This is a genomic window from Streptomyces sp. NPDC002055 (genome assembly GCF_040296705.1).
In the GTDB taxonomy this organism is placed as follows: Bacteria; Actinomycetota; Actinomycetes; order Streptomycetales; family Streptomycetaceae; genus Streptomyces.
This window is the reverse complement of the sequence record NZ_JBEOXS010000012.1, coordinates 114,722-163,189: the sequence shown is the minus strand read 5'-3', so window position 1 is coordinate 163,189 and position 48,468 is coordinate 114,722. Positions and strand designations below refer to the sequence as shown.

At 73.4% G+C, this 48,468-nt stretch carries 40 protein-coding genes and 2 pseudogenes (1 of these 42 running past the window's edge); 27 read left to right on the top strand and 15 right to left on the bottom strand.

Going from position 1 to position 48,468, the window contains the following annotated elements; translation table 11 throughout:
• The coding region (locus ABT112_RS10180) for a glycosyltransferase family 2 protein (protein ID WP_351507606.1) at positions 1–966 on the top strand (966 nt) is incomplete at its 5' end.
• A complete protein-coding gene (glxA, locus tag ABT112_RS10175) occupies positions 954–2,879 on the top strand; it encodes a radical copper oxidase GlxA (RefSeq protein ID WP_502975305.1) in 1,926 nt (641 codons plus the stop codon). The genes ABT112_RS10180 and glxA, both read left to right, overlap by 13 nt.
• A gap of 71 nt (positions 2,880–2,950) precedes the next feature.
• On the opposite strand, the gene ABT112_RS10170 is transcribed toward glxA, so the two are convergent.
• Complete coding sequence (locus ABT112_RS10170; RefSeq protein ID WP_351507604.1) at positions 2,951–4,192, bottom strand: glycoside hydrolase family 6 protein; 1,242 nt, start codon at positions 4,190–4,192, stop codon at positions 2,951–2,953.
• Between the two features lie 385 nt (positions 4,193–4,577).
• Between ABT112_RS10170 and ABT112_RS10165 the strand changes: the two genes are divergently transcribed.
• A complete protein-coding gene (locus tag ABT112_RS10165) occupies positions 4,578–6,968 on the top strand; it encodes a phosphoketolase family protein (RefSeq protein ID WP_351507603.1) in 2,391 nt (796 codons plus the stop codon).
• 20 nt (positions 6,969–6,988) lie between these two features.
• Here the strand turns inward: ABT112_RS10165 and ABT112_RS10160 are convergent, their stop codons facing one another.
• From ABT112_RS10160 to ABT112_RS10150, 3 genes are all read right to left on the bottom strand, one after another.
• Positions 6,989–8,815, bottom strand: a complete 1,827-nt coding sequence (locus ABT112_RS10160; RefSeq protein WP_351507601.1) for an AMP-dependent synthetase/ligase — start codon at positions 8,813–8,815, stop codon at positions 6,989–6,991.
• Positions 8,816–9,000: 185 nt separating this feature from the next.
• On the bottom strand, positions 9,001–10,527 hold the full coding sequence (locus ABT112_RS10155) for an APC family permease (RefSeq protein ID WP_351507599.1): 1,527 nt from the start codon (positions 10,525–10,527) through the stop codon (positions 9,001–9,003).
• A gap of 144 nt (positions 10,528–10,671) precedes the next feature.
• Complete coding sequence (locus ABT112_RS10150) at positions 10,672–11,640, bottom strand: hypothetical protein (RefSeq protein WP_351507597.1); 969 nt, start codon at positions 11,638–11,640, stop codon at positions 10,672–10,674.
• A gap of 550 nt (positions 11,641–12,190) precedes the next feature.
• Here ABT112_RS10150 and ABT112_RS10145 point away from each other — a divergent pair.
• The 4 genes from ABT112_RS10145 to ABT112_RS10130 all read left to right on the top strand — a co-directional run bounded on the left by ABT112_RS10145 (position 12,191) and on the right by ABT112_RS10130 (position 14,862).
• Positions 12,191–12,715 carry an NUDIX domain-containing protein gene (locus ABT112_RS10145; RefSeq protein WP_351507596.1) on the top strand — a complete coding sequence of 175 codons (525 nt, stop codon included), beginning with the start codon at positions 12,191–12,193 and terminating at the stop codon, positions 12,713–12,715.
• A 96-nt stretch (positions 12,716–12,811) separates the two neighbouring features.
• Positions 12,812–13,240 (top strand): YidH family protein, encoded by a 429-nt coding sequence (locus ABT112_RS10140; protein ID WP_351507594.1) that lies wholly within the window; start codon positions 12,812–12,814, stop codon positions 13,238–13,240.
• Positions 13,237–13,578 (top strand): DUF202 domain-containing protein, encoded by a 342-nt coding sequence (locus ABT112_RS10135; RefSeq protein WP_351507592.1) that lies wholly within the window; start codon positions 13,237–13,239, stop codon positions 13,576–13,578. The genes ABT112_RS10140 and ABT112_RS10135 overlap by 4 nt, the downstream gene beginning before the upstream one ends.
• Before the next feature lie 126 nt (positions 13,579–13,704).
• On the top strand, positions 13,705–14,862 hold the full coding sequence (locus tag ABT112_RS10130) for a DUF6183 family protein (RefSeq protein ID WP_351507590.1): 1,158 nt from the start codon (positions 13,705–13,707) through the stop codon (positions 14,860–14,862).
• 280 nt (positions 14,863–15,142) lie between these two features.
• On the opposite strand, the gene ABT112_RS10125 is transcribed toward ABT112_RS10130, so the two are convergent.
• Positions 15,143–16,591 (bottom strand): aldehyde dehydrogenase family protein, encoded by a 1,449-nt coding sequence (locus ABT112_RS10125; RefSeq protein WP_351507588.1) that lies wholly within the window; start codon positions 16,589–16,591, stop codon positions 15,143–15,145.
• A gap of 296 nt (positions 16,592–16,887) precedes the next feature.
• Here ABT112_RS10125 and ABT112_RS10120 point away from each other — a divergent pair, with 296 nt between their 5' ends.
• The 6 genes from ABT112_RS10120 to ABT112_RS10095 all read left to right on the top strand — a co-directional run bounded on the left by ABT112_RS10120 (position 16,888) and on the right by ABT112_RS10095 (position 23,376).
• Positions 16,888–17,040, top strand: a complete 153-nt coding sequence (locus ABT112_RS10120; protein WP_351507586.1) for a hypothetical protein — start codon at positions 16,888–16,890, stop codon at positions 17,038–17,040.
• A gap of 108 nt (positions 17,041–17,148) precedes the next feature.
• Positions 17,149–18,408 carry a phenylacetate--CoA ligase family protein gene (locus tag ABT112_RS10115; protein WP_351507584.1) on the top strand — a complete coding sequence of 420 codons (1,260 nt, stop codon included), beginning with the start codon at positions 17,149–17,151 and terminating at the stop codon, positions 18,406–18,408.
• On the top strand, positions 18,405–18,923 hold the full coding sequence (locus ABT112_RS10110) for a glycine-rich domain-containing protein (RefSeq protein WP_351507583.1): 519 nt from the start codon (positions 18,405–18,407) through the stop codon (positions 18,921–18,923). Before ABT112_RS10115 ends, ABT112_RS10110 begins: the two co-directional genes overlap by 4 nt.
• 120 nt (positions 18,924–19,043) lie before the next feature.
• Positions 19,044–20,546 carry an MFS transporter gene (locus tag ABT112_RS10105; protein WP_351507581.1) on the top strand — a complete coding sequence of 501 codons (1,503 nt, stop codon included), beginning with the start codon at positions 19,044–19,046 and terminating at the stop codon, positions 20,544–20,546.
• 417 nt (positions 20,547–20,963) lie between these two features.
• On the top strand, positions 20,964–21,434 hold the full coding sequence (locus tag ABT112_RS10100) for a hypothetical protein (protein ID WP_351507580.1): 471 nt from the start codon (positions 20,964–20,966) through the stop codon (positions 21,432–21,434).
• 493 nt (positions 21,435–21,927) lie between these two features.
• Positions 21,928–23,376, top strand: coding sequence for a SulP family inorganic anion transporter (locus tag ABT112_RS10095; protein ID WP_351507578.1), 1,449 nt, complete (start codon positions 21,928–21,930; stop codon positions 23,374–23,376).
• Between the two features lie 123 nt (positions 23,377–23,499).
• On the opposite strand, the gene ABT112_RS10090 is transcribed toward ABT112_RS10095, so the two are convergent.
• Positions 23,500–25,176 carry a glycoside hydrolase family 13 protein gene (locus tag ABT112_RS10090; RefSeq protein WP_351507576.1) on the bottom strand — a complete coding sequence of 559 codons (1,677 nt, stop codon included), beginning with the start codon at positions 25,174–25,176 and terminating at the stop codon, positions 23,500–23,502.
• Positions 25,177–25,214: 38 nt separating this feature from the next.
• Positions 25,215–25,337, bottom strand: a pseudogene (locus ABT112_RS10085) (carbohydrate ABC transporter permease); the annotation flags it as partial.
• 533 nt (positions 25,338–25,870) lie between these two features.
• On the opposite strand from ABT112_RS10085, the gene ABT112_RS10080 reads away from it, so the two are divergent.
• The 4 genes from ABT112_RS10080 to ABT112_RS10065 all read left to right on the top strand — a co-directional run bounded on the left by ABT112_RS10080 (position 25,871) and on the right by ABT112_RS10065 (position 30,088).
• A complete protein-coding gene (locus ABT112_RS10080; protein ID WP_351507574.1) occupies positions 25,871–26,434 on the top strand; it encodes a gluconokinase in 564 nt (187 codons plus the stop codon).
• A 230-nt stretch (positions 26,435–26,664) separates the two neighbouring features.
• Positions 26,665–27,603, top strand: a complete 939-nt coding sequence (locus tag ABT112_RS10075; protein ID WP_351507572.1) for an MBL fold metallo-hydrolase — start codon at positions 26,665–26,667, stop codon at positions 27,601–27,603.
• A gap of 239 nt (positions 27,604–27,842) precedes the next feature.
• The gene (locus ABT112_RS10070; protein WP_351507570.1) at positions 27,843–28,862 is read left to right on the top strand and encodes a phosphotransferase family protein; all 1,020 of its coding nucleotides are present in this window, start codon (positions 27,843–27,845) and stop codon (positions 28,860–28,862) included.
• Positions 28,863–28,867: 5 nt separating this feature from the next.
• Positions 28,868–30,088 carry an acyl-CoA dehydrogenase family protein gene (locus ABT112_RS10065; protein ID WP_351507568.1) on the top strand — a complete coding sequence of 407 codons (1,221 nt, stop codon included), beginning with the start codon at positions 28,868–28,870 and terminating at the stop codon, positions 30,086–30,088.
• A 40-nt stretch (positions 30,089–30,128) separates the two neighbouring features.
• Here the strand turns inward: ABT112_RS10065 and ABT112_RS10060 are convergent, their stop codons facing one another.
• The 3 genes from ABT112_RS10060 to ABT112_RS10050 are packed head-to-tail and all read right to left on the bottom strand — an operon-like array spanning position 30,129 to position 33,174.
• Positions 30,129–30,722 (bottom strand): TetR/AcrR family transcriptional regulator, encoded by a 594-nt coding sequence (locus tag ABT112_RS10060; protein WP_351507566.1) that lies wholly within the window; start codon positions 30,720–30,722, stop codon positions 30,129–30,131.
• Between the two features lie 32 nt (positions 30,723–30,754).
• Positions 30,755–32,410 carry an AMP-binding protein gene (locus tag ABT112_RS10055; RefSeq protein ID WP_351507564.1) on the bottom strand — a complete coding sequence of 552 codons (1,656 nt, stop codon included), beginning with the start codon at positions 32,408–32,410 and terminating at the stop codon, positions 30,755–30,757.
• The gene (locus ABT112_RS10050) at positions 32,407–33,174 is read right to left on the bottom strand and encodes an SDR family oxidoreductase (RefSeq protein ID WP_351507637.1); all 768 of its coding nucleotides are present in this window, start codon (positions 33,172–33,174) and stop codon (positions 32,407–32,409) included. The genes ABT112_RS10055 and ABT112_RS10050 overlap by 4 nt, the downstream gene beginning before the upstream one ends.
• A 148-nt stretch (positions 33,175–33,322) precedes the next feature.
• On the opposite strand from ABT112_RS10050, the gene ABT112_RS10045 reads away from it, so the two are divergent.
• The 5 genes and pseudogenes from ABT112_RS10045 to ABT112_RS10025 all read left to right on the top strand — a co-directional run bounded on the left by ABT112_RS10045 (position 33,323) and on the right by ABT112_RS10025 (position 39,447).
• Positions 33,323–34,609 (top strand): exo-beta-N-acetylmuramidase NamZ family protein, encoded by a 1,287-nt coding sequence (locus ABT112_RS10045; RefSeq protein ID WP_351507562.1) that lies wholly within the window; start codon positions 33,323–33,325, stop codon positions 34,607–34,609.
• 371 nt (positions 34,610–34,980) lie between these two features.
• Positions 34,981–35,766, top strand: a pseudogene (locus ABT112_RS10040) (ABC transporter ATP-binding protein); the annotation flags it as partial.
• A 239-nt stretch (positions 35,767–36,005) separates the two neighbouring features.
• On the top strand, positions 36,006–37,304 hold the full coding sequence (locus ABT112_RS10035; RefSeq protein WP_351507560.1) for an ABC transporter permease: 1,299 nt from the start codon (positions 36,006–36,008) through the stop codon (positions 37,302–37,304).
• Positions 37,301–38,731, top strand: coding sequence for a sensor histidine kinase (locus tag ABT112_RS10030; RefSeq protein ID WP_351507557.1), 1,431 nt, complete (start codon positions 37,301–37,303; stop codon positions 38,729–38,731). Before ABT112_RS10035 ends, ABT112_RS10030 begins: the two co-directional genes overlap by 4 nt.
• Positions 38,732–38,787: 56 nt before the next feature.
• Positions 38,788–39,447: a response regulator transcription factor gene (locus ABT112_RS10025; RefSeq protein WP_351507635.1), complete on the top strand. Its 660-nt coding sequence runs from the start codon at positions 38,788–38,790 to the stop codon at positions 39,445–39,447.
• A 108-nt stretch (positions 39,448–39,555) separates the two neighbouring features.
• Here the strand turns inward: ABT112_RS10025 and ABT112_RS10020 are convergent, their stop codons facing one another.
• Positions 39,556–40,950 (bottom strand): CAP domain-containing protein, encoded by a 1,395-nt coding sequence (locus tag ABT112_RS10020; RefSeq protein ID WP_351507555.1) that lies wholly within the window; start codon positions 40,948–40,950, stop codon positions 39,556–39,558.
• Between the two features lie 417 nt (positions 40,951–41,367).
• Here ABT112_RS10020 and ABT112_RS10015 point away from each other — a divergent pair, with 417 nt between their 5' ends.
• On the top strand, positions 41,368–41,979 hold the full coding sequence (locus ABT112_RS10015; protein WP_351507553.1) for a hypothetical protein: 612 nt from the start codon (positions 41,368–41,370) through the stop codon (positions 41,977–41,979).
• Positions 41,980–42,015: 36 nt separating this feature from the next.
• Here ABT112_RS10015 and ABT112_RS10010 read toward each other — a convergent pair whose 3' ends face one another.
• A complete protein-coding gene (locus ABT112_RS10010) occupies positions 42,016–42,594 on the bottom strand; it encodes a hypothetical protein (protein WP_351507551.1) in 579 nt (192 codons plus the stop codon).
• 243 nt (positions 42,595–42,837) lie between these two features.
• On the opposite strand from ABT112_RS10010, the gene ABT112_RS10005 reads away from it, so the two are divergent.
• The 3 genes from ABT112_RS10005 to ABT112_RS09995 all read left to right on the top strand — a co-directional run bounded on the left by ABT112_RS10005 (position 42,838) and on the right by ABT112_RS09995 (position 45,826).
• Positions 42,838–44,283 (top strand): amidase, encoded by a 1,446-nt coding sequence (locus tag ABT112_RS10005; protein ID WP_351507549.1) that lies wholly within the window; start codon positions 42,838–42,840, stop codon positions 44,281–44,283.
• A gap of 83 nt (positions 44,284–44,366) precedes the next feature.
• Complete coding sequence (locus ABT112_RS10000) at positions 44,367–45,449, top strand: NsdA family TPR-like regulatory protein (RefSeq protein ID WP_351507547.1); 1,083 nt, start codon at positions 44,367–44,369, stop codon at positions 45,447–45,449.
• Between the two features lie 11 nt (positions 45,450–45,460).
• Positions 45,461–45,826: an ASCH domain-containing protein gene (locus ABT112_RS09995; RefSeq protein ID WP_351507545.1), complete on the top strand. Its 366-nt coding sequence runs from the start codon at positions 45,461–45,463 to the stop codon at positions 45,824–45,826.
• A 231-nt stretch (positions 45,827–46,057) separates the two neighbouring features.
• Here ABT112_RS09995 and soxR read toward each other — a convergent pair whose 3' ends face one another.
• Positions 46,058–46,519 carry a redox-sensitive transcriptional activator SoxR gene (soxR, locus tag ABT112_RS09990; protein ID WP_351507543.1) on the bottom strand — a complete coding sequence of 154 codons (462 nt, stop codon included), beginning with the start codon at positions 46,517–46,519 and terminating at the stop codon, positions 46,058–46,060.
• A 138-nt stretch (positions 46,520–46,657) separates the two neighbouring features.
• Between soxR and ABT112_RS09985 the strand changes: the two genes are divergently transcribed.
• Entirely contained in the window at positions 46,658–47,119 is a 462-nt protein-coding gene (locus ABT112_RS09985; protein WP_351507541.1) for a MaoC family dehydratase, read from the top strand.
• A gap of 405 nt (positions 47,120–47,524) precedes the next feature.
• Here the strand turns inward: ABT112_RS09985 and ABT112_RS09980 are convergent, their stop codons facing one another.
• Both ABT112_RS09980 and ABT112_RS09970 read right to left on the bottom strand, forming a co-directional pair.
• A complete protein-coding gene (locus ABT112_RS09980; RefSeq protein ID WP_351507539.1) occupies positions 47,525–47,734 on the bottom strand; it encodes a DUF397 domain-containing protein in 210 nt (69 codons plus the stop codon).
• 591 nt (positions 47,735–48,325) lie between these two features.
• Positions 48,326–48,468: the 3' portion of a helix-turn-helix domain-containing protein gene (locus ABT112_RS09970; RefSeq protein ID WP_351507535.1), read on the bottom strand. It continues 712 nt past the right edge of the window; only the last 143 of its 855 coding nucleotides appear in the window; the start codon falls outside the window, past its right edge; its stop codon occupies positions 48,326–48,328.

The following is a 48,468-nucleotide window of genomic DNA, read 5'->3' as shown; positions in this document are numbered from 1 at the left end:
GCCCTCATCCAGCGCGCCGGCAACGCCTACGGCGGACCCATGTTCGTCGGCACCAGCAACGCCGTCCGCATCAAGGCCATCAAGGGCATCGGCGGTCTGTACGACTCCATCACCGAGGACATGGCCACCGGCTTCGAACTGCACCGCCACCGCAACCCCGCCACCGGCAAGAAGTGGAGCTCGGTCTACACCCCCGACGTCCTCGCCGTCGGCGAAGGCCCCACCGCCTGGACCGACTTCTTCACCCAGCAGCTCCGCTGGTCCCGCGGCACCTACGAGACCATCCTCAAGCAGTACTGGAGGGCCCCGCTGACGATGCCGCCGGGCAAGCTGCTCAACTACACCCTGATGCTGGCCTACTACCCGATGGCCGCGTTCAACTGGCTGCTCGCCGCGCTGAGCTGCACGCTCTTCCTGGTGCTGGGCGCCTCCGGGGTGCACATCTCCTCGGAGGTGTGGCTGATGCTGTACAGCGACGCGGCGGCGCTCCAGATCGGGCTGTACATCTGGAACCGGCGGCACAACGTCTCCCCCCACGAGCCGGACGGCTCCGGCGGCGTGGCCGGCATGGTGATGTCGGCGCTGTCCGCCCCCATCTACGCCCGCTCGCTGATGGACGCGGCGCTGCGCCGGAAGAGCACCTTCGTGGTGACGCCGAAGGGCGACTCCGCCACCCCCGACCGCCTGGCCACCTTCCGGATCCACCTGCTGTGGGCCGTGGTGTTCGCGGGCGGGCTCATCGCCTCCGGCTTCCTCGGACACACCCACGCGGCCATGCGCACCTGGTCGCTGCTGGCGCTGCTGCTCGCTCTCGCACCGCCGGTGATCTGGTACGTCGACGCCCGGCTGCGGCGGCGTACCCGGGCGGTTCCGCCGGCCGTTCCCGCCGCCCGTACCGAGACCTCCCTCGCCACCACGTCCGAACGCGCCACCACGTCAGAGAAGGATTCGCTGTGCGCCTTGTGATCAGCCCACGCGTCCGCACCACGGTCGTGGGGACGGCCGCGATGGTCGTGCTGGCCGGCCTGAACGCCCCGGCGGCCATCAGCTACGCCGAGCGGACCTATCACGCGTACCGGATCGAACAGCACGGCTACAAGGCGCGGTTCGGCCACTGGGACCTGCTGGACGTCCCGGACCGGTACCGGGTCGACGCCATCCACGCGGCGCTGCTGCACACCGGCAAGGTGCTGCTGATCGCCGGCTCGGGCAACAACGAGAAGAGCTTCGACGCGGGCTCCTTCAAGACGCTGCTGTGGGACCCGGTCAGGAACACCTTCAAGCTCGTGCCCACCCCGGACGACCTGTTCTGCTCCGGGCACGCGCAACTGCCCGGCGGGCGCCTGCTGGTGGCGGGCGGCACCGCACGCTACGAGATCATGGCGGACAAGGTCGACCGCGCCGCGGGACCGATGCTGGTCAAGAACGAGGACCCGGACGTCACCCGCACCTTCCGCCGGGGCACGGTCTTCCGGGCCCCGGACGGCCGGGAGTACCGCGCAGTGCGGGCCTTCACCGTCCCGGCGGCGGCGAAGCACAAGAGCCGCAAGGGCAAGGTGACGGTGACGGCCGGTGAGGTCCGGGTCTTCGTCGAGGCGGCGCGCAAGGGCCGCGGCCAGGTCCGCAAGCGTCCGGCGCAGTACCGGATCGAGGGGCTGTCGGGCAGTGACCGGCGCAATCTGTACGGCCTGGCGCAGGCGATGACCCTGGACAAGCAGGACTACCAGGGGATCAACGCGGCGTACGAGTTCGATCCGCGCACCGAGCGCTACGTCCCCGTCGACCCGATGGCGGAGAGCCGCTGGTATCCCACGCTGGTCACGCTGGCCGACGGCCGGGTGCTGGCGGTGTCGGGGCTGGACGACGTGGGGCAGATCATCAACGGGAAGAACGAGATCTTCGACCCGAGGACGCGGACGTGGTCCACGGCTCCGCACCGGTACTTCCCCACCTATCCGGCGCTCTTCCTCACCCAGGGCGGGAAGCTGTTCTACTCCGGTTCCAACGCCGGGTACGGACCGGCCGACGCGGGCCGGGAGCCCGGCCTGTGGGATCTGCGCCGGAACACCTTCCAGCGGGTGCCGGGGCTGAAGGACGCCGATGAGACGGAGACCTCGGCGTCGGTGCTGCTGCCGCCCGCGCAGGACCAGAAGGTGATGGTCCTGGGCGGCGGAGGCGTCGGGGAGTCGAAGCGGTCCACGGCGCGCACCGCGGTGGTGGATCTGAAGCGGTCGCCCCGGTTCACCGACGGTCCGGATCTGCCGCAGGGCACCCGCTATCTGTCCAGTGTGATCCTGCCGGACGACACCGTGTTCACCACCGGCGGTTCCGTCGACTACCGCGGGAAGAGCGACAGCGACATCCACCACGCGCAGTTCTACACCCCGCGGAAGAACGCCTTCCGCCCGGCGGCGGCGCCGGTCGTGGGACGCAACTACCACTCCTCGGCGCTGCTCCTGCCCGACGGCCGGGTCGCCACGTTCGGCTCGGACCCGCTCTACGCCGACCCGGACAACACCCGGACCGGCTCGTTCGAACAGCGGGTGGAGATCTACACCCCGCCGTATCTGTACCGGAAGGGCCGGCCGGTGCTGGGGGCGGGGCCCACCGAGCTGCGGCGCGGGGCCACGGCCCGGTTCGCCCTGGCGGCCGGGGGGAAGATGGCCACGGCGCGGCTGATGCGGCCGAGCGCGGTGACCCACACCACGGATGTGGAACAGCGGTCGGTGGAGGTGCCGGTGCGGCAGCGGGGCCGTTCGCTGCGGCTGTCGGTGCCGAAGGACCCGGCGCTGCTGCCGCCCGGCTGGTACATGCTCTTCGTCAGCGACGCGAAGGGCACCCCGTCCCGGGCCCGCTGGGTGCACGTTCCGCCGCGGTGACGGCATCGGCCCCGCCCCTGGCCGTCCGGGGCGGGGCCGTGTCCGGCCGCCGTGGCGGCGCCGGGTTCGTTTCAGCCCCCGGCCGTGCGGGCCAGGTCCAGCGCGTACCGCGGCCACCAGTCGCCCGCCGGGGGCCCGCCGTTGCAGGTGCCGTCGGACTCGCCGGGGCGCTTGACCCACAGGAAGGCGTCGACGCCGGAACGGCCGGTGCGCAGCGTCGGCAGTTCGCCGAGCGCCCGCCCCGGCGGATTGCACCAGGCCCGCTCATCGCTCGCCGGCACGCCCTGGACCGGGCCGTTGCCGTTCCGGCTGGTGTCGATCACGAACGGCTTGCCGCCGAGTGCCCGGGAGAGCCGCCGGCCGTACTCCTCGGTGGTCCGGGTCGGCTGGAAGTTGGAGACATTGAGGGCGAAGCCGTCGGCTGCGTCGACGCCGCTCAGCCGGAGCGGCTCCACCAGCCGGGCGGTGTCCTTGATCCAGTCGGGGTGGCCGGCGTCGAGGTAGACCCGGGCGGCGGGGAGCGCGGACAGCGTGGCCACCGCGTCGTTGAGCAGGGCGAAGCGCTGCGACCGGAGCTGTTGGGGCACACAGCCGTCGACGGCCTGGGCGACCGCGTCGGGTTCCAGGACGACGATCGCCCGGCGGCTGCCGATCCCGGCGGCCACGGCACGGATCCACTGCCGGTAGGCGGCCGCGTCCCCGGCGCCGCCGGCCGAATGGTTCCCGCAGTCCCGGTACGGGATGTGGTAGGCGGCCAGAACGGGGGTGCGTCCGGCGCGTTCCGCGGCGTCCACGATCGCGTCGACCCGGGTCTCCGGGTGGTCGCCGATCCATTCGGCGACGGGCTGTTCCGCGATCCGGCGCAGCAGACCGGCGTCCGCGGTACGGCCCTCCAGCTGCCACTGGCGCATCTGCCGGGCGGCGGGCGTCTCCGGGTTCACCCAGAGGTCGGGGTGGCCGGTGCGGAGGGTGTGCTCCATGCGCTGCCGGGACTGCGGCTGCTGCTGGTCGATCACGTCCTGGGCGCCCTCGGCCAGCGCCGTGCATCCGCTGAGCAGGACGCCCAGTGCGGCGGAGGCGGCCGCCAGGGCGAGGTTCCCACGGAGCGTCGTCCGCCCGAAGAGCGGGGCCGGCGGCGTCCGGTGCGGGCGACCGGACGGCGGCGGGTGGGGGCACCTCCCGGGCCACCGGGCCCAGAGGGGGAAAGCGCGGCGGGCCGCGCCGACGACCGACAACGCGGCGAGCCCGCGTGCCGGACGCCGCCGGCCTGGCGGGACGTTCGCATCACGCCCCGGGGCCGACCGGCGCGACATGCTGCTCCTGAAGCCTTCCTCGGCCATCCGATCCTTCCTCCTGCCCCCAGCCGGGGCGTGCCGGTTCCGCTGCGACTCTCCCTCCCGCCCCCGAACAGCGGAACTCTCCGCGCCGGTTCGGCCGGCGCCCGCACATGAATGGCCCAACCGGGGTGATCTCTTCGGGTGATGGAGGGCCGTTGACGTTGACATCGGGCCTCCGCGGGGACATACACCGGGCCGGACACCCCGGTGCCGGCCGCCGCGGCCACGGGGCCGGGCTGTGGACCCGGACTGTGGACCCGGACCGGGGTGCCGCCGGGACCCCGTCCCGGGCGTTCCGCATGACCGCGCGGCGCCGTGGAACGCGCACACCGTGACACCCCGCGGCTTTCGAGGAGGTTCCATGACCGAGAACCGGCCGGCCCCGACCGGTGAGGAGCTGGCGGCACTGGACGCCCACTGGCGCGCCGCGAACTACCTGTCCGCGGGACAGATCTATCTGATGGCCAACCCGTTGCTGCGCGAACCGCTGCGGCCGGAGCACATCAAGCCGCGGCTGCTCGGCCACTGGGGGACGACGCCGGGGCTGAACCTGGTGTACACGCATCTCAACCGGGTGATCCGGGAGCGCGGTCTGGAGGCGCTCTGCGTCTGGGGCCCGGGACACGGCGGGCCGGCCGTGCTGGCGAACAGCTGGCTGGAGGGCAGCTACACCCGGACGTATCCGACGGTGGGCCGCGACGAGGACGGCATGGCCCGGCTGTTCCGGCAGTTCTCCTTCCCCGGCGGGGTGCCCAGCCATGTCGCGCCGGACGTCCCCGGCTCGCTGCACGAGGGCGGCGAGCTGGGCTACTCCCTCGCCCACGCCTACGGGGCCGCGCTGGACAACCCGGGCCTGCTGGTGGCCTGTGTGATCGGCGACGGCGAGGCGGAGACCGGTCCGCTGGCCGGTTCCTGGCACGCGAACAAGTTCCTCGACCCGGTGCACGACGGGGCCGTGCTGCCGGTCCTGCACCTCAACGACTACAAGATCGCCAACCCGACGGTGCTCTCCCGGCTCCCCGAGGCAGAGCTGACCGCGCTGCTGCGGGGCTACGGGCACGAGCCGGTCACCGTCGCCGGGGACGACCCGCGGGAGGTGCACCGGGCGATGGCCGTCGCCCTGGACGAGGCGCTGGACCGGATCGCCGGCCATCAGCGCGCCGCCCGCGAGGACGGCGTCCGGGAGCGGCCCCGCTGGCCGGTGCTCGTGCTGCGGACGCCCAAGGGCTGGACCGGGCCCGCCGAGGTGGACGGGCAGCGGGTGGAGGGCACCTGGCGCTCCCACCAGGTCCCGCTGGCCGGGGTCCGGGAGAACCCGGAGCACCTGCGGCAGTTGGAGGCGTGGCTGCGCTCGTACCGGCCGGAGGAGCTGTTCGACGACCGGGGCGGTCCGCGCCCGGCGGTGCTCCGCTGTGTGCCGGAGGGGGACGCCCGGCTCGGCTGCAGTCCGCACGCCAACGGCGGCCTGCTCCTGCGTGAGCTGCCCGCCCCGCCGCTGGAGGAGTTCGCGGTGCCGGTGGAGCGGCCCGGGGCCACCCTGCACGAACCGACGAGGGTGCTGGGCGGCCTGCTGTCCCGGATCATGGCGGAGACCGCGGAGCGCCGGGACTTCCGGATCGTGGGGCCGGACGAGACGGCCTCGAACCGGCTGGACGCGGTGTACGAGGTCACCGGAAAGGCCTGGGAGGCGGCGGCCGCCGCCTCCGACGAGCACCTGGAGCACGGCGGCCGGGTGATGGAGGTCCTCTCCGAACACCTCTGCCAGGGCTGGCTGGAGGGTTATCTGCTCACCGGGCGCCACGGGCTGTTCAACAGCTACGAGGCGTTCGTGCACATCGTCGACTCGATGGTGAACCAGCACATCAAGTGGCTGAAGACCGCCCGGGAGCTGCCGTGGCGGCTGCCCGTCGCCTCCCTGAACTATCTGCTCACCTCGCATGTGTGGCGGCAGGACCACAACGGCTTCTCCCATCAGGACCCGGGCTTCGTCGACCATGTGCTGAACAAGAGCCCGGAGGTGGTCCGGGTCTATCTCCCGCCGGACGCCAACACCCTGCTCGCCGTCGCCGACCACGTGTTGCACACCCGCGGCTATGTGAACGTCGTGGTCGCGGGCAAGCAGCCGTCGTTCGACTGGCTGGGCCTGGACGAGGCGCGGGCCCACTGTGCCCGGGGCGCGGGCGTGTGGGAATGGGCCGGGACCGAGGACGGCAGCCGGGAGCCGGATGTGGTGCTGGCCTGCGCCGGTGATGTGCCGACCCAGGAGGTGCTGGCCGCCGCCGGGCTGCTCCGCCGCCATCTGCCCGGGCTGGCGGTCCGGGTGGTCAACGTGGTCGACATGGCGGCCCTGCTGCCGCGCGACCGGCATCCGCACGGCATGCCGGACGCGGAGTTCGACGCCCTGTTCACCCGCGACCGGCCGGTCGTCTTCGCCTACCACGGCTACCCCTGGCTGATCCACCGGCTGGCGTACCGCCGCGCGGTCCACCCGCAGCTGCATGTGCGCGGCTACCAGGAGTCGGGCAGCACCACGACGCCGTTCGACATGGTGGTCCTCAACGACCTGGACCGCTACCGGCTGGTGATGGACGTCATCGACCGGGTGCCGGGCCTCGGCGGACGGGCGGTGGCGGTGCGGCAGGCCATGGCCGACGTCCGGACCCGGCACCACGCCTGGATCCGGGAGCACGGCACGGACCTGCCGGAGGTCGCCGACTGGACCTGGGAGGACCGGCCGGGCAACGGGCGGTAGGCCCTGGCGTCGAACGGCCGTCAGGAGCGGTACATGAGGTCGATCTCGGACGCGTACCGGGCGACGACCGCGCGGCGCCGGAGCTTCAGGGACGGGGTCATCAGGCCGTCCGCCGGGGTGAATTCGACGGGCAGGATCCGGAACGCCCGGATGGACTCGGCGTGGGAGACCGCCGCGTTGGCCCGGTGCACGGCCCGCTGGATCTCCTCGTGCAGTTCCTGGTCGGCTGCCGGTTCGCGCAGGGTCCCGTGCTTGCGGTGCATCCGCCGCCAGTGGCCGAGGGCCTCGGGGTCCAGGGTCACCAGCGCCGTGATGTACGGGCGGTTGTCGCCCACCACGAGGCACTGGGAGATCATCGGGTGGCTGCGCAGCCGTTCCTCGAGCACCACCGGGGCGACGCTCTTGCCGCCGCTGGTGATGATGACGTCCTTCTTCCGTCCGGTGATGGTCAGATAGCCGTCGGTGTCGAGCGTGCCGACGTCACCGGTGGCGAGCCAGCCGTTGCGCAGCACGGCTTCGGTGCCGGGCCGGTCGTCGAGGTACCCGGCGAAGACCGTCTCGCCGCGCACCCACACCTCCCCGTCCCAGGCGATCCGGACCGAGGTGCCCGGGATGGGCCGGCCGACGGTGCCGAACTTGACCCGCCCCAGCGGCTGTCCGGTCACCCCGGCGGTGGACTCGGTGAGGCCGTAGCCGTCGTAGACGGTGATGCCGATCCCGGCGAACGTCAGTCCCAGGGTGCGGCCGAGCGGCGATCCGCCGGAGACGGCGTGCCGGGCGCGGCCGCCCAGCACCGCCCGGATCCGCTCGTAGACCAGCCGGTCGTAGAGCGCGTGGTGCATCTTCAGCGTCGGCCCGGGGCCGGGGCCGGTGCCCAGGGCGCGCTGTTCCATGGCTTCGGCCCAGCGCAGGGCGATGTCCATGGCCTTGTCGAACACCTCCAGCCGGCCGGCCTCCTCGGCGGCCCGGCGGGTGCGGTGGAAGATCCGCTCGAAGAAGAACGGCACCGCGTAGAGGAAGGTGGGCCGGAAGCCGGCGAGGGCGGGGAAGAGGGCGTCGGCGGTGATCTCCGGCTGGTGCCCCAGCAGCACCCCGCCGCGCAGACACGCCACCTGCACCATCAGGCCGTAGACGTGCGAGAACGGCAGGAAGGCGAGGACGGACGGCTGTTCGCCGGGGGCGGCGAGGACCGGGCGCCAGCCCGCGAGCAGGGTGTCGCACTCCACGGCGAAGTTGGCGTGCGTGAGGACACAGCCCTTGGGTCTGCCGGTGGTGCCCGAGGTGTACGTGATGGTGGCCGCCGAGCCGGGCGTCACGGCCCGGCGGCGGCGATGCACCCGGGTCTCGGTGACGTCCCGCCCGCGCTCGGCCAGCTCCGCGGTGCAGCCGCCGTCCAGCTCCCAGATGCGGCGCAGGGCGGGGAGTCCGTCGCACACCGCGCCGACCGTCATGGCGTGCTCCGCGGTCTCCACGACGACGGCGACCGCCTTGGCGTCGTGCAGGATCCAGCGGACCTGCTCGGGGGAGGAGGTGGGGTAGAGGGGCACCAGCTGGGCTCCGACCGACCAGAGGGCGAAGCTGACGAGCGTCCACTCGTAGCGGGTCCGGGACATCAGCGCCACCCGGTCGCCGATCCGGATGCCGTCCGCGAGGAAGCCCTTGGCCAGCGCCAGCACGTCGTCGCGGAAGGCGGCGGCCGTCACTGTGGTCCACTCCGCTCCCGGCGGGCCGTTCCGCCGGGAGAGCTGGGGCAGGTCGGGGTGCCGTTCGGCCGTCTCGTACACCGAGTCGGCCAGTCCTCCGCGCCGCGGACCCGCCACGAGGGGTGGGAGGCTGAATTCGCGCACTGCGCCTCCTTGCCCGCGTATCTGCCGTGCAGCCCGCACCGAGAAGCGGTGGGGAGCGCAAGCTACCGGCCGGGAGTCGCCGTGCCTAGGGGGTGGGCGGAAAGTCCCGCCGTCCGCCCCTCCGCGTTCCGCCCCGCAGGGGGACGGAACTCGGCTGCGCGGGAGGGCGGTTGGCTCCCCCGCCGTCAGGGCGTGGTGTCGGCCGCAGCGGCCTTCTCCAGCTGGAACGCCTCGTTGCCCAGGCCGATCCGGGCGTGCACCTCGGGCTTGACGGAGCGCAGCACCCGGCCGTAGATCACCCCGCCGACCGCCGCGACACCGATGACGCCGGGGAGGATCCGGCTCAGCGCCGAGCCCGGCCCCGCGGCGACCAGCACGTCGAAGTCGACGACCGCGATGGCGATGATCACCACGAGGGCGGCGCCGGCGGCCGCGGAGGACGCGATCCGCCACATCTGGGCCCGTGCCGCTCCCCGGCGGACGAAGAACGCGATGACGGCGACGGAGGTGGCCGCCAGCAGCAGGAGCACCCCGAGCGCGCCGACGTTGCCCATCCACGTGAACAGGTGCAGCACCGGGGCGGTCGGGTCACCGGCCGGCCGGCCGTCGGTCACCGCGAAGGCCACGACCACGACGACGGAGATGACGCTCTGGAGCAGCGAACCGTGGGCGGGGGCACCGCTGGTGGGGCTGGTCCGGCCGAACGCCGAGGGCAGCAGGCCCTCGCGGCCCATGGCGAACGCGTACCGGGCGACCACGTTGTGGAAGCTGAGCAGGCAGGCGAACATGCCGGTGACGAAGAAGACGTGGAGCACGTCGGTGAATCCGGCACCGAGCCGGGCCTCGGTGAGGGAGAACAGCAGCGCCGGACCCTCCTGCTGGGCGGAGTGCACGATCCGCGACGGTCCCGCGGCGACGCTGAGCGCCCAGGAGCTGAAGGCGAAGAACACGGCCACGAAGCCGACCATCAGGAAGGTCACCCGGGCCACGACGACGTGCGGGCGGCTGGTCTCCTCGGCGTAGACGGCGGGCTGTTCGAAGCCGACGAAGGCGGCGATGCAGAAGCACAGGGCGGTGCCCAGCCCGGCTCCGGTCAGGGTGTCCGGGTCGAAGGCCTGCAGGGAGAGGCCGGCCGGGGCCGGATCCGCGACCGCGGCGACATCGAAGACGGCCACCATCAGGCATTCGATGAGCAGCAGCACGCCGAGCACCTTGGCGTTGAGGTCGATCTTCAGCCAGCCCAGGGCCCCGACGAGGGCCACCGCGGCGAGGGCGGGTATCCACCAGGGGGTGTCGATGCCCAGGTGGTCGGCGAGCAGCAGGGACAGCTCGAAGCCGAAGATGCCGTACACCCCGGTCTGCATCGCGCTGTAGGCGACCAGGGCCACGACGGACGCGCCGGCTCCGGCGGTGCCGCCCAGGCCGCGGGCCACATAGGCGGTGAAGGCACCGGCGTTGTGCACATGCCGGCTCATCTCCGCGTAGCCGAAGCTGAACAGGGCCAGCACCACGCCCAGGATGACGAAGATCAGCGGCTGTCCGACGATGCCCATCACCGCGAAGGTCGTGGGCATCACGCCGGCCACCACCATGAGCGGCGCGCTGGCGGCGAGGACGGACAGCAACAGTCCCGTCATGCCGATGCGGTCGGCGCGCAGGGCCCGGTCGTGGCCTTTGAACGTGCTGATCTCGCTCGTCCTGCCATTGAGCATGGCGGATGTGTCCTTCCCATGGGGGCGTGGGGGCGGGGTTGTTGCCGAAAGGCCGGGGCCTGGGTGCGGCAGGGGTCACGGGGTTCGGGGCCGGGGCGGGTGCGGACGGGCCGGGCAGTGGCGGGTCCGGGCCCGGCCGTGGTGTCACACGGAACCGAGCGCGGCACGGCGCGCGGTACGGAAGGCCTTCCGGGGGTCGCGGTCGGGGTAGGCCCACGGGACATGGCTGGCGTGCCGCCCGATGCGGTGGAACAGGGCGGCGGCCTCGGCCATCCGGCCCTCGTGGACCTTGGCGTGCGCCAGGAAATTCAGGTCGACCTTGTTCCGCGGATGGTCCTCCCCCTCCCACTCCAGCCACCAGTCGAACGCCGCCTTCATGGCCTGCCGGGCCCGGCGGGTGGTCCAGTGGCCGGACCGCGCGGGGTCCCGCGGTTCGGCCCCGGCCAGGGCCAGCACCCGGTAGCGCTCGGCGTGTGCGACGACGGGCAGGACGGCGAGGGGGGAGTCGGCGGGGGCCTGTTCGGCGGCCCAGGAGGCGAAGTCGTACACCTCGTGGAACGGGTCGTCCCCGTCGCCCTGCTGACGCTCGGCCAGGCAGGCGGTCATCAGGTGGTGGGCGTGGTGGTGCTCCGGGTGCCGGCCGCGCACCTGGTCGAAGACCTGGAGCCGTTCCTCGTCGGTACCGGTGCGCCGGGCCAGGATCAGCAGGCCGAGCCAGGGGGTCGGGTCGGCCGGTGCCATCCGGGCCGCCGCCCGGCAGGCTCCCCGGGCCGCGTCGGCGCTCTCCTGGCCGCGGACCGCGCGGAAGACGGTGGCACAGGCGAGCAGCGCCGCGGCGTCCGCGCTGTCGGGCTCGGCGAGCTTCCACTCCTCGGCCCACGCGGCGCTCGCGGGTCCCTCGGCGAGGACGACCAGCCGGTGTCCGCGGCGGTCCCAGTCGTCGCCGGTCGTGGCGAGCAGGTCCCGGACGTCGGTCCAGCGGCCCTGGGCGAGGGCGTCGCGGGCCCGGGCGAGCGCGTGGTCGTCGAGTGCGGGGTCGAAGCTCGGTCCGTCCCGGCGCCGGGCCCGGCCCAGCGAGGGCGGTGGCGGAGGGGGAGGCGGAGGTGGCGTCATCCCGGGGCTTCCTCCACGGCACACGCCACCTTCTGCCCGTGCGAGGGCGTCGAATTGCAGGTCTGATCGGTCCCTGTGCGCGGAGGTCTCGGACTCCGTCGACGGCCGATGATCACGCACAGCAAAGCGGTAGTCACTGGTCCACGTCAAGGCCGAAAGGGAACGACCGGCTCCTCGCCGCCCCGGCGAAGCCGATATGGCGAATTCCCGGTGCCGGGATGGCAGAAGTGCTGCTGCGGACGACGGAGTTCCGGATGCCGGGGGCGGGGGCGGCGTGCGGCCCCGGTTGCGTCCCCGGGTGCGGGGCGCCGGGCGCCGGGTGCCGGGTGCGGTCCCGGGTGCGGAGTGCCGGATGCCGGGTGCCGGGTGCCGGGTGCCGGATGCTGAGTGTGGGGTGCTGGGTGCCGGGCCGCGGTGCGGGAGGACGTTCGTCAACGGATCCGTGGCGGCGCGGCGGACGGTGGACACCCCCCGGTGCGGAGCCGCGCGGGCGGGTGGCACGCGGGACCGCCGTCGGCCGCGCACCGGACGGCCCTGGTTGGATGGCCGCATGGCCGATCAGAAACCGCGCTCCGCCGACGAGCTGCTGGACATCGTGGACGAGCAGGACGTGGTCGTGGGACAGGCCCGGCGGGAGGACGCGATGGCCCGTCGGCTGCGCCACCGGTGCGTGTTCGTGCTGGCCCGGGACGCGGACGGCCGGATCTTCGTCCATCGCCGGACCCCGGAGAAGATCGTCTTCCCCTCGCTGTACGACATGTTCGTCGGCGGGGTGGTCGGCGCCGGCGAGTCGTATGCGGAGGCCGCGCTGCGGGAGGCCGAGGAGGAACTCGGCGTCACGGGGCTGCCGCAGCCGGAACCGCTCTTCCACTTCCTGTACGAGACACCGGAACACACCTGGTGGTCGCATGTCTACGAGGTGAGCTGCCCCCTTCCGGTCAACCCTCAGGTGGAGGAGGTCGCCTGGCACGGCTTCCTGACCGACGAGGAGCTGGAGCGGCGGCTTCCGGAATGGGAGTGGGTGCCGGACGGCAGGGAGGCGTACCGCAGGCTCCAGGAGTGGCGCGACCGGTAGCTCCGGTCACCGGCTCCGTACCGGACACCCGTCGGCGGGCCCCGCGGTGAACCTCGTGCCCCCGGTGGGCGCGGGCCCGGCCGGTAGGGTGCGGCCATGATCGTGTCCGTGAAGGCGCTTTCCGGGAGACTGCGGACGATCGCCGCCGGGGTTCGGCTGTGGTTCGCTCCCGAACGGATCAGGGCGGAGGGCGACACTCCGGACTATCGCTTCTCCCTGGCGAACGAGCGCACGTTCCTCGCCTGGCTGCGCACCGCGCTCGCCCTGGTGGGCGGCGGGTTCGCGGTGGCCCAGTTCCTGCCCGACCTGCACCGCACGCTGCGGGTGAGCATGTCGCTGGTCCTGCTGCTGGGCGGCGCGCTGTGCGCGGTGCGGGCGGTCAACCATTGGGCGCGCTGCGAGGTGGCGATGCGGCGGGGCGAGGACCTGCCGGTGAGCCGCTTCCCGGCGTGGCTCGCCGTCGGTCTGACGGTGGTGGCGCTCGCCATGGTGGTCGCGGTGGCCGTCGGCTGGGCCGACCGGTGAGCGGAGCGGAACCGCCGGAGCGAGCCGGGCCACCGCCGGAGCGGGACCCCGGGCTGCAGCCCGAACGCACCCGGCTGGCCTGGCGCCGGACGACGCTGTCCGCGGTGGTGGCGGCGGTGCTCGCCGTACGGCAGGCGCTGCGTCACGGGCTGTCGCCCGCTTCCGTCCTGTCGGTGGCGCTGACGGCCCTCGCCCTGCTGGTGTTCCTGGGCGCCGCACACCGCCGCATGCTGTCCCTGGGCACCCCGCGGCCGCCCGCACTGCCGGGACGGGCGGCCGGGGTCGTGGTGGGGTGCACGGTCGCGCTGGGGGTGTTCGGACTGCTCGTCGTGGGTTAGGGCGTGTCGTCCGGATCGGGCCGGATCCGGCAGCGGGCCCGGTGCCGGCCCCGAACTGACGGGGCCTCGCGCCCCGGTGGGATATCGCGTCGCGCCGGGCGAGCCGGCCCCCGTAGCGTCTCCGCCATGCCGCAACCGTCCCACGCACCCGCCCTGCCCACGCTCCCCGACGATGCCGGGCTGCGCGCCCGCGCCGCGGAGGACCCCGAGGGCCTGTACGACCTCGCCGCCCTCGCCTCGCGCGCGACGGCGCCCAACGCGTCCTCGGCCCTGCTCCGGATCGCGGTGGCACTGTGTTCCGACCCGTCGCCCGCTGCCATCGCCTGTGCGGCCCGGCTGGCCGACACGCTGCTGAGCCTCGACGGACCCCAGTACCACCGTGCGTTGGTGCGCCGGATGGCCTGGCATCTGGTGCGGCCGCCGGGCACCACACCGCTGCACGCGCTCTTCGAGCAGCTGCCGGAGCGGCTGGACACGGCCGCTGAATTCCGTGCCTGCCTGCTGCAGGAGATCACGCTGCGCTCGTGGGGGCCGTGGGACGAGCCGTATCTCGCGTACGCCGGGCGGCTGCGCGAGCTGGGCCATCCCTTGGCCTGGCTGCCGCTGCCGGCCCTGGCGTTCGAGAACCACGCCCGGCGCATGTCCCACCACCGGAACCGCAGGAGCGGCGCGCTGACTCCGCGGGAGCTGCGCGGCCGGTACCCGGAGATCCCGCCGACCGACGCGGGGGCACGGGCGGCGCGCGGCGCCCGAGACGTCGCCGATCCCCCGCGGGCCGAGAGGACCGGGGAGCCGCTGGCCCCGTTCGAGTCGTGGGAGGCGCGTTTCTACGAGCTGCCGGAGCCACTGCCCGCCGCCGACTGGAACGCCGCCCTGCTCACCGGCCTCCCCGCCGACTGTCTGGCCGAACTGACTCCGGACACCCTGGCCGCCGCGCACACCACGGCCGACGACGTGCTGGCCGAGCTCTTTCTCGCCACGTTCGCGGGCGGGATCCAGAGCCCGGGGCGGGACGGCGCCTACGCACGGCTCGCGGCGTGGCGGGGCCTGTACGCGCTGCTGGACCTGGACCGGGACGTCCCCCACACCGACGCCGTCCGGCACGCCGCCGAGCACCGCTGGCTCCGGTTCGCCGTGGCGGAGGGGACGGACAACGGCTGGTTCGTCGGCGGCTACACGGAGCACGGCTTCGGCTGTACGGAGCTGGGCTTCGCGGCGCTCGATCCGACGGGGCGGCGCATCACCCTGCTGGCGGCCACGGACACGGACACGGACATGCACTGAACCCGGCTCTCCTGCCCTGGACCGGCCCCTCCGCTGCCTGCGCGGTTCGGCCACCTCCGGCCTCGTACCGCGTCGTGAACCGGCCCGGCGCACGCCGCGCCGAGCGGCCACGGCAACCGCGCCGGCTCCGCGGCTGGAGCGGGCCCGGCCCGTGCCGTGGCCGCTCCAACCGCAGTCGACGCGACCGGAACTGACGACGTCGTGCGCGACCGGAACTGACGAGGTCCTGCCGACCGGAACTGTCGAGGTCCTGCGCGACTGAACCGACGAGGTCGGAGGGTCAGAAGCGGAGCGACCTGGTCCACTGGAAGTCGTCAAGACGGAGAACCTCCGGTTCCCCGCCGCTGCCGGACTGCCGCGTTCCCGCCGAGGGCGCGTGCGGGTACGCCGAACCGCCGTTGATCACGACCGTGCCGACATCCATGCGGCGGGCGAACTCGACGGCCGTCGCCCGGGTTCCGGCGAACACCGCCGCCGAGGCTCCGCGCCCCGTCGTGCCGGCGATGCGCAGCGCTTCCTCCTCGTCCCGGTACGCCATGACGAGGAGGACGGGGCCGGGGATCTCCTCCCGCGCGACGGCCATGCCCTCGGTGACACCGGCGAGCACAGTGGGCCGGACATACGCACCGACCGGCAGGTGGTCCGGAGCCTCCGGGCCACCGGTGACCAGCCGGGCCCCCTCCGCGACGGCCTGCTCCAGACAGGCCCGCACCCGGTCGCGCCGGGCGAGGGAGGAGAGCGGGCCGACCCGGGTCGCGGGGTCGTCGGGGGCGCCGACGGTGTACTCCTCGGTCGCGGCCCGGGCCAGTTCCACCGCCTCGTCACATCGGTCCGCGGGGACGAGCAGCCGCGTCGGGGCGGTGCGGGCCCGGCCGCCGCCGGCCATCGCCTCGCCCACGGTCCGCCGGACCGCGTCCGGCAGATCGGCGCCGGGCAGCACGACGACGGACCTGCCGTCGACGTCCAGGGAGCGCCGCGTGAACGTGGCGGCGGCCTCGGCGATGCGCCTGCCGACGCGGGGCGAGCCGGTGAACGACACCATGACGACGCCCGGGTGGGCGACGAGCGCCTCGCCGGCGACCGGTCCGGTGCCCGTCACCAGGTTGAACACCCCGGCGGGCAGCCCGATGCCGTGCAGGATCTCGGCCAGGATGTAGGCGCTGAGCGGGGCGGACCCCGACGGTTTGAGGACCACCGTCGCCCCGGCCGCGAGCGCGCCGCCGACGGTGGTCGCGATCCGGTGCAGGGGGTCGCCGCCCGAGGTGATCGCCGCGACGACTCCGACCGGCTCCTTGATCACTGACGAACCGGCGGCGTCACGGGACGCGGAGCCGGTGAGCAGGTCCGCGTACGAGGAGACGACCGCGGCCGGGAGTGCGGCCTGGACCGCGCGGGCGGCCTCGAGGGGAGTGCCCGTCTCGGCGCTGATGGTGGCCGCGATCTCCTCGGCCCGTCCGAGCAGCGCCCGGTGCAGCCGGTCGAGGTGGAAACGACGCTTGGCGGGGGTGGTGCGGGACCAGCCGGGGAGTGCCGCGCGGGCGGCGGCGACGGCCGTGTCGACATCCTTGGCGTCACCGGCCGGGACGGTGGCGAGGACCTGTTCGGTGGCCGGGTCGACGACCTCGATGACGCCCTCGCCCCGGGGAGCCACCCACGCTCCGCCGATGTAGAGCGTGGTGCGGTCGATCAGCCCTGCGGCGGGGATGCCGGTGAGCGTGTCGTCGGACATGGGTCTCCCTCGTGTCTGGCCTCGGGTGGTCGTTCCGGGGCTCCCGGGGGGAGACGTGTTTACGGCGGCTCCGGTTCGAGCACCACATCCGACGATCGATCAGATCGCCGCGGCGTGAGCCCCTCGACGAGGTCACGACAGAAAGATCACGCCAAAGTTGGCTGGCAGCAGTCGGTTCCCACGGCCCGTGACATTACCTGCCGTTGACATCTCTTTGAGCATCCCTTTACGTTCAATCGGTGCGACGCCCGCGCGGGTCGGCGCCGTATGTCCCAGCTCAATTCTGGAGGCCATTCATGGAACAGCTCATCAAGAAGATGGCGCAGGAAGACGTCTGGCAGAACTGGATCGCCGTCAATTCGGCACAGTCCGCCGCGAAGGACGGCTGCATCAGCTCCGCCCCGAAGTCCGGCTGCATCAGCCTGACCAAGAGCGGCTGCATCTCCTGACGGAGAGCTGAACGGGGCCGGGGCCGCGCCGGTGAACTCACGGCCGGCCCCGGCTGTCAGCCCCGGCCCCGCTGCGGGGACACGATGCCGAGCACCTCGAGGTATTCCATGGACGGTCAGCCGACTGCCGAGACCATCGAACTGGTCAAAGACATTCCGATCTACCGCCGGTCGGTGGAGCAGGGCCACTTCCCCCTGCTCGAGAAGCCGGAGATCGCCCGCGGGTTCCCGGACAACTGGATGACGCCGCGGCTGGCCGCGGCACTGGCCGGGGGCGAGGCGGAGTTCGTGCTGTCCACGGGCACCAACCATGCGCGCATGCAGATCATCCGGCCCCCGTACTTCCTGCTGCACTCGTACTACAAACTCTGGAGCGATCACCCCGATCTCGCGGGGACCTGGGAGGACGGGTGCCGGCGCGTCTCGCTGACCACCGTGCTGGCGACCGAGCACGTCGCCCGGGTGAACGCGGCCAAGCGCGGCGGGGAGCCGGACCCGGCACCCTCCTTCGAGGACCGCAGGCTGGATGAGCGCACCTGCTACGTGAACCTGCGGCTCGACCCGGAGCTGTGGGACCGCGGCGACTGCGAGCGCATGCTCGAGGAGATCTCGGGAGTCCGCGAGGAGCATCCGCAGGGCCGGTATCTCCTCGACTGTTCGGCGTACCACCTGGCACATCTGGTGCGAAAGGCCAAGGAGTGGGATCTGCTGGACGCGTTCCCGCCGCCCGCCGGAATCATCCACGCCTATGAATACGCACCGCTGAACGTCCGTCGATTCTTGCGGGGCCATTTCGACTGCCCGTTGGTCGACCTGTTCGGCAGCACGGAGCTCGGCTATCTCTTCTACAGCGACAGCACGGGCGAGTACCGGCCCTATCTGCACGACATGAGCCTCGAATTGCTACCGGTGGCTCCCGGGAGTGAGATATTCGAGCTCATCGTCTCCAGCGTACGGAATCCGCATATGCCATTGATCCGGTACCGCTCGGGAGACTGTGTACGCACGCAGGACGGCACATCGGATCCGGCCAAAATAGTGCAGTTCTGCGGCCGGGCGAAGGAATTGCTCGCCTCGCCACGCGGCCCCGTGTCGCAGGGTGAGCTGGACGAGCGGATCGCCGAGGCATCGGACCGGGTGTTCGTCCATCAGCTGCACGTGACCGAGCCCGGCACCGCCCGGCTGGACTGCACCACCTTCGACGGCGCACCCCTCGGTGACGCGGAAGCGGCGGCCCTGGCGGACGGCGTCGGTGAACTCATCGGACGGCGTTGCCGGGTCGAGCACCGCACCCACATTCCCATCGGGAAGTCCGGCAAGTACGCATGGCTCGTGCAGGCGCCCGAGCTGCGGAGGGAGAACCCATGACCAGCCCACACCGCGCCCCGGTGTCCCCCGCCGATCTCAAGGAGCTCCTCGGCGAGCCCCTGCACACCGAAGCGGTCACCCATGCCGCCGACCGGGCCGGCGTGCCGACGGAGTACGCCGAACGCCAGGTGACGGAGTGTCTGCGGTACCTCTACCTCGTCTCCAAGCACCGGGACCGTCTCAGCGGCCTGTTCCTTCCCGTCGAGCAGGACATCGACGAGATCTGGCACTACCTGATCCTGCAGACCCGCGAGTACCGGGCACTCTGCGAGGAGCGGCTGCCGGGGCGCTTCTTCATCGAGCACCGCAGCATCGGCTACGAGGACTACCAGCGGGAACCGGGCCGGGAACAGGTGCTGGAAGAGGCCCTGCGCTGGATACCCCTGTACTGCGCGGAGTTCGGGCCCTTCGACGAGGGGGCGCTGCCGCACTGGACGATCGTCCGGTTCCTGCATGAACACATGGGCATCTCTCTGACGGACATAGCGGCGCTGGAGCCCATGGCCACGGCCTGAACGGCAGGCCCGGCACTCCACGAAGGCCTGCCGAGCCTGCCCGGAGTGTTCCCGGGCAGGGCGGCCGTCGGCGCACGCCGACGCCCCGGCACCACCATTCACCACGGGGAAGGACGATCGATGACGGTGCGCAGCGAGCCCCCGGAGACGCAGCCGGGGTCCGCTCCGGCCGAGCCGGCCGAACTGCCCGAGCAGCAGCGGATTCTGCGGGTTCTGGTGATCTCGCAGGTCCTCAGCGGCGCCGGCCTCGCGGCGGGTATCACCGTGGGCGCGCTGATCGCCGAGGACATGCTCGGTTCCACCGGGCTGGCCGGAGTTCCCAGCGCCCTGTTCACCGCCGGTGCCGCACTCGGGGCAGCGGGAATCGGCCGGATCTGCGGACGGTGGGGACGCCGTCCCGGGCTGGCCCTCGGCTACGGAGTCGGCGCCTTGGGGAGCGTCGGGGTCGTGGCGGCTGCCGCGACCGGCCAGGTGGTCGCGCTCTTCCTCGCCCTGCTCGTCTACGGAGCCGGGACCTCGACCAATCTGATGGCCCGCTACGCGGGAGCGGACCTCGCCTCCCCGGCGCGCCGGGGCCGCGCCGTGAGCACCGTGCTCTTCGCCACCACGCTCGGCGCCGTCGTCGGCCCCAATCTGGCCGGCCCGACCGGGGACGTGGCCCGAAGCTGGGGCATACCCCCGCTGGCGGGCCCCTTCCTGCTGGCCGCGGTCGCCTACGGCGCGGCCGCGATCGTCCTGGGGTGTGCGCTGCGCCCGGACCCCCTGCGGCTGGCCCGCGCCCTGGCCGAGTCCGAGTCCGGCGCCCCTGCGCCGCCCGGGACTCCAGCACCTCCCACGGCATCGGCGGCACCGGCGGCACCGGCGGCACCGGCGGCCGCCACGACGAACGCCGCTCTTCGGAAAGGCCGGGACGCGGATGGGGAGCAGGCCGGGAAGGCCTCGGCCGCAGCGGCAGCACCACCGGACGGGGGCCCGGCCACTGCCGCTGTGGCGCCGTCGTCGGAGGTCACGGATGTGCGCGGCGTGGCCACGGGGACGGCCGTCATGGTGCTGGGTCAACTCGTCATGATCGCGATCATGACGATGACGCCGGTGCACATGCGGGCGCACGACCACAGCACCCAGGCGTCGGGGCTGGTGATCGCCCTGCACGTCGGGGCGATGTTCCTGCCCTCCCCGCTGACCGGCCGGCTCGTCGACCGGTTCGGCCGCATACCCGTGGCGGCGGCGTCCGGGGTGACGCTGTTCGCTGCCGGGGTGCTGGCCGCCCTGGCACCGTCCCATTCCGTGCCCGCCCTCGCGGTCGCGCTCGTACTGCTGGGGCTCGGCTGGAACTTCGGGCTCGTCAGCGGCACGGCCCTGGTCACCGACGCCCTGCCGCCGGCGCGCCGCGCCTCGGCCCAGGGCCTGGTGGACGTCGGCATCGCTCTGGCGGGGGCCACCGGCGGGCTGTCCTCGGGCATGGTCGTCGCCGGCGGGAGCTACCCGGCCCTGGCCCTCATCGGAGGACTCCTCGCCCTGGCCATCACGCCGGTCCTGCTGCCGCACCTGCGGTCCGTACGGGGCAATCAGGCCACCGCGGCGGAGGTCCCCGCCGGGGCCGGGCCGACGGGTGAGCGCTGACGGCCGGACCCGGGTGCCGGCCCGTCCGTGCCCGGCCCGTCGGCCTCGCCGACCCTGCTGGAGGCCGCCCATGGACGCCGCACAGCAGGGACAGGAGTTGCCGTCCGTGCCGTCAGGGAACGCCGCGACCGTACACAAGATGGCGTTATGTCGCCCTATCCAGGGGGAAGCCTGGTGGTGGACCGGATCAGCCCTGGTCACTTCTGCATGCGCGGGTCACCTTCTGCATGCGCGGGATGATCCGGTGACCGGAGATGAGCGCGGAGCGGCAGACGGCTCCGTGTTCCGCGGCGCAAGCGGAGGGCGATGATGCGCAAGGGCAGGGACACACGGCGCGCACCGCGCCGAGTGCCGTTGGCCTTCCCACCGCACCGCGGACGATCGGCCACTCCCCCGTGCCGCGCCCCGCTGGCCCTCTTGCTGCGCATCCTGCTGTACCGAGTGCCGCTGTACCGGGTGGCGCTGTGCCACATGCCTCCGCGCCGGGTGCCGCTGTGTCGAACGCCGCTGCGCCGGGTGCCGCCGGTGTTGCTCGCCGTCGTTCTCGCGCTGCTGCTCGGTGGCGCGTCACCCGGCTCCGGCCTGCGGACCCCGGCGCCGGTCGCCTCGGCCACTCAGCTGCCGCTCCCTTCCGGGGCCGGTGCCGGTGCTGCCGGGGTGTCCGAGGAGACCGTCGACAGCGCGGAGCGCGATGCCGTAGGGAGCCAGGCGCGCCGCGGGGCGCGGGCTTCGGCCCCGGCGCACCGACGTGCGCTGCGAGCGCTCCCCCGTCGTGCCTGCGGGATGCCGGCTCCCGTCGCTCCCCACTCCGGAGCCCGTGCCGACGGGTGCCCGGTCTCCGGCACACCTCCCGAACGGTGCGCCCTGCTCCGCGTCTTCCGCTGCTGACCCCTGCGCGGAACGGCGCGCCCGGCCGCCCGGCCCCCGACATCCCGCGGCGGCACCCCTCATGAGCAGGAGACCTCCTCGTGGAGACCTTCGTTCGGCCTGCCCGGATCGGCCATGACGCCGCGGTGCCGCGGGCGGGGCTGCAAGCCCACGCTCCCCCGGCCGTCCGCCGTTCCTACGCCCGGGCCCGGTCCCGGCCGGCGGGGCGCGGAGCCGCCCATCGCCGCGGGCGCGAGCGCCGCGCCCCAGCTACCCATCCCTGGCGCCGGTGCCCGCACTCCGGGACCGCCTCGCGGCCGCATCCCCGGCGCAGGACATGCCCCCACCCTCGGCCGGCCCCCGGGGTCAGGCCACGCCCCGATGCGGTCCCGCACCGGCAGTTCCCGGCGCGGGCCGCAGCCGGCCCCCGCACCGGCCCCCGCACCAGTAGCGGCACCGGTCACGATCCGACCACCCGACTGTGCCCCACCACAGGAAAGCAGGGCCGGACACCATGAATCGACTCTCCGTTCTCCGGGCGGACTTCACCGCCTCCCTCGTGGTCTTCCTCGTCGCGGTGCCGCTCTGTGTGGGCGTCGCTGTCGCCTCGGGGGTGCCCGCCGAACTGGGCCTGGTCACCGGCGTCGTCGGCGGACTGGTCACCGGCCTGCTGCCCGGGAGCAGTCTGCAGGTCAGCGGCCCGGCCGCAGGCCTGACCGTACTCGTGTACGAAGCGGTCCAGGAGTACGGCACCGCGGCGCTGGGCGTCCTGGTCCTCACCGCGGGCCTGCTGCAGCTGGGCATGGGTGCGCTGGGCCTCGGGCGGTGGTTCCGGGCGATCTCGTTCGCCGTGGTGCACGGCATGCTCGCCGGTATCGGCCTCGTCCTGATCACCGGCCAGCTCTACGTCCTCACCGACGCGAAGCCCCGCGGCACCGGCATCGCCAACCTCGCCGGGATCCCCGGTCTGGTCACCGACACCGTACGGTCCGGACCGGCCCTGGCGGCGCTCGGCGTCGGCGCGTCCACCGTCCTCGTCCTCGTCCTGTGGTCCCGGTGGCGGCGCGCCGCCCGGGTGCTGCCCGCCCCGCTCGCGGCCGTCGTCCTCGCCACGGTGGTCGTGGGGGTGTGGGATCTGCCGGTCGCGCGGGTCGAGGTCAGCGGGCTGCTGGACTCCCTCCAGCCGCCGAGCCCCGGTGACTTCGGCCAGCTTCTCGGCATCGGCATGCTCGGCACCCTTCTGGCGTTCACGCTCATCGCCTCCGCCGAGTCCCTGTTCAGCGCGGCCGCGGTCGACCGGCTCCACGACGGGCCCCGCACCGACTACGACAAGGAGCTCATGGCCCAGGGCGCCGGCAACACCGTGTGCGGTGTGCTGGGCGCCCTGCCGATGACCGCGGTCATCGTCCGCAGCGCCACCAATGTCCAGGCCGGGGCGCGGACCAAGGCGTCGCGCGTCCTGCACGGTGTCTGGCTGCTGGTCTTCGCGGCGGCGTTTCCGGCGGCCCTGGGCGTCATGCCGGTCGCGGCGCTGGCGGGTGTGCTGGTGCACGCCGGCTGGCGGCTGATCCCGGTGCGCGAACTGCGTTCCCTGTGGTGCGAGCACCGGGGCGAGGCCGTCGTGCTGTCGGCCACCGCCGTCGTCATCGTGATGATCAACATGTTCGAGGGGGTTCTCATCGGGCTGCTGCTGGCCATCGCCAAGACCGCCTGGGAGACCTCGCACGTCCACCTCGATGTGGCGCAGCAGTCCGCGGACGGGCCGCTGCACGTCCGGGTCCTGGGGAACGCGACGTTCCTGCGGCTGCCGAAGCTCCTGGACCAGTTGGAGGCACTGCCCGCCGACCGCGAGATCGAGCTCGAACTGGGCGGGCTGCGCCATCTCGATCACACCTGTTCCGCCGCGCTGACGAACTGGGCGGAGCAGCATCGCCGTTCACTGCAGTCACAGCTCTCTCCCTGAGGCCGGCCCGGGACCCACGGCTCTGCCCCGGTTCCGGAAGGATCTGCCCCGGTTCCGGAACGAGGGGAGGGACCGGCGCGGTGGCCCGGCACTCCGGACCACCGCGCCACCCCGTGACCCCCGTCAGAGAGCCAGCCACACCGCCGTGTCGGTGGGCAGCAGGCCGCCGTCGAGCGGGCCGCTGGCGAGGATCACCCCGCTGTGCTCGGGCAGCACCACCAGGTCCGGGGAGAGGTTGACCACGCAGCGCAGTCCGGGGGCGCGGGTGAAGGACAGCACCTCGGAGTCGGTCGCGGAGTCCCAGGTCATCGCGCCGTCGCCGAGGGCGGGGTGCTCGGCGCGGATCCGCAGGGCGGCCCGGTAGAGCTCCAGCATCGACCCGTCGGCGCCGCGCTGCGCCTCCTCCGTCAGCTCGCGCCAGGCCACGGGCTGCGGCAGCCACGGCTTCGCCGGGGCGCCCCCGGGGCTGTAGCCGAAGGGGGTGCTCTCACCGGACCAGGGCAGCGGGACCCGGCAGCCGTCCCGGCCGCGGTCGGTGTGCCCGGACCGCTCCCAGGTGGGGTCCTGGAGCAGCGCGTCGGGGAGGTCCTCGACCTCCCACAGCCCCAGCTCCTCACCCTGGTAGACATAGGCGCCGCCGGGCAGCGCGAGGGTGAGCAGGGCGGCGGCCCGGGCCCGGCGGGTCCCCAGCTCCAGGTCGAACGGCACGTCGGTGGCGAGCTCGGCAAGGGAGCGCACCGGAGCGTCCGGCTGCGGCCGGCCGTACCGGGAGACGTGCCGGGCGACGTCGTGGTTGGACAGCACCCAGGTCGCCGGGGCGCCCACCGAATTGAGTGCGGCGAGGGAGGTGTCGATGGCCTCCCTCAGCCGGTTGCCCCGCCACGGCGCGGTCAGGTAGTCGAAGTTGAAGGCGGTGTGCAGCTCGTCGGGGCGGACGTAGCGGGCCAGCCGCTCCGGGGCACCCGTCCATGCCTCGGCGACGAACGCCCGCTGCTCCGGGTAGGAGTCGGCGACGGCGCGCCAGCCGCGGAAGATCTCGTGGACGCCCTCGCGGTCCCAGTGCGGGTGCTCGGCGCCGGCCGCCGAGCCGATGACCTCGATGTCCGAGGGGCCGAGGTCGGGCAGGTCCGGGTCCTTGTCGAGCGCGTGGGCCACGTCGATCCGCACGCCGTCGACGCCGCGGTCGAACCAGAACCGCAGGATCGACTCGAACTCCGCCCGGACCTCCTCGTTGTCCCAGTTGAGGTCGGGCTGCTCCGGCGCGAAGAGGTGCAGGTACCACTGGCCCGGTGTGCCGTCGGGTTCGGTGACGCGGGTCCAGGCCCCGCCGCCGAACACGCTGCGCCAGTTGTTGGGCGGCAGTTCGCCGTCGGCGCCCTTGCCGTCGCGGAAGTGGTAGCGCGCCCGGGCGGGCGAGCCGGGGCCCTCCGCCACCGCCTGCCGGAACCAGGCATGCCGGTCGGAGGTGTGGTTGGGGACGATGTCGATGACGACCCGCAGGCCGAGGGCGTGTGCCTCCTCGATCACGGCCTGGGCGTCGGCGAGGGTGCCGAAGGCCGGGTCGATGTCCCGGTAGTCGGCGACGTCGTAGCCGCCATCGGCCATGGGGGAGGTATACCAGGGATTGAGCCAGACGGCGTCGATCCCCAGTCCAGCGAGGTAGGGCAGCCGCTCGCGCAGCCCGGTGAGGTCGCCGATGCCGTCGCCGTCGCCGTCGGCGAAGCTGCGGATGTACACCTGGTAGATGACCGCGCTGCGCCACCAGTCGGGACCGGCGGTGGGGGGCTGGGCATGGGACACGGACGTCTCCTTGGGGGATGCGGGGAGGCGCGGCGAGGTCACTTGACGGCTCCTGCGGTCAGGCCGGCGATGATCCGGCGTTGGAATACGAGGACGAGGACGACGAGGGGCACGGTGACGACGACGCCGGCCGCCATCTTGGTGCCGTAGGGGACCTGGAACCCGGAGGTCCCGTCCGCGCCGAGGAGGCGCACGAAGACGAACGCGACCGCGGGAGGACGCCCTGCCGGGCGGCGCCTCGACCCGGGCCGCCTCGTGCACCTCGGCCGGGATGAGCTGGAGCCCGGCGAGCACCAGCAGGCCGACGAAGGGGGCGGTCTTCCAGGTGTCGGCGACGATGACGGCGACCGCCGCCCGGAAGCCGTCGGTGGTCCACAGCACCTGCTCGCCCAGGAGCGCGTTGGCCGCCCCGTCGGCCTGGAATATCCACTGCCACAGCAGCGCGGAGACCACGGTGGGGACGCCCATGGCACCAGGATGCCTGCCCGCACCAGAGCCCGGCCACGGACGGCCTGGTGCATCACCAGGGCCATGACATGCCGAGCACGGTCTCGATGAGCACGGTGGTGAGGGTGAAGAACGTGGTGTTGGTGAAGGCGTTCCAGAACCGCTCGCCCGCCTCGCCGCGGAACACCGCCCGAACCGCCTAACCTGGGATCCGCCCCTGCCGGTTAGACATGAGACCGAGGCCCGTATGACGACGACCGGGACGACCACGACCGGCACGACGGCCTCCGGCCGGTCCGCGGCCGAGCGCCGCCCCCTGGTCGTGGTGACGGGCGTCTCGGGATCGGGCAAGACCACGGTGGGCCGGATGCTCGCGGAGCGGCTGGGCGTCCCGTACGCCGACGCGGACGACTTCCACCCGCCGGAGAACATCGCCAAGATGTCGGCCGGCACACCGCTGGACGACGCGGACCGGCTGCCCTGGCTCGACGCCATCGGCGCCTGGCTGGCCGGCCACGCGGAGCACGGCGGGGTGGCCAGTTGCTCGGCGCTCAAACGGTGCTACCGGGACCGGCTGGCCGGCTGCGCCCCCACGGCCTTCTTCGTCCACCTCGACGGCTCGCCGGAGCTGATCGACGCCCGGATGCGGGCCCGCCGGGGGCACTTCATACCACCGGCCCTGCTGCGCTCGCAGTTCGCGGATCTGCAGCCGCTGGCGGCGGACGAGAACGGCGCGACGGTGCCCATCGGGGGCACCGCGGAGGACACCGTCCGGCGGGCCCTGGCGGTCCTGCCCGGCGTCGGTGCCTGAGCCGGGGACAGCGGGGCCACCCCACGGCAGGCCTCAGCCTCAGCCGCGGCAGCGGCAGCGACAGCGACAGCGACAGCGACAGCGACAGCGACAAGAACAACGGCGCCCCAACGGCGCGGCCCCACCGCCGAGCCTGCCGCCCCGCCGCCCTCCCTCGGGAGCTCTCTGCCGTCGAGCGCTCTCTGCCATCCTGTGACCGCACACCGGCAGCCGGACCAGGGAGGACACCCATGACGGGGAACAGCACGGCCACCGAAGCGACCGGCACCGAGCCGTACACGGTCCCACTCGCGCCCGGTGTCCACGCGTTCGTGCAGCCCGACGGCGGCTGGTGTCTGAACAACGCCGGTTTCGTCAGCGACGGTTCGCAGACCCTGCTCGTCGACACGGCCGCGACCGAGCGGCGCGCCCTGCTGCTGCGGGACGCGGTGCTCGACAGCGGCGCGCCGCTCCCCCGCACCGTGGTCAACACCCATCACCACGGGGACCACACCTACGGCAACTGCGTCTTCACCCCCGAGGCCACGGTCGTGGGCCATGTCGCCTGCCGTACCGAGACCCTGGCGGCCGGGCGGCAACTGCACGCCCTCTGGCCCGAGGTGGACTTCGGCGACATCCGCGTCACCGCGCCCACCGTCGGCTACACCGACCGGATGAGCTGCCGGGTGGGGGACACCGAGGTGGAGCTCATCCACCCGGGCGTCGCCCACACCCCGGGCGACACCATCGTCTGGCTGCCGCGGGAGCGCGTGGTCTTCACCGGCGACCTCGTCTTCCACGGCGGCACGCCGTTCTTCGCCATGGGGTCGCTGGACGGTTCGCTGCGGGCCCTGGAGCTGCTGCGGGAGCTGGACGCACGGACCGTGGTGCCCGGCCACGGCGCCGTGACGGACCCGGGGGTGTACGACGGCATCGGGCGGTATGTGCGGTACGTCGCCGACCTGGCGGAGCGCTCCCGTGCCGCGGGCCGCACGCCGCTGGAGGCCGCGCGCTCGGCGGACCTCGGGGAGTTCGCGGAGCTGCGGGAGAGCGAGCGGCTGGTCGCCAATCTGCACCGGGCCTACGCCGAGCTGGACGGGCTGCCGCCGGGGGCACCGCTGGACGTGGCGGCCATGTTCGGCGACATGACCACGATGAACGGCGGCGTCCCCGTCTCCTGCCACGTCTGACCACTGACGCCGCACCGCACCACCCCGGCCCCGCACCGCGCCACCCCTCATCCGCCCGCCGTCCCGGCTCCTCGTCCGCACACGTCCCCGGCATCGGCGGCGCCCGGGGGCAAGCAGCTCCGGTGGTGACGTTCCACGACGGCCGTGGTCACGGATCCCACAGGACGGACCACTGGACTCCATACCGACTGGTCGGCATGATGAGCTCATCCGACCGCCCGATGGAGGAGTGTTCCCCGATGAGTCACGACCACCCGCCCGGTCTCGACCTCGAGCGTCTGCGGGCCCACCTGGACCGCGAGCGCCCCGGCCTGGTCGGCGGACCGCTCGGCGCCGAGCTGATCGAGGGCGGCCGGTCGAACCTCACCTACGCGGTCACCGACGGGACCTCCCGCTGGGTGGTCCGGCGTCCGCCCCTGGGCCACGTCCTGGCGACCGCCCACGACATGCACCGCGAGCACCGGGTGATCAGCGCCCTGCACCCGACCACCGTCCCCGTCCCGGAGCCGCTGCTGCTCTGCGAGGACGAGACGGTCATCGGGTCCCCCTTCTACGTCATGGAGTTCGTCGAGGGGACGCCGTACCGGACCGTCGCACAGCTCGCCCCGCTCGGCCCGGAGCGCACCCGCGGTGTCGTCCTCGGTCTCGCCGACACCCTGGTCGAGCTGCACTCCGTCGACCCGGCGGCGGCCGGACTGGCCGACTTCGGGCGTCCCGAGGGCTTCCTGGAGCGCCAGTTGCGCCGGTGGGGCAAGCAGTTGGACGCCTCGCGCAACCGCGACCTGCCCGGCATCGACGAACTGCACGCCGGTCTCGGTAAGGACCTGCCGCGCTCCCCCGCCCCGGCCGTCGTCCACGGCGACTACCGGCTGGACAACGTCCTCGTCGGCGCGGACGACCGGATCACCGCGATCCTCGACTGGGAGATGTCCACCCTCGGCGACCCGCTGACCGACCTGGGGCTGCTGGCGATGTACAGCAGCCTGGACCTGCCCGGCTCGCCGGTCAGCACCACCGGTGGGGCGCCGGGCCACCCCGAGGCGGCCGAACTGATCGAGCGGTACGCGGCGGCGTCCGGGCGCGATGTCTCGGCGATCTCCTGGTACACGGCGTTCGCCTGGTTCAAGCTCGCGGTGATCCTCGAGGGCATCCACTACCGCTTCACCCTCGGCCGGACCGTGGGCGCGGACTTCGACCGGATCGGCCCGCTCGTCCCGGTCTTCATCGAGAACGGCCTCACCACCCTTCAGGAGGGCTGAGCAGCATGGATTTCGCTTTCGACTCCCGCACCGAGGAACTGCGCCGGAAGCTGCTCGCCTTCATGGACGAGCATGTGCTCCCGGCCGAGGAGACCGCCGAGGAGCAGCGCGCCGGGCTCTCCTCCCCCTGGCTCACCCCGCCGGTCGTGGAGGAGCTGAAGGCCGAGGCGCGCCGGCAGGGGCTGTGGAATCTGTTCCTGCCGGACAGCGAGTACGGCGCGGGGCTGACCAACCTCCAGTACGCGCCGCTCGCCGAGATCACCGGCCGCAGCCCGCATCTGGCCCCCACCGCGCTGAACTGCGCCGCACCGGACACCGGGAACATGGAGGTGCTGGCCCAGTTCGGCAGCGAGCAGCAGCGGAAGCAGTGGCTGGAGCCGCTGCTCGCGGGCGAGATCCGGTCCGCGTTCGCGATGACCGAGCCCGAGGTGGCCTCCTCCGACGCCACCAACATCGAGACGCGGATCGAGCGGGACGGTGACGCGTACGTCATCACCGGCCGCAAGTGGTACATCTCGGGGGCGATGAACCCGGACTGCGCGGTCTTCATCGTCATGGGCAAGACCGACCCGGACGGCGAGGACATCCGCCGCCAGCAGTCCATGGTGCTGGTGCCGCGGGACACCCCGGGGGTCGAGGTGCGCCGGGCCATGCAGGTCTACGGGTACGAGGACCACTCCCACGGGGGCCACGCCGAGGTGGTCTTCGACGGTGTGCGCGTCCCGGCGGCGAACCTGATCGGCGAGGAGGGCGGCGGCTTCGCCATCGCCCAGGCCCGGCTGGGTCCGGGCCGGATCCACCACTGCATGCGGCTGATCGGCATGGCGGAGCGGGCGATCGAGCTGATGTGCCATCGGGCGGTCTCCCGCACGGCCTTCGGCAAGCCGCTCGCCGGACAGGGCCAGGTGCAGGAGTGGATCGCGGACGCCCGGGTCGCGGTGGAGCAGCTGCGGCTGCTGGTGCTCAAGACCGCCTGGCTGATGGACACCGTCGGCAACAAGGGCGCGCACACCGAGATCCAGGCCATCAAGATCGCCACCCCGCGCACGGTGGTGGACATCCTGGACCGGGCGGTGCAGCTGCACGGCGCGGGCGGGGTCAGCCAGGACTACCCGCTGGCGGAGCTGTGGGCGGCGGCCCGCACGCTGCGGCTCGCGGACGGGCCGGACGAGGTGCACCAGCGGTCGCTGGCCCGCCGGGAGCTGAAGAAGCACAGCGGGTCGTAGAGGTCGGGTCCGGGGGCCCGATTCAGCGGGTCCCCGGAGCCTACGGCCGGAGCGCCCGCAGCAGCAGGTCGGCCAGGTGGTCGGCGACCTGCTGCGGGGTCAGCGGGCCGTCCGGGCGGTACCAGCTGGCGAGGTGGTGCACCGAGCCGAAGTGGTAGTCGACGACCAGGTCGGCCGGGGTGGCCGTGCTGAACACCCCACCCTGCTGCCCCTCCTCGATGAGGGCGCGGAACCGCTCGTGGTAGCGCCGCCGCTCCGCCCTGACCTGCTTGTTCTTCTCCGGGCTGAGCTGGTGCATCGAGCGGAAGAAGATGGTGGCGTCGTCGAGGTGCTCGATGGTGGTGATGACGACGTCGGCCGCGGCGGCGCGCAGCCGCTCCGCCACCGGGGCGTCGGAGTCGGCGAACGCGTCCAGCCGCTCCTGCTGGAGCCGCAGCACCCGCCCGTAGATCTCGTGCAGCAGGTCGTCCTTGGAGCCGAAGTAGTGGTAGAGCGCGCCCTTGGTCACGCCGGCGGCCTCGACGATCTCCTGGACGGAGGTCCGGTCGTAGCCGCGTTCGGCGAAGAGGCGGGTGGCGGCGGCCAGCAGCCGCTGCGGGACGGGTGTCCCGTTGCCCTCCGTCGTTCTGGCCATCACCGCCACCTGCCTCTCTGCTCGCTCGTCGGTCATGCGCGGGAGCGCAGCTCCCGTCGGAGGATCTTCCCACTCGTGGTCTTCGGCAACTCGGGCAGGACCTCGACCTCGCGCGGGTACTTGAACGCGGCGAGGCGGTCCTTGCAGTGGGCGGCCAGCTCCTCGGGGGTGGTGTCCTCCCCCGGCCGCAGGCTCACATAGGCCTTGACCGATTCGCCCCGGTAGGCGTCGGGCACGCCCACGACCGCTGCCTCGCGGACCGCGGGGTGGGAGTAGAGGACGTCCTCGACCTCGCGCGGCCACACCTTGAAGCCGGAGGCGTTGATCATGTCCTTCTTGCGGTCGACGACGTAGAGCCAGCCGCCCGGGTCCATGAAGCCGATGTCGCCGGTGCGCAGCTCGCCGTCCGGGATCGCGGCGGCGCTGTCCTCGGGGCGGCGCCAGTAGCCGGGGATCACCATCGGGCCGCGGACCGCGATCTCGCCGTGCTCGCCCAGGGGCACGTCCGCACCGTTCTCGTCCACGATCCGGACGACCGTGTCGGGGCCGGGGACACCGACGGACAAGGTGCCCGAGACCGGGTCGACGGGCGCCTCCCGCTGGGGCGGGACGCTGGCGCAGGGCGCGGTGCACTCGGTGAGGCCGTAGCCGTTGCGGATGTACGGGCCGAAGCCCGCCCGGAACTTCTCGACCAGCGCGGGCGGCAGCGGCGCCCCGCCGGAGGAGATCATCCGGAAGGAGCCGAAGTGGTCGGGGGTGCAGCCGGGGTGGGCGGCCAGGGCCATGAAGGCCGTGGACGGGCCGACGGTGTACGCGGGCCGGTGTTCGGCGAAGGCGTCGAGGACGACGCCGGGCTCGAAGCGGTGCGCGAGCGCGAGGGTGCCCGCGCCGACGAGCGAGGCGGAGAGCTCACACACCAGGCCGGTGATGTGGAACAGCGGGGCGAGCGCGAAGATCGTGCTGCCGTCGGGCAGGTCGTGACCGACGTGCTGGCGCTCGGCGTTGTAGGCGATGTTGCCGTGGGTGTTCATGGCGCCCTTGGGGGTGCCGCTGGTGCCCGAGGTATAGCTGATCAGGGCGATGCCGGAGGAGTCGGGGTCGCGGCCGGCGGGCGCGGCGAGCCCGGAGCGGGCGGCGGCGAGCAGGTCCTCGGCACCGTCGGGTACGGGCATCGGCTCGCCCTTCAGCACCCGCGCGTCGTTCCGGGTCTGGAGGTCGAAGTCGCTGGTGGTGAAGGCGATCCGGACCGGTGAGCCCGCCGCGGTGTCCCGCAGGAAGCCCTCCCAGGCGCGGTCGGCGCAGACCAGCGCGGTGACCTCGGCGTCGGCGAGGACGTGGGCGACCTCGCGCTCCTTGTACATCGGGTTGACGGGGACGACGGTGCCGCCCGCCTTCCACGCGCCCAGGAGAGCGAGGACGAACTGCGGGACGTTCTGCAGGACCAGGGCGAGCCGGTCGCCGGGGGCGAAACCGCGCTCGGCGAGCCGGCCGGCGATCCCGTCGGACAGCTCGTCGGCCTCCCGGTAGCCGATCCGGCCGTCGAAGTAGCCGAGGGCGGTGCGGTCGGGGACCCGGCGCACCGCCTCGCGGAAGGCGTGGAGCACGGTCTCGGGAGGGTCGGCCGGGGCCAGCTGGGCGTCGGACAGCTGGGCCAGCCACGGCCGGGCCGCATACGGGGAGCCGCTCATCGCGCGACCTCCTCCCACTTCTGCTGGAGCTGGTTCATCCGGTTCAGCCAGCGGTCCGGGTCGCCGGTGCGGGCGCTGGAGAATCCGGCCACCTCGGGGTGCGGCAGGATCAGGAAGCGTCCCTCGGCCATGCCGGCGAACAGCGCGTCGGCGACCTGCTCCGGCTCGATGGCGGTGGGCGCCAGGACGAGGTCGCCCGCGCTGCCGGTGGCGCTGAGCATGTCGGTGCGCACCCCCTGCGGGCAGACCGCGTGCACCTGGATGCCGCGGTGCCGGTAGGTGAGGGAGAGCCACTCGGCGAAGGCCAGGGCACCGTGCTTGGTGACGCTGTACGGCGCCGCGCCGATCATGGTGAGCAGTCCGGCGGCGGAGACGGTGGAGACGAAGCGGCCGCTGCCGCGCTCCAGCCAGTCAGGCAGCAGCTCCCGGGCGGCTCTGACGTGCGCCATCACATTGACGTCCCAGGCGGCGGCCCACACCTCCTCGTCGGCGTCGGCCCCGCCGCCCGAGGCGAGCCCGGCGTTGGCGCAGTAGACGTCGACGGTCCCGTCGAGCGCCTTCCGGGCGGCGGACACCACGGCGGAGGCGTCGCCGGGGAGCGCGATGCCCCCGATCTCCCCGGCGACGGCGGCGGCCTTGTCCCCGTCGAGGTCGTTGACGACCACCCGGGCCCCCTCGGCGGCGAATCTGCGGGCGAGGGCGGCTCCGATGCCGCCGCCCGCGCCGGTGACGACGACTCCGGCGTCCTGAAGGGTCTGCACGATCGTGGCTCCTTCGACTCGACTGCCCAGTGGACCAGGCAGCAGACTAACCAGTCGGTATGTTGTGGGGAAGGGGGTCGCGGCAAGCCGGTGCGGCAGGCCCGGTCGCGGTCGTTCCGTCCTGCGCCCGACGGCGCTACCGTGCGCGGACATGCGGACATCTGAAGCGAGCCTTTCCCGGCGGAGCCTGCTGGCCGGAACCGGAGCCGCGGGAGCGGCCGTCGCCGGAGCGGCCGCGGCCGGCCCCGCGTACGCCGCGGCGGACGCCGGGGGCGGCGGCCGGGTGCGGACGGGATTCGACCGGCTGGCGGCGGCCGGCTACCGGCTGCTGGAGGGGCAGCGGGTCGGTGTGGTCACCAATCCGACGGGGGTGACGCGGGACGTCCGGCACATCGTGGACGTGATGCACGCCGACGAACGGGTGAATCTCACGACCGTGTTCGGCCCGGAGCACGGCTTCCGCGGCACCGCGCAGGCGGGCGACTCCGAGGGCCGCTCGGTGGACCCGGCGACCGGACTGCCGGTCTTCGACACCTATCTGAAGAGCGGTCAGGCGCTGGCGGCCGTCTTCACCGAGTCCGCCGTGGACACGGTCGTCTTCGACATCCAGGACGTGGGTGCCCGCTTCTACACCTACATCTGGACGCTGTACGACTGCATGGTGGCGGCGGTCCTGGCCGGTAAGCGCTTCGTCGTCCTGGACCGGCCCAATCCGGTCACCGGGCGCGGGGCCTACGGGCCGGTGCTGGACAAGGCGTTCGCCACCTTCGTCGGCCGGGAACCGATCGCCCAGGCGCACGGCATGACGGCCGCGGAGCTGGCGCTGCTGTTCAACGCCGAGTTCGTGCCCGGGGCCGCCGGGCGGGCCGTGGAGCTGGCGACGGTGTCCCTGTCGGGGTGGCGGCGCGCGGACTTCTTCGACGCCACCGGCCTGCCCTGGGTGCCGCCGAGCCCCAACATGCCCACGCCGGAGACCGCGCTGGTCTACTCGGGGACCTGTCTGTTCGAGGGCACCAATCTGTCGGAGGGGCGCGGCACCACGCGCCCGTTCGAACTGCTCGGCGCCGAGGGCATCGACCGGCGGTGGGCGGAGGCGGCAAACACGCTCGGGCTGCCCGGTGTCCGCTTCCGCGAGGCGTATTTCACCCCGACGTTCTCCAAGTTCCAGGGCAAGACCGTCGGTGGCGTCCAGCTGCACGTGCACGACCGGGCGGCGTACGACCCGGTGCGCACCGGGATCGGCCTGCTGGTGACCGCGAAGCGGGTGTGGAGCGGCTTCGCCTGGCGCCCGGACCACTGGATCGACAAGCTCACCGGCTCGACCGCGGTGCGCACGATGATCGACGCGGGGGCCGGTACGGACGAGGTGGCCGCCGCGTGGGCGGACCGGCTGGCGGAGTTCCGGGCCGTGCGCCGACGGTACCTGCGGTACCGGTAGCGGGGCGCGCGACGCCGGTGGGCAGTCCTCCAGTGCGGGTACCGGGCCGCACGATGCCGGTGGGGGCGGGCAGGACGGCGGTGGCGACCGGCCGCGGATGCCGCGGGGCGCGCGACGCCGGTGGGGGCGGGGCTCCGTGATCGGTGGCGGGCCGGGCGGCGCCGGTCGGCCGGCCTCCCGTACCGATACCGGGCCGCGCGACGCCGGTGGGCGGGCCCCGGGCCCCGTAGAGATCCCCGGCGGCTTCCGGGGGTTCGGAAACTCCGAACCCCGGACTCGGGTGGCTGCCCCAGTGCCCTGATGACCTGCTGCTTCGTAGATTCGACAGCAGCGTCGGCCGTGGGTGCCGGCCACCCGAGAGAGGCTTGCCGATGCCCGGATCCGCACACGGTCGGACCGTCCCGCCGGACGCGCTGCACCTGCGGGAGGTGACGCGCCGTTACGGGCGGGGCGCCCGCGCCGTCCACGCGCTGCGGGGGATCGATCTGCGGCTGCCGTCCGGCAGTTTCACCGCCGTCATGGGCCCGTCCGGATCAGGCAAGAGCACCTTTCTGCACTGTGCCGCCGGGCTCGACCGGCCCTCGTCGGGCTCGGTCCACCTCGGCGGGCAGGAGCTGTCCCGGATGCGGGAGCGCCGGCTGACCCGGCTGCGCCGGGCCCGGATCGGCTTCGTCTTCCAGGCGTTCAACCTGCTGCCGGCGCTGACGGTGGAGGAGAACGTGCTGCTGCCGCTGCGGCTGGACGGCCGGCGGGCCGGACGGGACACGGCGGCCCGCGCGCTGGCGGACGTCGGGCTGGCTGGCCGGGCCCACCACCGGCCGGGGCAGCTCTCCGGCGGTCAGCAGCAGCGCGTCGCCATCGCCCGGGCCCTGGTCACCCGGCCCGAGGTGGTGTTCGCAGACGAGCCCACCGGCGCGCTGGACACGGTGACGGCCGCCGAAGTCCTCGGTCTGCTGCGGGACTCGGTCGACCGGCTGGGCGCCACCGTGGTGATGGTGACCCATGACCCGGCGGGCGCCGCCTGGGCCGACCGGGTGCTCCTGCTGGATCGGGGGCGCATCGCCCAGGACCTGAGCCCGGAGCCCGGCACGGCCCGCCACGATCGGCGGCGCGAGGCGGAGGCCCGGCGGATCGCCGCACGGATGCGGGCTCTCGCCACACCGCAAGGGCCCGCGGACGGCCTCCGGGCGACCGGCGAGGTCCACGAGGCCACCGAGCGCCGGGAAGCCACAGGGATCCACCGGGCCACCGAGCTCCGGGAGGCCACAGGGATCCGCGGGGCAACCGAGTTCCGGGAAGGCGCAGAGACCCACGAGGCTGCCGAGCCCCGGGAAACCGCAGGGATCCACCGGGCCACCGAGCCCCGGGACGCCACGCAGACCCGCCAGGCCGCCGTATGACCACCGGTCTCGCCCGCGCCTCGCTGCGGTCCCGGCCGGCGGCGGCCGCAGGGGTGTTCTCGGCCCTGGTCCTCTCCGCCACGGTGATCACCGCCTGCGCCGCGGTGCTGTTCTCGGCCACCGCCGGGCCGCGCTCCCGCCAGGGTGACGAACTGGCGCTGATGGGCGTGGGTTTCACCCTGGTCACCGTCTACCTCTCGGTGTTCGTGACCGGCCAGGTGACGGCGCTGGCCGTGGCGCAGCGGCAGCGCGAGACGGCGCTGCTGCGGACCGTCGGCGCCGGCCCCTGGCAGATCCGGCGGATGGTGGCCACCGAGGCCCTGCTCACGGCCGTGCCCGCGCTGCCCGTCGGCTACGGGCTCGGGGTGCTGCTGGCCCGCTGGTGGTTCGGGGCGATGGTGGATCAGGGGCTGGTGCCGGAGGGGGTGCGGCTGACCGTCGGTCCGCTGCCCGCCCTGGTCGCGGCCGGGGTGCTCACCGTCACCTCGCTGCTCGGCGGGCTGCTGGCAGCCCAGCGGGCCGCCCGTTCCCGCCCGTCCGTCGCGCTCGGTGAGGCGGCAGGCCCCGCGGGCGGGGTGACGGTCGTCCGGCTGCTGCTCGCCGTAGGTGCCCTGGCGGGTGCGGTCGCGCTGGGCTCGGCCGTCGCCGCGGGTCCCGCGGACCGGGCGGCGGAACGCGTTCCGCTGCTGCTCCTGCTGTATCTGGTGGCCGTCGGGCTGGCCGGTCCGGTGCTCGGCCGGGCCGGGTGCGCGCTGCTCGCCGTCCCCTTCCGGCTGTTCGGCGCTCCGGGCGTCCTGGCGGTGGCCAACAGCCGGGCCCGGGCCCGGCGGCTGTCGGCGGCGATCACCCCGGTTACCCTGGTCGTCGCCTTCACCCTGGCCAAGCTCGGTGCGACGGCCGGACGCGCCCCCTCCTGGATCGACCTCTTCGCCACCGCCCTGTACGCCGGGTTCGCCGGGCTGGCCGCGGCGAACACCCTGGTGATGCTGATCCTGGAGCGGCGCCGGGAGATCGCCCTGCTGCGGCTGGTGGGGGCCGGGGCGGGCCAACTGCTCCGGATGGTGCTGCTCGAAGGAGTCATCGTGTCGGGAACCTCACTGGTCCTGGGTGCCGCCGTGGCGACCGCCGCCCTGGCGCCGCTCGGCGGGACGGGCGGTGCCACCGCCCCGTCGGGCCTGCCCGCGGAGGTCCTGGCCGCGCTCGCCGGAGCAGTGGTGCTGCTGGTGCTGCTCTCCTCAGTTCTGCCGTCGGTACGGTTGCTGACGGTCCGTCCGACCACGGGTGCCACCGCATGACCGCGCGGGAGGAGGCCGTCGTCGCGGAGACCGCGGCGGAGGAGGAACGCGCCGGTGCGGCGCGGCCCGCATGGCCGGTCGGTGACGCACCACCGCCCGCGCCCGCCGGGAAGCGCCCTACCGGTTCCCCCGGCCGGACGGGCCGGCTGCTGCGCCTGCTCGGTGTTCCCGTCGGCCGCGGCGACTGGCGGGAGCTCGCCTTCGCCCTGCTCCTCGCGCCGTCGGCGGTGCTCGGCACCGCCCTGATCTACCCGGTGCTGGTCCTGGCACTGCCCCTCTCGGTGACCCACCTGGGGCTGCCCCTGCTGGCCGGCGTCCTCACCGTCGGCCGGCGCCTGGCCGGTGTCCACCGGTTCCTGCTGCGCGCCCTGCTCGGCGAGGACATCCCGGCACCGCCCCCCGTGGAGCGGGGCGGGACGGGCGCCGTGCGCGCCGCGCTCGCCGACGGCACCGGCTGGCGGGCCGTCGCCTACCTGCTGGCGGCGCTGCCACTGGGCCTGCTGCTCCTGGTCGTGGCGGTCGGCCTCCGCCTCTACGGGCTGGCCGGCGTCCTCTATCCACTGTGGTGGCGGAGCGTCGGCGCCGACGGGCACCGGGGGCTGAGCCTGGGCTCCCTGGCCCTGGACACCTGGCCGCGGATCCTGGCGGTCGCCGTGGCCGGCCTCCTGCTCACCGCCCTGGCCGGCTGGTCGGGCCGTCGGCTGCTGGTGCTGGTCCGGTACGCGGGGCGGGCGCTGCTGGGGCCCAGCCGGCTCTCGGACCGGGTGCGGGACCTGGAGGAGACCCGCGCGCTGGCCGTCCAGGACTCGGCGCGGACCCTGCGGCGGATCGAACGCGACCTGCACGACGGCCCCCAGGCCCAGTTGACCGCGGTGACGATGTCGCTGGCCTCGGCCCGCGGCAGGCTGGAGCCGAGCGGCCCGGACGGTACGGTCGCGCCACAGGATCTGGAGCGCGGCCGGGAACTGGTCGAGCAGGCGCTGGCCACCGCCCGCACCGCCGTGACCCAACTGCGGGACCTGGTCCGCGGCATCCACCCGCCCGTGCTGGACACCGGGCTGGACGCGGCGCTGGAGACGCTGGCCGCGCGCACCGGTGTCCCGGTGCGGCTCCGGGCGCACGTCCCCGGTCCGCTGCCCGAAGCGGTCGCCACCATCGCGTACTTCTGTGCGTCGGAGCTGCTCAGCAACGCGGCCCGGTACTCCGGTGCCGAGCGGATCGAGCTGACGGCGGAGCGCCGGGACGGCCTGCTGACCCTGCGGGTGCACGACGAGGGGCAGGGCGGGGCGGTGATCGTGCCCGGCTCGGCGGGCGGCGGCAGCGGACTGGCGGGGCTGGCCGAACGGGTCCGCACCGTCGACGGCCGGCTGCTGATCAGCAGCCCCCGGGGCGGGCCGACCACCGTTACCGTGGAGCTTCCGGTATGACCGTGCGCCGGCCGGCCACCGGACCGGACACCCCCGCCGACTCCCAGGGAACCCCCATGCGCATCGTGATCGCCGAGGACGCCGCGGTGCTGCGGCACGGCATGGTCCAACTGCTCACCGAACGCGGGCTGGAGGTGGCCGCCGCGGTGGCCGACGCCGACGGGCTGTACGCCGCCGTCGCCGAGCACACTCCCGACGCGATCGTGGCGGACATCAGGATGCCGCCGGACCACACCGACGAGGGGCTGCGCGCCGCCGTCGCCCTGCGGCTGGAGCACCCGGGGCTCGGGGTGCTGCTGTTCTCCCAGTACGTCGAGACCCGCTACACCGCGCGGCTGCTGGCCGGCGGAACCAGCGGCATCGGCTATCTGCTCAAGGAACGGGTCTGTGATGTGGACGAGTTCGTGGACGCCGTCCACCGGGTCGGGACCGGCGGGACCGCACTGGACCCCGAGGTCGTGTCGCAGTTGCTGTCGGCCCGCCGGGACAGCGGCGGCCTCGGCTCCCTGAGCCCGCGGGAGGACGAGGTGCTGGCGCTGATGGCGCAGGGCCTGACCAACGCGGCGGTGGCGCGCTCGCTGGGCATCACCCAGCGGTCCGTCGAGAAGCATGTGGCGGGGATCTTCGCCAAGCTGGGGCTGCCGCGCACCGACAGCGAGCACCGTCGGGTGCTGGCCGTGCTGCGCTATCTGGGGGCCTCGCCCGCCCGGCCGTGAGCCGTCGACGGTGCGGCGTGCGGACCCGGTACCGGCGCCCGACGGGGTCCGGGCCGGGCAGCGCACGCCTCCGGCGGGCCGGTCCCGCCGGAGGCGTGCGGGCGCGTGCTACACGCGAGCCCCGAAGTACTGCGCCCACCAGGGCCCTTCCGGGCCGTTGTGCACGCCGACGCCGATCTCCCGGAAGCGGCAGTCCAGGATGTTGGCCCGGTGCTCCGGGCTGCGCATCCAGGCCTGGGTCACCTCGGTGGGTGTCGCGTAGCCGCGGGCGATGTTCTCCCCGAGGTCGGACCACTGGTGGTAGCCCATCCGCATCGCGCGGGTGCTGGGCCGCGATCCGTCGGGACCGGTGTGGGACAGTCCGCCCCCGTCGGCCATGACCCCGGCGTACTGCTCGGCGGCCTGGGTCAGCGGGGCGCTCACCTTCAGCGGCTGGCAGCCCGCGGCGGTCCGCTCCTTGTTGACGAGCCGGACGACCTCACCGGCCGCCTCCTGCTGGGAGGCGTCGGGCTTCCCGGCCTCGTCCGCCGCCGGCCCGGCCTGCTCCTTCGCGGGCTCCTTCGCGGACTCCTTGGCAGGTTCCTGGACCGGTTCCTTCGCGGGCTCCTTCGCCGGTTCCTTGGCCTGTTCCTCGACCGGTTCCTTCGCGGGCTCCTTGGCCTGTACCTCGACCGGTTCCTTCGCGGGCTCCTTGGCCTGTACCTCGACCGGTTCCTTCGCGGGCTCCTTGGCGGGCTCCTTGGCCTGTTCCTTCGCGGCGGGCTGCGGGGCCGGAGCTGCCGCCGGGGCGGACGGCGCGGCGGACGGCGCGGCGGAGGCGGACGGCGCCGCGGAGGGCGCGGCCGATGCGGACGGGGCGGACGGGGCGGACTGCTGCGGTGGTTGCTGCGCGGCCGCGGACTGCTGCGGCTGCTGCTGGGCGGGGGCGGCGCTCGCGGTCCCCGCCGAGGGGTCCACGGACGGCCCCGCCGAGGGCGCCGCGGACTGCGGTTCGGCGGACGGTACGGCGGGCGCGTCCGCGGGCCGGTCGACCGCGGGCAGCGTCACATACGGCCCCTCGGACGGGGCGGCCGAGGCGGACGGGGCGGAGGCGGAGGGCGCCGGCGAGGCGGCCTGCGCCGGGCTCTGGCTCGTCGCGGCCGGCGGCGCGGGCCGGTCGGCGGGCGGCTCGGCGGGCGGTGGGACGGCCGGGACGGCGGCGGGCGCCGCCGCCGGGGAGCCGGGCTCACCGGAAACCGGGTCCGTGTCGGAACCGGCGCCGGGGACGGACGGCGCGGCGGCTGCCTGCGGGCCCTGCGGCACCGCCGATTCCTGTGCGAGGCCGGCGCTCCGGCCGGAGGCGGGCTGCGGTACGGGGCGGGCCCAGGCCTCGGCCGGGACCCCCCAGGTGGCTGCCAGGACGACGGCGGCGGGGACGATGAGCCGGAGGGAGGCGGTGCCCTTCCGGTGCGTGTGGCGTCGGGCGGCCCGACCGGACCGTCGACCAGTGCTGTGGATGACCATGGCTCATCCATAACCGGGGCGGCTGCGCCCTGCATCCACGCGGGTCCAGATGGTCCATCAGATGATGATCGACACTCCGTCAGATCGGTGACCGCACCGGCCGGACCACCCGCCGGCAGCCGCGGACGGCCCGCCCGGTCCGGCGCGTTCCCGCAGTTCGGAGCGGCCGTGCGGCGGGGTGAACTCCGGGGGGCCCGGACGGCGTTCCACCGTCCGGGCCACCGGCCGGGGCCCGTTACCCGATGGAGTGTCAGCTCCGGCCGGGGAACTCCACGACCTGCAGCAGTCACCTCTTCCGAACCACCACGAATACCAAGGACGGCCACGGGTACGCGGGTCATCAGTTCGATGGATCCGGATGGGGGTGCCGTACGTCCATTCCTCATCGCCGAAGTACCAGCGACGGAGGTGGCAAGGATGGCCGGATTCAGAAGTCTCGCGGAGCATGTGCGCGACCCCCGGGTCGAGACCCGTCGGCGGCGCACCGCACTGCGCAAGTGCCTGGAGAAATTCGCCCCCTACGGACACCGGGCGACCTGGCACCACCTGTGCGCACGGGCCGGAGTCGGCACCGAGGACCGACAGGCCGACCCGGGGCGGCTGGTGGCCGCGCTGGAGGAGCTGGAGGAGGCCCGGACCGTGTGGCTCGCGTACGAAGTGGAGTTCGCGGCCCGGCGCCGGCGCGAGAAACACGAGGGCATCAGGAAGCCCGTCGCCCTGGACGACTGGCACCGCTGCACCTGGGGCGGGTGCGGCGTCGCCTGGTGCGACGACCCGCTGGTCCATCCGTCCGCTCCCCTGCCGGACGTGCTGCGCCGCATCATCGGCGCGCTGGAGTCGGGGGCGGGCACCGCCTGCCCGGTGTGCGCCACGGACCGGATCGTGTGGCGCGGCGGCCTGGACCACCACCCGAGTTCGGGCCCGGTCTGCACCGGCTGCGGCATCGTCGTGCCCGAACCCGCGCTGACCGTCGAGGCGCTGGCCGAGGCCAAGAGATCCAGACTCGGCACGCTGGCCACCGCTTCCTGACCCCCGGGACACCCCTGCACGTCCCGCCCCGGACCGTCACGCGGCAGGCGCGGACCCGTCAGCCCGTCCGCCGCCGTACCCGGCGTCGGAGCCGGGCAGCAGGACGTCGGTGTGGATGGCGAGTTTGAACTCGGCCAGCGTGACGGGCACGGCGATCCGCCGGTCGTCGCTGCCCCGCGCGGTCACCTTCAGACCGACCGGCGTGCCGCGCTTGACGGCGAACTGCCACATGTAGGTGCGGAACTGGCTGCCGCCGGTGTGCGCGGAGTCGCAGGTCCCCGTGGAGTCGTACCCGGTGCTCTGGCCGAGCGGGTCCCGGACGAACCGTGCCCGGAACTCGCTCGGCCGGGTGTCGGGCTGCCAGATCACCATCGCCGACAGCACACCCCAGCCGTCGTGGCTGGGGTGGATGAGCCCCGACCGGGCATCGGGGTAGACCGACGTCCCGCTCCCGCCGTGGGCCGGGTCGTGCATGCCCCAGGGGTCCGTCGACTCTCCGGCCCGACCGTAGGGGAAGCGCACCAGGTGGTACCCGTCGGAGTCGTAGCTGATCCGCTGAGGCCCCGTCCCGGAGGTCCCCAGATCCCACTTGAGCGAACAGACGACCAGACTCATCGGCCACCCCTTCTTCTCCACCGGTCGCGGGCCCGGTCCGGACGGCGTCCCCGCGCTGCCCGGTTCTCCGGCCGGCCCGGTACTCCCGCCGGCCCCGAGCTCCTCCGCCGGCTCGTCCCGGCCGGCTCTGGGACGGTGATGCCCGGTCACGGGTCCGTCAAGCCGACGGGCACCCCCGATGGGACTGGTCGTTACCAATCGGTAGTGGGAGGATTCCCGTCCACGCGCGAGAGGACGGACGGCATGGCCGAGCTGCACGATCTGACAGCCCTGGAGCAGGCGGACGCGATCCGGGAGGGCACGCTCTCCCCGGTGGAGCTCACCGAGCACTATCTGAGCCGCATCGACCGGCTCGACCCCTCCCTCGGCGCCTTCATCACCGTCACCCCGGAGATCGCGCGCAAGCAGGCCGCCGACGCCGAGAGCGTGGCCGTCGCGGCACGCCGGGACGGCCACGGCCTGGCGCCGCTGCACGGCATCCCGGCGCCGGTGAAGGACCTCAGCATGGTGGCGGGGGTGCGCTGCACCTTCGGCTCGGAGGCCTTCCGGAACCACGTCCCGGAGGTCGACGACCATGTGGTGACCAAGCTCCGTGCCGCGGGCACGGTCATGCTCGGCAAGACCAACACCCCCGAGTTCGGGCTCCCCTGCTACACCGAGAACCGGCTCGCTCCCCCGGCGCGCACCCCGTGGGACCTCGACCGGTCGGCGGGCGGATCCAGCGGCGGCGCCGCCGCGGCGGTGGCGGGCGGCCTGGCACCCCTCGCCCACGGCAGCGACGGGGCGGGGTCGATCCGCATCCCGTCCTCGGTGTGCGGGCTCTACGGCATCAAGCCGAGCCGGGGCCGGGTCAGTTCGGGCCCCACCCTGCACGACATCAGCGGACTGAGCGGCTCCGGTCCCATCGCCCGCACGGTGGCGGACGCGGCGGCGCTGCTGGACGCGCTGTCCGGCCCCATGCCCGGCGACCCGTACGGCGCCCCGGGCCTGCCGCCGGGCGAGACCTTCCTCGGCCACGCCCGGCGGCACCCGGAGGCGCGGCTGCGGATCGTCTCGCTGCTCGACCCGCCCGTGCCGGGTGTGGAACTGCACCCGGACTGCCGGGCCGCGGCGGACGGCACGGCGGCGCTGCTGCGGGAACTCGGGCACCAGGTGGACGAGGCGGAACTGCCGGTCGACGACACGGTCCGGCAGGCGTTCTCCGCCGTCTGGGACGTGATGACCCTGGCCCGTCCGGTACCGGCCGACGCGGAGGAGCACTTGATGCCGCTCACCCGCCACCTGCGCGAGCGCGGCGGCCGGGTGTCCGCGAAGGCCTTCGCGGACGCGCTGTACGCGTTCCGGATGCTCGGCCAGATGGTCGAGGACCTGCTGCTGACGGCCGGAACCGGCTACGACGTGATCCTCACTCCGACCCTGGCCCAGCCGCCCGCTCCGGTCGGGTCCCAGCGCAACGACGCGGATCCCGAGGCCGAGTTCGCGGCCATCACCGCGTTCACCCCCTTCACCCCGCTCTACAACGCGACCGGCCAGCCCGCGGTCAGCCTGCCGCTGCACTGGACGGAGAGCGGGCTGCCGGTCGGCGTCATGCTAGGCGGCCGCTACGGCGCCGAGGCGACACTGCTCTCCCTCTCGGCGGAACTGGAGGAGGCCCGGCCGTGGTCGGGGCGGCATCCTGCGATGTGGTGAGGGGGAGAGGGAGAAGTCCCGTCAACTGCGGCCGTGTCTCGGCAAAGTGGTTCGCGGTGGCGGGCTCGCAAAGCTTCACGGAGGTGGAGGCAACGAAGCGTCGCGACGCGGTGAAGCTCGCCGGACTGGCCATGGCGGCCCCGGCCGCCGCAGCACAGATCCTTGAGCAGGCCGCCGCCGAGGCCATGGAATTGACCCGGCAGGCCGAGGCGACCTCGCTCGGCTCGGGAACCCTGGACCATCTCGACCTCGCGGTCACCGAGTTCAACTGCGCATATTCGCTCAAGCCGCCGAGGGCCGTCTTCGACGCGGTGATGGACTACCGGCGCAAGGTCGACGCCCTCCTCAAAGGCCGACACACCCACCGGCAGGAACATGAACTGCTGGCGTTCGCCGGCTGGCTGTCCGAGCTCTTGGCTTGGCTCGCCCACGACCTCGGGGACGCCCGCGCCGGTCTGGCGTTCGCCATCGACGCGTTCGTTCACGGACAGCAGGCCGGACACGGCCAGCTCTGCGCGTGGGCCATGGACGCCGCCGCCTCCATCAACCTGTATGAGCAACAGCCCGGCAAGGCCCGCGACGCGGCGCTCAAGGGCCTCATCGAGGCCCCAGCCACCCATCCGCTGACCGTGCGGCTGCATGCCCAGGTCGCGCGCGCTGCCGCCGCTGACGGCGACGCGGACGGCTTCACCACCGCCTTTCAGGCCGCCGAGGACGCCCATCGGCTCCTGCCTCCCCGCTCGCCCCGCCGCTTCGGGCTGGACGTGCTGCCGCTGGCCGACTATGCACTCACCTCGTATCCGGCGACCTCGTTCATCTGGCTCGGGCAAGCCGAACAAGCCCGGCAGCACGCTGAACAGGCCCTGGCGACCTATGAGACGGCCCCCGCGGCATCGAGGTCCCCGAGCCGCGAGGCCATCGCTCGCATCGACCTGGCCCTCGCCCATGCCCTCCTCGGCGACCCCGACGACGCCGTCGCCCTCGGCCACCAGGCCCTCGACTCCGCCCGCGTCGTCGACTCCGTCCGCCACCGGGCCGGCGACCTCACCTCGTTCCTGAATCGCCGCTATCCGCGCCAGGCAGCCGTCGAGGGCCTGCGCGAACGGCTGGCCGCCGCCGACGCGGCCACCCGCCCGGCCCTGCCCGCAGTCTCCCCCGGAGCATGAAGGACACCGCGATGACAACAAACGAGCCGCAGCCCGGCCAGCACTCACTCAACATCCGCAAGCCGTACTTCGACCTGATCGCCTCCGGCGCCAAGACCATCGAAGTCCGCGTCGGCTATCCCAAGATCCGCAAGATCACCGCCGGGGACACCCTGCGGATCGCGTGCGCGGACGAGGCGCTGACCACCCGCGTCACTGCGGTAAAGGAATACGAGTCCTTCAAGGCGATGCTGGACGCCGAGGAGGAGGCCGCGATCGGCGGACCGGACATGAACCACGACTCGCTCGTCGCCGCGATCCGCGACATCTATCCGCCCGAGAAGGAAGCCCTCGGCGTCTTCGCCCTCCACCTCACCCTCGCGCAGGCCGGCACCTGAGACGAGACGCACCCTCCCTCAAGGGCACGTCGACCTGTCACCACGCCCCCTCCCATAGGGCTTCAACACGGTCATCGAATGGGAACGTGGTGTCCGGGACGGCAGACCTCAACCTGTCGGCCGGAAGCGCGGAGTGACAGTGCAGCGGACCCTCATTCCGAACGCCGCCCGGTCCGGCCCCGGCCGGGATCACCGGACCGACCAACAGCCGGGCCCCGACCAGCCCCCTGCTCAGCGCTTGCGCTCGGCCAGCAGGCGGGAGCCGCTGCCCTGACGGCCGACGGTGTCGTCCGGGTTCGACAGCACACAGGTGTCCAGCGACAGACACCCGCAGGCGATGCAGTCGGTCAGGTGGTCCCGCAGCCGGTTGAGCTGCTGGATGCGGCGGTCCAGTTCGGAGCGCCACAGCTCGGAGAGCCGGGCCCAGTCCTCACGGTTCGGCGTGCGTTCCTCGGGCAGTTCGGCGAGGGCGTCCCGGATGGTGGCGAGCGGGATGCCGACGCGCTGCGCGGCCCGGATGAACGCGACCCGGCGCAGCGCGTCCCTGCTGTAGCGGCGCTGGTTGCCCGGGGTCCGGCGGCTGCTGATCAGCCCCTTGGACTCGTAGAAGTGCAGCGCGGAGACGGCCGCGCCGCTGCGGGCGGACACCTGGCCGACGCTGAGTTCCTGGACGTCGCGGGGAATCTGGGGCACAGCGCCCAAGCGTACGTCGCCACGCCGCGGCCCCCGTCGGCGGACGTTGACAGCGGAGCCCTGTCGCAGCATGCTGAGCAACTGCTTAGTACGTGCAGATGTCGGATGTCGGATGCCGGATGTCGGTGGAGGTACGAGATGGCGGACCCCCGGGTCTTCGGGTCGCTGGACGAGCTGCGGGCGGCGGTCGGCGAGCAGTTGGGCACGAGCGACTGGCTGGAGGTCGACCAGAAGCGGATCGACCTGTTCGCGGACGCGACCGGCGACCACCAGTGGATCCATGTGGACCCGGAGAAGGCCGCGGCCGGCCCGTTCGGCACCACGATCGCCCACGGCTATCTCACGCTGTCGCTGCTGCCGGCCCTGGTGCCGCAGCTGATGCGGGTGGACGGCGTCCGGATGGGCATCAACTACGGTGCCAACAAGGTCCGTTTCCCCTCCCCCGTGCCGGTCGGCTCCCGCCTGCGGGCCACGGGCAAGATCTCCGAGGTGTCCGAGGTGACCGACGGCGTGCAGCTGACCACCGTGGTGACGGTGGAGCGGGAGGGCGGCGACAAGCCGGTCTGCGTGGCGGAGACGGTGAGCCGCTTCTATCTTTGACCGCCGCACCGCTGTCCGCGCCGCGTGGCCGTGGTTCGGCTTCAAGGGCCCTGCCGCACCGCAGAACACTGCGATCGGCCAGGGGCGATGAGAGCTGGGTCGCCCTCACCGACCCGAACAGCCGGACAACCAATTCTCCGGGTCGGCACTGGTCAGCGCATTGAAGAACCCCGCCCACGCGCCGGGCGATACGCACGGACGGGGCAGTTGCGGGCGGTCCCGCTCAGTGCTCACGCGGCCGGACAGGGGAACGGGTGGCAGCGTTGCGCCACCACCACAGACCCCGGCAAGTAGGCAGCGAGAGCCCGAAGTGCGCCCCGCACCGCGCGCACCAGGGCAACCCGTTCTCAGGGTCGGCAGGGCACTCGGCATCACAGCGGGGGCACTTCGGCACGGGGCCTACTCTCAGGCGCTCAGGTCGAACTCTCCTGCCTTCACGGCGTCCGTGAGCGTGGCCCAGTCGGCAGCCGTCATCGTGACGATGCTGTCCGGTCGCTTGCTGTCGCGCAACGCGACGATGCCGGGCACGTTGGTCGCTACCTCCGGGCAGTTGTCAACGCGAGCGTCACGGCACGCCGCAGCGGTCACGAACTCGAACTCCGGGCGTTCGGTCATGGGTGCTTTCCCTTCGGCAGAACGAGCGGGGAAGCGGTCCCCGCACCGTCTTGCAATCCGCCCCTACCGCGCTGCGCCGCCGCAGTCACGGGAAGGACGGGAACCTGGTCGGCCCGCTTCACGCTGTCGGGCGGGGCCGTCCACTCACGGCCGCCACCCTCGGGCCAGAGAAACGCGACGGGCCGCTTACGGCGATCACCTGGCAGCTTGGCCGGGTCCTCCCAATCGGGGATCACGGCGCGCAGGATGCCGACCCTTCCGGCGCTGTCCTCGACCCGCTGCCCCACGTCGTCCAGCGTGATCATCCGTGGCCGTCCGGGTGCCGGGCCATGAGGACATTGCAGTCAGTCACGGTCGTCTGGTCGTTGCCGGCGCGGGCACGGTCCCGGACGTTGGCCAGCTCTCGGCAACCGGCGCAGCCGTCAACAGGTGCTGGCTCCAACTCCGTTTCCTTAAACGGGAGTTCAGCCGGATCACTGGGATACGTTCTCGGCTCGGCCATACCCGACCCCTTCGCGTCGTCCGTCTGACGACCACGCTAGGAACCGTGGAATCTCAACTCACAGCGGATTGCACGCGATTGCGCGGGGATTACACGAGAGAGTCACGCGCCTTGGCCAGCAGTGCACGGGCCTTGTCGCCGTAGACCGCCATGTCGGCCAGCGTGCCGAACGTGTCGGCGTAGGCCGCTACCTCGCTGGGCTGCGTGATCGTGAGGTAGCCGGATACAAGCT

Coding starts and splice junctions, on each gene's coding strand:
- ABT112_RS10170 (WP_351507604.1), bottom strand. CDS start 4,192: ATGTCGCGCCGGTCGGCCCCGGGGCGTGATGCGAACGTCCCGCCAGGC.
- ABT112_RS10165 (WP_351507603.1), top strand. CDS start 4,578: ATGACCGAGAACCGGCCGGCCCCGACCGGTGAGGAGCTGGCGGCACTG.
- ABT112_RS10155 (WP_351507599.1), bottom strand. CDS start 10,527: ATGCTCAATGGCAGGACGAGCGAGATCAGCACGTTCAAAGGCCACGAC.
- ABT112_RS10150 (WP_351507597.1), bottom strand. CDS start 11,640: ATGACGCCACCTCCGCCTCCCCCTCCGCCACCGCCCTCGCTGGGCCGG.
- ABT112_RS10145 (WP_351507596.1), top strand. CDS start 12,191: ATGGCCGATCAGAAACCGCGCTCCGCCGACGAGCTGCTGGACATCGTG.
- ABT112_RS10140 (WP_351507594.1), top strand. CDS start 12,812: ATGATCGTGTCCGTGAAGGCGCTTTCCGGGAGACTGCGGACGATCGCC.
- ABT112_RS10130 (WP_351507590.1), top strand. CDS start 13,705: ATGCCGCAACCGTCCCACGCACCCGCCCTGCCCACGCTCCCCGACGAT.
- ABT112_RS10125 (WP_351507588.1), bottom strand. CDS start 16,591: ATGTCCGACGACACGCTCACCGGCATCCCCGCCGCAGGGCTGATCGAC.
- ABT112_RS10120 (WP_351507586.1), top strand. CDS start 16,888: ATGGAACAGCTCATCAAGAAGATGGCGCAGGAAGACGTCTGGCAGAAC.
- ABT112_RS10115 (WP_351507584.1), top strand. CDS start 17,149: ATGGACGGTCAGCCGACTGCCGAGACCATCGAACTGGTCAAAGACATT.
- ABT112_RS10110 (WP_351507583.1), top strand. CDS start 18,405: ATGACCAGCCCACACCGCGCCCCGGTGTCCCCCGCCGATCTCAAGGAG.
- ABT112_RS10105 (WP_351507581.1), top strand. CDS start 19,044: ATGACGGTGCGCAGCGAGCCCCCGGAGACGCAGCCGGGGTCCGCTCCG.
- ABT112_RS10095 (WP_351507578.1), top strand. CDS start 21,928: ATGAATCGACTCTCCGTTCTCCGGGCGGACTTCACCGCCTCCCTCGTG.
- ABT112_RS10080 (WP_351507574.1), top strand. CDS start 25,871: ATGACGACGACCGGGACGACCACGACCGGCACGACGGCCTCCGGCCGG.
- ABT112_RS10075 (WP_351507572.1), top strand. CDS start 26,665: ATGACGGGGAACAGCACGGCCACCGAAGCGACCGGCACCGAGCCGTAC.
- ABT112_RS10070 (WP_351507570.1), top strand. CDS start 27,843: ATGAGTCACGACCACCCGCCCGGTCTCGACCTCGAGCGTCTGCGGGCC.
- ABT112_RS10065 (WP_351507568.1), top strand. CDS start 28,868: ATGGATTTCGCTTTCGACTCCCGCACCGAGGAACTGCGCCGGAAGCTG.
- ABT112_RS10060 (WP_351507566.1), bottom strand. CDS start 30,722: ATGGCCAGAACGACGGAGGGCAACGGGACACCCGTCCCGCAGCGGCTG.
- ABT112_RS10055 (WP_351507564.1), bottom strand. CDS start 32,410: ATGAGCGGCTCCCCGTATGCGGCCCGGCCGTGGCTGGCCCAGCTGTCC.
- ABT112_RS10045 (WP_351507562.1), top strand. CDS start 33,323: ATGCGGACATCTGAAGCGAGCCTTTCCCGGCGGAGCCTGCTGGCCGGA.
- ABT112_RS10035 (WP_351507560.1), top strand. CDS start 36,006: ATGACCACCGGTCTCGCCCGCGCCTCGCTGCGGTCCCGGCCGGCGGCG.
- ABT112_RS10030 (WP_351507557.1), top strand. CDS start 37,301: ATGACCGCGCGGGAGGAGGCCGTCGTCGCGGAGACCGCGGCGGAGGAG.
- ABT112_RS10025 (WP_351507635.1), top strand. CDS start 38,788: ATGCGCATCGTGATCGCCGAGGACGCCGCGGTGCTGCGGCACGGCATG.
- ABT112_RS10020 (WP_351507555.1), bottom strand. CDS start 40,950: ATGGTCATCCACAGCACTGGTCGACGGTCCGGTCGGGCCGCCCGACGC.
- ABT112_RS10015 (WP_351507553.1), top strand. CDS start 41,368: ATGGCCGGATTCAGAAGTCTCGCGGAGCATGTGCGCGACCCCCGGGTC.
- ABT112_RS10010 (WP_351507551.1), bottom strand. CDS start 42,594: ATGAGTCTGGTCGTCTGTTCGCTCAAGTGGGATCTGGGGACCTCCGGG.
- ABT112_RS10005 (WP_351507549.1), top strand. CDS start 42,838: ATGGCCGAGCTGCACGATCTGACAGCCCTGGAGCAGGCGGACGCGATC.
- ABT112_RS09995 (WP_351507545.1), top strand. CDS start 45,461: ATGACAACAAACGAGCCGCAGCCCGGCCAGCACTCACTCAACATCCGC.
- ABT112_RS09985 (WP_351507541.1), top strand. CDS start 46,658: ATGGCGGACCCCCGGGTCTTCGGGTCGCTGGACGAGCTGCGGGCGGCG.
- ABT112_RS09980 (WP_351507539.1), bottom strand. CDS start 47,734: ATGACCGAACGCCCGGAGTTCGAGTTCGTGACCGCTGCGGCGTGCCGT.